Source organism: Rhodococcus sp. NPDC060090 (genome assembly GCF_042729855.1).
Classification (GTDB): domain Bacteria; phylum Actinomycetota; class Actinomycetes; order Mycobacteriales; family Mycobacteriaceae; genus Rhodococcus.
The window spans coordinates 1-57,671 of sequence record NZ_JBHWXB010000017.1; the positions used below are offsets into that span (position 1 = coordinate 1).

Consider the following 57,671-nt stretch of genomic DNA (forward strand, 5'->3'; position numbering starts at 1 on the left):
CTTCGTCCCTCCTGGCTCGACTCGAACCAGGATCGGTGGAGAGGGGGTCAAATTTGAGATGCCATGCCGGGGTCAGTATTCACGTGCCGTCGACACGCAGTCCTTCGTACTCATCCTCATCTCGTGGTGCGTCGCACGAGCAGGGCTGCGCAGCAGCCGAGGCATGGACGCTCGGATACAGCGTCAGCGAGCGACCAGACCCCGCGGGGCGCGGGGGACGAGCCGCTCCGGTGCGACGTCGTTCGAATCGGGCATGTGCAGCCTCCCGAGGTCGATATGACGAAAGCGCTTTCTATAGTTGTTGTCGCCCAATCCATTTCATGGATAATGGTGATTATCCATCAAGATCAATTCGAGTGGGGCAGGGCGTCTTGGGGTGGGGGTGGGCCTACCTGACTCGCCACACCGGCCCGTGTCGGTCGGCGCACCCTGATCGTCGATGTGTAGTGAGTCGACGACGCGCGACAACCAAATGCGCCGGGCGATCCATTCGGCTGCACGCCGATGTTGATCCCGGCAGCGTCTGCGGGCTTCGATGCGGGGCAGGTCTGCGACAGAACCCAGGAAGGGGGCTACGACGGGAGGTCCCACCGAACGGTCGACACCGCGGCGCGCCACGGCGCAGTCATGCTCACGCGCCATGCAGGGACCCGCCCCGAACAGCGGTCGGGTAGGCCCAGATTTCCTTCACTTGACATAATGTAGATTATCGGCAAATTTGGCATACCGATTCACCTGGGGTTTTGCACGTGTTCGGCGGCCACGCCGCACATCGACTTTCATCACGCGCATCGCACACCATGTCGGTGCACCATGTCGGTGCACCATGTCGGTGCACCATGTCGGTGCACCACATCGTCGACGTCATCGCCTGACGACGTCGACATCCGTCAGGCGCTCATCATGCGATTCGCCGACATCTCACCGGAAAAGATTCTGGCGGGCAAGGTCGGTCGCCGGCGCCGCCGGACATCCGACTTGCCGTCCCGCCGACTGCCTGTGTCCGCCTCGGTTTTGATCAATCTTGCTCGATATCCCGTCCCCTCGCGCGCCGACCCAATCCCGTTAAAACGTCACTGTGACGTTTTAGCAACCGTACTCGTTCCGTTCGTCCTGGCCGTCGCGACCAACCCGCCGCTGATGGTGACCTGACGGTCGGCGGCGCACACCTCCGGTAAGTGCATTCGTGTTCATGTGCACGCCATCACAGCGGTCCCGGCGACCTGTGGACGTGCGCGGGTGGGACGCCACGGGATGGCGCCCCACCCTCAAATTTCCTCAGCGACCTCCGCAGTCGCCGTTTCTGCACTGGGCGCGCTCGGCGCCCGCTCCCCTGGCAACCCGCCGCGCAACCTAGAAACGTCACAGTGACGTAATGAGACTCAGACCCGTGCCTCCAGAACCAAGTTGAACGGCGTTTCCGTCGCGCGACGGAAGCTACCGAATCCGGCCTCGGCCGCGACCGCGGCGAGTCGTGCCTCGCCGGCCTGCGCACCGAGACCGAGCGCGACCGGCTGATCGAGCGACGACGGCGTGCACAGCACCGTCGAGGCCGCGTAGTACATCCGCCCCACCGGATTGAGATTCTCGGCGAGATCGTCGTGCGCATACGGTTCGACGAGCATCACCGCGCCGTCGTCGGCCATCGTGTCGCGTGCGTGTTTCAGTGCACCGACCGGGTCGCCCATGTCGTGCAGGCAATCGAAGTAGCACACCAAGGCGTAGTCGCGACCCGGATAGTCCGCCGCCGACGCAACGACGAAGTCCACGTTCTCGACCTCCTGTTCGGCCGCCAGTTCTCGTGCGCGAGTAATGGATCCGTCGTGGTAGTCGAAGCCGTGCACGGTCGAGTTCGGGAAGGCCTGCGCAATGAGCGTCGTGGATACGCCGTGCCCGCAGCCGATGTCGGCCACCTCTGCGCCTGCCGTGAGCTTGTCGACGACGCCATTCAGTGCAGGGAGCCACGCGTCGACGAGATTGGTGCGGTAGCCCGGACGGAAGAACTGTTCGGTTCCGGTGAACAACTCGGTGTCATGTTCGTGCCATCCGAATCCTTCGCCCCGACGTATTCGTTCGGTGATCTTCTCCCTGTCCTTGAACACGGCACTGACCAGATGGTAGCCGCCGGCGAGATAGACCGGGCTGTCCGGGCGAGCGAACGCCATCGCCTGCTCGGGCGCAAGTGTGAAGGTGCCGGCGCTCGCGTCGTGCATGAGGTACCCGCTTGCAGCCTGCGCCGACAACCATTCCCGCGCATAGCGTTCACGCACGCCGGTGCGTTCTGCCAGAGCATCGGACGTCGTCGGACCGTTGCCGTCGAGCGCTTCCCAGAACCCCAGGTCGAGACCGATCATGACCAGTGCACTGTTCAGTGCGGCGCCCATGTCGGTGACCAGTTGCCCAAGGGTCTGTTCGAGTTTGCCTTGATCGATTTCCTCCATGTCGGGTGTGGTCATCGCACACCTCCTCGATATAGTGATGTGCATCATATTCTAGGCGTTCGGAAGCCCAGTGCGATCGGCCACACGGATGCACTCACACACTCTCGGACGCGACATCGCTACCCTCGAGTTCGTGCACCGCGACGACACCCCCGCCGACGACCTACTCGTGGCCGAGCTGCGCGACCGCCTCGACCGCGCATCCATGAACGACCCTCTCCTCGGCACCGTCGAACTGACGATCGGCGAGTTGACCCGCTTACTCGATATGTACGACGACCTGGACGCACTGCTCTTGAGCAAGGAGTTTCTCATCGGGGTGCAAGCCAAGTCGATTCGTAAGCGTAATGCCACCCACGACGCCATCGACCTGGCCCTCATCGGCCAGTCCGGTCCGCTCGCCGACACCATCGGCAGCATCCTGCGCAAAGGTTGAGGTCACTGCCCGCAACTGAGCTGCGAGGTAGCGCTCGGTGCTCCGTTGGTAATGGTGCGGCTCCGCCGGCATCCCCGCCGGGACTATCGCTTCCCGACGGCTGCGAACCGCGACAGGGTTCCGGCAACGGGTGACCATCGACCCTGACCGATCGGTCTCGGATCAGGTTACGCTGAGGCAACTTTCGTCCGAGGAGGCAATCTTGAGCCATGAAGTGAAGATGATCGTGCTGTCGACCGACGATCTCGACGAGTCGATCAAGTTCTACAGCGACACCCTGGGCATGGGTCTCAAATTCCGCGACGGCACACATTTCGCGGCCCTCGACGGTGGTGGCGTCACCCTGGCGCTCGCGACCTCGGTGGACCACCCGATCCACGGCCAGGTTGTCGTCGGCATCAAGACCGACGACGTGGACGGCGCCGCGAAGGCCATCGAAGAGGCCGGCGGCGGCATCGTGAAGGGTCCATATGACGATGCGCACGAGCGGCGCGCGGTGGTGTACGACAACAAGGGCAACGGCTTGGTGTTCTACAGCCCCCTTCCTCGCTGACCGACCCCCTCGACGCCCGGCCGACCCCCTGTGAGGGTCCGGCCGGGCGTTCGTCGTTACACCCCGCTACAATCGGTAGCAAACTGCAACACGAGGAGGTCGTGATGGCTCCGTCCACCGACAAGGTCACCCGATTCGACGCAGAACTCGTCGACAGCGCCATCGCCGAGGGCGGCCGGCAGAACCGCACCGGACGTCAGCAACTCGAATACTGGGCACGGATCGGACGGGCTATGACCGCCCACGAGAGCGCCTCGCTGCGCCGAGTGCACGACGCGTTGTCCGGGTCGCGCCCGCTCGCCGATCTCACCGATGCCGAGGGGCGCCTGTTCAACGCGGAGACCGACACCCGGCTCGCCGACCATCTGGCAGATATCGACTATGTCGGTGTGCTTGCCGGGCGCGGTGTCACGACGGTCGTGCTCGATGACAAGGGGCGTCTGGTCGAGCGGCATCCGGATGGAACGACGCGGGTGCTCGACGACGCATGAGACGTCTGGATCTGGTGGTCGGCCCGAACGGTGCCGGTAAGTCGACGTTCGTGGAGTTGTCGCTTGCTCCGCTGCTGCCGCTCAGTGTGTTCGTCAATGCGGATGTGATCGCGCGGCAACGGTGGCCGGATCGGGCCGAGGAAATGTCGTACGAGGCGGCGCAGGTCGCGGCGACGGTGCGGGACCGGTTCATCGCCGAGGGGCGCTCGTTCATCGCGGAGACGGTGTTCTCGCACGAGTCGAAGCTCGAACTGATCGATCGGGCGCAGCGCGCCGGGTTCGTGGTGGTGCTGCATGTGATGGTGGTGCCCGAGGCCATGTCGGTCGCGCGTGTGGCGCACCGGGTGTCCGCGGGTGGGCATTCCGTGCCGGACGACAAGATCCGAGCGCGGTATCAACGATTGTGGCCGTTGGTGGTCGAGGCGATCCGCCGCGCGGATCAGGCGACGGTGTACGACACGGCTTCGGGGACTCCGGCGCCGGTGGCGCGGTTCGCGGCGGGTGCGCCGATCGGATCGGTGCGCTGGCCGCGGTGGGCACCGGCGGCGCTCACCGAGCTGAAATGATGCGGGCCGGTGTCGCTGCAAGCGACACCGGCCCGGGAGTTCGGTGGTGCTACTCCCCTGCGCTGCCGACGCTGAACGGCAGCACCAGCCGCGACGGATGCGCGGCGTCGCGATAGATCTTGTGGGTCACCGGACGGCCGACCGGCACGTGGAACGCGTCCGGCGGCAGCAGCGCGTTGTGGTCGTCGAACAACGGTTCGTTGCAGGACAATTCGGCCACGATCTTGTGGCCGGGCAGGATCGTGGCGGCGAACGGGTAGACGCGCAGCACGTATTCTTCGATGACGCCGGGTTCGACCGGCACCTTGCGGGTCAGCGGGTGGACGGGGCTGTCCGGGGTCGAACGTTCGAGATCGAGTTCACGCATCGACGCTTTGAGGTACGCGGTGGTCAGGAGCTGACGCGCGCCGCCGGGACGTTCGTCCCACAGTCGCATGATCCAGTTGGTGTCGTCCTGGTCGATTGCGGCGTACAGGTGGAACGCGCCGGTTCCCATGAGCTCGGTCGGCTCCTCGAACACCGAAGTCGACCAGCGGAGGATTTCGACCTTGTCGGTCACCGTCAGCGGCGCCTGGAAGAATCCGTCGGGGGCGGCGTGTTCGACGCCCATGGCTTCGGGCTCGAAGGACAGCTTGCCCCGCGGCCGGAGGAACAGCTCTCGATGTTCGACCGGCTTCGGCGGGAAGGCGTCGCCTTCGACGTATTCGCGGGTGCCTTCGACGAAGACGGAGACGGCGGGTTCGGTGTCGATGCCGTTGTCGATGCCCTTGAGCCACTTGTCGTACCAGCGGAACATCTTGTCGTGTTCCTCGATGAAGGGGCGCGACTGCATGGGCGGGTAAGGGCCGATGGTGAGCTTCTTGTTCGCCGCGGGGATGCGGTCGAAGCATTCGATGGTGCCGTCCATCGTCCATCCGCGGCCCTGGTCGATCTGCAGCCAGACGGGGATGTCGATGTTCTCGGCGAGGTTGACCGGGTTGCGTTCCTCGTACCAGTCGCCGTCGACGTCGTTCATGACGATGTCGAACCAGGCTTCGTGGTTCGTCGGGTAGTGCAGGGTGTGGACGAGGTTCGGCCAGGACTGAATGTCGGGGTCCTGTAGTCGTTCCGCGACGAGCTTCTCGATGTCCGCGGCCGAGTAGGTTTCGAGCATGCGGGATTTGACGCGGTCGGTGAATGCCCAGCCCGAGTCGCCGCCGCGGCCCTCGCGGGCGGCGCGGGGCATGAGCCACATGATGCCGCCGTGGTAGGTGGTCTCGTAGAAGTCGTAGTGCCCGCCGGAGACGAAGATGGCCTTGAGTGACGGCGGGCGTTCGGCGGCGGCGAGGACCTGCATCGATCCGAAGTAGGAGATGCCGATCATGCCGACGTTGCCGTCGCACCAGGGTTGTGCCGCGACCCATTCGATGAAGTCGTAGGCGTCCTGCCCGAGGGGCACTCCCCCGGCGTTGTAGTTGCCGATGTGTTCGCCTTCGGATCCTCCGGAGCCTCGGAGGTCGCCGATGACGTGGACGTAGTCGTTCGCGACGACACGCGCGATGTCGCCGGCTTCGATGCAGCCGTCCCACATGGGCGACGGGCGGCGCTGCGGTGGCATCGTCAGGGCGAGGGCTTGCAGTTCTTTGCCGTAGGGGCTCAGCGCGACGAGCGCGGGCCGGGGTGTCACCGCGTCGGGTTCGTCGACGCCGCGGTAGGCGTCGGCGACCAGTGCGGTGCCGTCGCGCATGGGGATCCGCAGGTTTTTGGTGACGGCGATCTGCTGTTCGCCGGCCTGGATGGTGTGCCAGGTGGTGTCGGTCATCGCTGTTCCTCTCGGTGGGGCCGGCGGTGTCGGTGTTCGAGGGAGTAGCCGTGCATCGAGGTGAAGAACGGCGACGGTTCGAGGGTCGGATCGTGGGTGTAGCCGAGGGCGTCGGCCACCGGTGTGAACGGCGAGTACGGCGAATCGGTGTCGTGGAGTTCTGCGCACAGGCAGGTGTGGGCGGCCGTGCCCACCCGGTGTTCGATGTCGAGGCTTTCGCGGAGCGCCTCGGCGGCCTGCTCGGCGTCGAGTTCGACGCCGTACGGGGTGCCGTCGGTCCGTCGGTAGGGGTGGCCCAGATACAGGTGCCGGGGCCGGATCTCGTCGCGCAGGTATTCGAGGCTGCGCCGGTACGCGGCCGGGTCCGTGAAGCCTGGGAAGCCGTTCGCGGCTCCGTGGACCTGTACGGCGTCGCCGACGAACACGTCGTCTTGTCCGTCGAGGACGTAGGCGACGGAGCCGGGTGTGTGGCCGGGGATGGCGTGGACGGAGACGGTCACCTCCTGTCCGTCGACGGCGCCGAGACGGATCTGCTCGCCGCCGGTGACCTGCATGGTGGGTTCCATCTCACCGGAGATCACCGCGTGGCCCGCGGCGGCGACCTTGGCGGCGCCTTCGGGGTCGTGGAGGTACCGGCCGCGGCCGGTGAGGTACTCGTCGACGTGGGCCTGCCGTGAGCGCAGCAACGGTGCGTCGGCGGCGCCGATGACGACCTGCGCCTGGCGGCCGGTCATCTCCCAGAGAGCGTACGCACCGCCCATGTGGTCGATGTGGCCGTGCGTCAGCAGGATCCACTTCACGTCTTCGATGCGGCGGCCGAGGGCCTCGAGCGCCGGTGTGATCCCGTCTGCCGGGGAGGAGGCGATGCCGGTGTCGACGATCGCCATTTCGGGGGCGTCGATGAGGAAGGTGTAGAGGTGGAATCGGCCCCAGGGCGACTGCATCGGGTGGATCGGTACCACGGGGCGGCTCACTTCCGGTCGCCCCTGAGGAACGCGGCGGTCTCCGCGAAGACCTGGTGGTAGTCGGGGATCCACGAGAAGTGCTGGACGAAGCCGTGGTTGGCGCCGGCGTAGCGGGACACGGTGGCCTCGGCGCCGGCGTCGGTGAGTCGCGCGCCGTAGCGTTCGCCTTCGTCGCGCATGGGGTCGTACTGCGCGGTGACGATCAGTGCCGGAGGCAGCCCGGTGAGGTCGGTGCGTTTGAGGGGTGAGACGCGCGGGTCGGCGGGGTCGGCGCCGCTGTCGGTGTAGAAGGAGTTGAAGCCCTTCAATCCGGCGGTTTCGACGCCGTAGCCTTCGGCGTTCTCACGCAGCGACGGATAGCGGTCGACGTCGAAGTCCAGATCCAGCGACGGGTAGTACAGCACCTGGTGGGTGATGCGCTCGAAGCCGTCGTCGTGGGCGAGTGCGGCGACAGCGGCGACGAAGGTGCCGCCGGAGCTGTCGCCGGCGATCGCGAGCGTTTTCTCGTCCCAGGCGAGTTCGTCGCCGTGGTCGGCGACCCACCGGACCACCGCGTAGCAGTCGTCGAGTCCGGCAGGGAAGGCGTTCTCCGGGGCGAGCCGGTAGTCGACCGCGATGACCTTCAGTCCGGTCTCGTGGGCCAGGGATCGCGCCACGTGGTCGTGGGTCTCGAGGCTGCCGAGGAAGAAGGCGCCGCCGTGGAAGTAGACGAGCACACCGTAGGTGTCGGCGTCGACGGGGGTGTAGATCCGGATCGGGACATCCCCGGTGGGGGTGTGTGCGATGGTGTCGTCGACGGTGTGCAGGGGAAGTCGCTCCTCGAGGGGCGGGACCTGCGCGTCGTCACCGGCGCGCATGGCGGCCGGGTCGAGGGGGCCTTCCGGGTGGGGCAGGTTCGCGAGGATCTCGGCGATGGTCGGATGCAGTGCCATGGTTCAGGCCTCGACCGTCGAGGCGATCTCGCCGAGTTTCTGACCGGGGAAGACGCTGTTGACTTCGTCTTCGGACCAGCCGAGCCGGGAGATGCGTTGCAGTTCGTCGGTGATGGGTTTGCGTTTGGTCTGGTAGGCGGCGAGCGCGGCGGGGACCGAGTCGGCGGTCGCGAGGGCATCGGCGAGTGCACCGGAGTCCAGGATGGCCGAATTGGCGCCCTGCCCCTGGTGGTGGCACATGGCGTGGGCGGCGTCGCCGACGAGGACGACGGCGTCGGAATGCCAGCGCTCGATGGGGTCGATGTCGTAGACGGCTCGGATGTTGACCTGGTCCCAGTCGAGGTCGCGGGCGATCGCGACGAGCCGTTCGTCGAAGCCGTCGAGGGTGGCGAGCAGGTTGTCGCGGGTCATCTGCGGGGCAGGGGTGGGGTCGGCGTTGAGTGCGGTGACGTCGTAGGAGACCTGGCCGCGGTGTTGCAGCGGCAGCACGTACACCTTGGTGCCGTGGCCGAGGTACATGCGTAGTTTGCTGTCGAGTGGCACGCCGTGGGTCTTGTCGTTGTCGACGATGACGCGGTAGGCGTGTTCGCCGGCGAAGACGGGTTCTGCGGTGCTGAACAGTTCGGTGCGCACGCGGGAGCGGATGCCGTCGGCGCCGATGACGAGGTCGGCGGTGACGGTGTTGCCGTTGGTGAAGGTGAGGGTGGCGTCGGTGCCGTTGTCGACGATCGTGCCGAGGCGGTGGCCGAGCTGGATCACCCCGGGGGGCAGGACACCGGTGAGGACGTCGATGAAGTCGGCGCGGTGGACGAACCGGGTGGTGGTGCCGTGTTCCTCGGTTTCGGGCCACGTCTCTTCGGCGATGAGATTGCCGGTGGCGGTGAGGATCTCGAAGGATTCGCTGGGTGAGGTGACCTGTTCGACGTCGTCGAGGATGCCGAGCTTCCGGAACTGGGCGAGCGAGGATGGGCGCAGTCCGATGCCGGCGCCGACCTCACCGACGGTGGCGGCCTGTTCGTAGACGGTGACGTGTGCGCCGAGGTTGATCAGGGCCCTGGCCGTGGCGGCGCCGGCGTAGCCGGCACCGACGATGGCGATGTTGAGATTCTGGACGTCCATGGAGGTGCTCTTTCTCAGTTCGTGGTCGCGAGGGTCGTGACGGCGAGGAAGTCGGCGGGGAGTTCGACGAAGATCCGGTGGATGGTGGCGTCGTCGATGCCGGCTTCGTGCAGGGCGGGGATGAGCGTCTCGAAGAGGTAGTTGACGGTGTGGCCCTTGACTCCGGGCCAGCCCAGTGGGCTGCAGTTGGCGTCGGCGGAGGCGAGGACCCGGTCGACCAGGCCGTCGCGTAGGTAGCCGAGGAAGTGGTCGAGGCGCTCTTGGCGTGGTCGGCCCCAGAACGGTGGGTCGGGCAGTTCGAGGTCGTAGCCGAAGGTGTCGAAGCCGATGCGTCCGCCCTGCTCGGCGATCCAGCGGTCACGGACCTTGCCTTGGCTGACGCCGTCGTCGGCGTGGCCGAACAGGACCCGGTCGAGCGGGAGTCCTTCTTCCCGGAAGATGTCGATGGCCGGTTCGACGTCGACGGCGAGATGGGTGAAGATCGGTACCCCGGTGGCCAGCGCGGCGCGGGCGGCGGCCCGGTAGATGCGCAGGTCGAGGTCTTTCATCTTGAAGCCGCGGCTCACACCGACTTTGATGATGCCGGCCTTGCCGCCGGTGCTGCCGATGCCGACGGTGATTTCGTGGATGAACTGGTCGGTGAGGTAGTCGACGTCGGCGCGTTCGAAGAAGGGCAGGGCTGTGTCGCCGCCGACGAAGCCGGTGGAGGCGACGATGTGCACGCCGGTCTTCTCGGAGAGCGATTGGTAGTAGTTCACGTCGCGGCCGTTGCAGATGCCGGTGGCGTCGACGAAGGTGGCGCCGCCGTAGGGCAGGGTGTTCTCGTGGAAGGTCCGTAGTTTCGGCACGGTCTCGTCGTAGCGTTGCTCGGGTGTTTTCCACCATTGGGTGTCGAGTTCGGAGCCGGGCATGCCGTAGCCGATGTGCTCGTGGACGGCGACGAAGCCGAGTTCCGCGGTGGGGATGGCGCCCAGGACGGTGTTGACGTGGGACATGGGATTCACCTCGTGTTCGAGAGAGTCGGGCCGGGGACGTTCAGCGGACCGTGAGCAGGGCGGCGGGGTTGGCGACGAGGATCGCGGTGGCGGTGGCGTCGTCGATCCCCGCGGCACGCAGGGCCGGTACGAAGCTGTCGAGGATGTGGGTGAAGGCGACGTCGGTGGCCGGGTGCCCGAAGGCAGCTCCGGTGGCGCTGCTGGAGAGCAGGATCCGGTCGGTGTGGCCGGCGGCCACGAGGTCGGCGACGAGTGCGACGCGGGCGGTGTCGGTCAGGTAGCCGGTGGCGCCGAGGTTGTCCTCGTGGTGGCCTTCGGTGCCGACGTGATCGAGGGTGACGTAGGCGCCGCGGGCGGCGAGTTTCTGGGCGAGGCCGTCGGAGCCGAGTCGATCGACGCCGCAGACTACGACCCGGTCGGCTTCGAGGCCTTCAGCGAGGACGATCTCGAGTTCGCCGAGTGGGTCGGCGCCGGGCAGGAACGAGAGCGCGACGCCGGTCTGCAGTGCAGCGCGGGCGGCGCCGCGGAGAAGTTCGGTGTCGGTGGCGGTCGCGCCGGCGCGGGTCACGGCGGTGGCGATCAAGCCGGCGGCGCCGCGGCGCTCGATGCGCGGTACGACCATGCCTTCGCTGATTTCGGCGGCGAAGAGCGCGGCCCATTTCTGCGCCGGCCACGGGGTCGGCGGATTGGTCTGCGGGGTGAGGAAGTATCCGCCGAGCATCGACTCGGGGCCCTGGCCGGTGGACGCGATGATGTGGACGCCGGTCGCGCGGGAGAGCGCTTCGAGCAGGGGGAGGTCGCGGCCGTGGAATTGGCCGGTGGCGTCGACGAGGGTGCCGCCGCCCGCGGCTTTGAAGTCGGTCAGCTTCGTTTCGAGGGTGTCGAAGATGTCGACGCGGTCGAGGGTGAGGTCGTGGGCGTACTGGGCGCCGGGCAGGACCGACAGGAGCGACTCGTGGATCGATGTCACGCCGAGCTGGTCGGCGGGTACGGAGCCCAGGACCGTGTGGGCGGTGGCTGTGGTGGGGGTGTCGACGGAGGTGCTGGGGCCACTCATCGGCGTGTCCTTTCGATCGACGGCATATCGGCTCGGCGTGGTAGCTGTCACAGTAGCCATTCGGATTACATCACGTCAAGTGAGTTTGCATCAGGAGAAGTTACTGGCCTCAATGGACTCTTTCGGCGGGTGCGCGTACCGCGAGGCCGCTAGGATCAGGACCCATGTCGCTCCGTGCCGCCCAGAAGCAGATGACCTACGAGCTCTTCCTGACCACGGCGCTCGACCTGTTCGGCACCAAGGGATACGCGGCAACCACGATCGATGACATCGCCACCACCGCCGGCTCCACACGCACCACTTTCTACCTGCACTTCTCCTCCAAAGCCGAGGTGATGAGTGCACTGCTGACGAAGGCCGACGCGATCCTGACCTCTCCCGACGACCCCCCGTTGACCGAGGTCGTCGCGTCCGGTTCACGCGCGGAGATCCGCACCTATCTGGATCGCAAATTCACCCAGTGGGACGAGATCAAGCCCTATCTCACCGCGTCGTATCAGGCTGCCCATGAACCGGACGTCGTCGCGCGGACCGAACAGTGGTTCGAGAGCGCGGTCGCCGAGATGACCGAAGGCCTGAACCGCGCGAACCGCTTCACAACGGATCGTCGCCGGATCCGCTGCGTGCTGGCGTTCGGCCAGCTCGAGCATCTGTCCCGCCGCTACTTCGAGGTCGGCTGGAACACACCCCGCGAGATCTGCCTCGACGAACTGACCGACTCGTGGTGCTATCTACTCGCCGCTGACGTCCGACGGTGAGCTGCCCGGCCCGAATGCGGTCGCGTCGAGGAGGATCGCACGCAACCAGTCGATGAACTCGACATCTGAGAGGTGCGGATTCCACACCATGTCCACACCCAACGGCGACACCGGCAGGGGGAACTCCTCGACCCGCAGGTTCGCCCGGTCGCCCATCGCGGCAGCGACACGGAAGGTGTGCACCGCGACACCCCCGGCGGTCGCCACCAGATGCGGCACCAGCAGAAAATCGGAGATCAACCGTCCGATGCGGTACTGCACACCGTGGGCGTCCAACGCCGCGTACGGGGGCACCCGGTGCCGCGAGTCGTACGCGACATGCGGCACCGCGGTCAGCAGATCCAGCGCGGAGGCCTCGGGATCGGTGTCGGGATGGGCGATCACCACCCACCGGTTCTCGTGGAGCCGCTCACGCGGATACGGCGAGGTGAAGGCCTCGGACAACAGGACGACGTCCACGCCGTCGTCGGTGAAGTCGCCGGCCTGCGGCTCGACGAAGTTGCGGATCCGCAACGTCGCATTCGGGGCGCGCTCGGCGATCAGCCGCGCCAAGGCGGGGCCGAGCACGAACGCGGTGCTGCTGGTCATCGCCACCGTGATGGTCCGGCCGTCGCGCGCGGGATCGAACCCGGGGAAATTCACCACCCGCGCGGTGTGCCGCAGCACCTCCCGCAACGGGGCGATCAATTCCAGGGCGCGCGGGGTGAGCACCAGCCCGCTCCCCCGCCGGGTCACCAGCTCATCACCGAGCAGGCGCCGCATCCGGCTCAACGCGTGACTCATGGCGGGTTGGGTCATGCCCACCCGGGCCGCCGCGCGGGTGACCGACCCCTCCTCGAGCAACGCCAGCAGCGGCACCAGCAGGTTGAGGTTGATCGAGGCGAGTCGCGCCAGGTCGGGGTCGGCCCTATGGCCCGGGGGCGGGTTCACCTGATGTTCGGCGCGGATCCCCCCGTTCACGAGGGAAAGGAAGCGCCGTCCTCCTTCCACAAGGTGGGCTGCGTGGAGCAACCGAATCGGGTCGAGAAACCTTGTCGGTGGGTCCGGTTACGGTACCGGGCATGGGGACCGAGGTGGTGCGCTACAACTACCGGCTGCGGCCGGGCACCCTCGCCGAACGCGCCTTGATGCAGGAATGGCACCGCTGCCGATTCCTGTGGAACGAAGCCGTCCACCAACAGAAGACCGGCGGCAAACCGAATTTCGTGAAACTCGGAAGACTGTTGACCGAGGCTCGGAAACGGTCGTCGTGGCTGCAAGGCGGCTCCCAAGTCGCGCAGCAGCAGATGCTCCGCACCTACGCGCAGGCCCTCGATGCCTCGTTCACCGTCAAAGGCCGTGGTCGTCCCCGCTTCAAGGCGCGGAAAAAGGCGTTGCCGTCGCTCGAGTACACCCGCCGAGGTTTCCGGATCCGCGACGAGCAGCTGGTGTTGCCCAAAGGTGTGTCGATTCCGGTGCTCGACGACGACGGTCGTGTGGGGATCGACTGGGGTGTGACCCGGACCGTGACGGCTACCGATGAGCAGTTCGATCTGCCGCATGCCGAATATCGGAAACGCTGCGCGGCGGAGTTGGCGAAATCCCAGAAACGGATGGCCCGACGCCGTCGTGGGAAGGGGCAGGCGCCGTCGAAGGGCTACCAGCGGGCCCGCAGACACGCCGCGAAGGTGCACACGAAAGCGGCCCGGCAGAACCGGCACGACGGCCGGGCCTGGGCCAAGCGGGTTGTCGATGAGCATCAGTAGTTGGCGGTGGAGGACTTCAAGCCCAAGTTCCTGGCGAAAACGACGATGGCGCGCAAGGCTGCGGATGCGGCGATCGCGACCATGAAGCGGGAACTTGTCGAACGTGGCAGGCGGGCCGGCCGGAAGGTGGTGTTGGTGCGGCCCGCGTATACGACGATGACGTGTTCGGGGTGTTTCGCGAGAGCCAAGCAACCCCTCGGACTCGGGGAACGAGTTTTCCGGTGCGATACCTGTGGGCTTTCGGGGTGTCGGGATCGGAACGCTGCCAGAGTGATTCTGGCTGTGGCGGAGCGTGGCCACACCGGTGTCGACGACGTAGGCCACTGGGGTCCGCCTCCTTCGGGGGGTGGTTCGGGTGCGGTCTGAGTCGGGAATTTCCTGCCTTCAGGCGGGAGAGGCGTTAACCACACGGACTCTACGCGGCAGTGGTCGCGGTGACGGCCTGCTGTCCGGTCGCGGCGGCACGCCGCAGTTTCGGGATGGGAATGCGGTGGTTGACGGCGACCGCGACCCCGGGTCCGTCGGGATCGTCGAGGTGGCGCCAGTGCATCAACGCCGGCCCGTGTGCTTCGCTCCCGACCAGGAAGTCGGGGGTGCCGGCGACGGGCAGGTGCCCAACCGCCTTGAGTGTGAGCCCGAACTGCTCGGTCCAGAAGTACGGATCGGCGTCGAACGCGGGTGCGGCATCGCCGCGCAGCAACGCGACCGCGGCGATCTTGGCCTGCTCGATGGCGCTGCTCCACAACGGGATCCGGCGGACACTCCCACGGACCGGGAGTGCAGCGACGTCCCCGGCCGCGACGATGCCCGGCGCGATCCGGCCCCGCGAATCCACGACCAGGCGGCCACCGGTGAGCAGACCGGAGTCGGTGAGCCATTCGATGTTGGGCACATCGCCGATCGCGGCGACGACCAGGTCGGCATCGAGACGGGTCCCGTCGTCGAGGGTGACGCCGGTGGCGTCGATCCCGGTGGCGGTGCCGTAGACGATCTCGGTGCCCGCGGCGAGGGCCGCAGCGGTGAACACCTCCGACAGGTACGGCCCGAACTGGGGGCGCATCGGTGTGGTGTCGGCGACGACGGTGACCGGGCAGCCGGCCTGCACCGCTGCCGAGGCGACCTCCATGCCCAGTGGGCCGGCGCCGACGACCGCCACCGACGGACTCGACGCGAGCCGCTCTCGGAGCAGCAGCGCATCATCGACGGTGCGCAAGGTCAGCGCCCCGGCACCGAGTTGCCGTGGCCGTGCCCCGGAGGCGATGACGAGCCCGTCGTAACCCAGTTCGGTGCCGTCGTCGAGCCGGACCCGCCGGGTGGCGACCTCGAGGCCGACGGCGCGTACCCCGAGTAGTTCGGTGGCGCGGTGGGTGGGCGGCGCGAGCTCGTGCGAGCCGCCGTCGACGAGGAGCGCCTTCGACAGCGCGGGCCGAGAGTACGCGGAATGTGGTTCGTCGCCGACGATGGTCAGGTCTCCGTCGAATCCGGCGGTGCGCAGACTGTCGCAGGCGGTCTGTCCGGCGATGCCGTTGCCGACGACCACGATGCGGTTCATCTCGCGCGGCTCGCTGCTCATGACGAGAGCGTCAGGGCCGCGACCGGGCACACGCGTACGGCGGCCCCGGCTGCTGTCGCGCGGGGGTCGTCGGTGGGAAGCTCGTCGACGTCGAGGACGAGGTCGCCGTCGTCATCGAGGTGCATCAGCTCGGGTGCGGCTTCTTCGCACAGTCCGTGGCCTTCGCAGCGGGGGCGGTCGAGGGTGATCTTCATGACGGCAAGGCCTCCAGGATCTCGAGTTCGTCGATGGAACGGGTGGTGTTGCTGGGCACGCGGATCGGGTCAGCGGCCACCAGACGTCGCGTATGGGTGGCCAGGGCGGTGATGACGGCGTGGGCCTCGAGGCGGGCGAGACCCTGCCCGGCGCACCCGTGCGGGCCGTATCCGAAGGACAGATGATCGACCGGGTTGCGGGCGATGCGGAAGGTGTCCGGGTCGTCGTAGTGCCGCGGGTCGCGGTTGCCTGCGCCGAACAGAATCGCCGCCTGCGCACCGGCGGGGATCACGGTGCCGTCGATGTTCACCTCGCGGGTGACGCCGCGGCCCCACGCGTGCAGCGGCGCCCAATAGCGCAGCACCTCGTTGAATGCGGCCGGCACCAGGGTGGGATCGGCGCGGACGAGATCGAACTGGTCGGGGAACGCCGCAAACAAGGCGACGATGTTGCCGATCGAGGCGATGGTGGTGTCCACCCCGGCGCCGAGGTACTGGTGGATGATGTGGCCTGCGGTGTCCGCGGGGATGGCGCCGCGGGCTTCGGCGTCGAAGATGCCGCGCCCGACCGACCCGGGGGTCAGATCCTCGGCCTGCACCTTCGAGCACCATTCGTACAGTTCGCCCGCGATGGGAAAGTTCTCGGCGGTGCGCTGGTTGAGGGGGCCGATGACCTCCATGGCGGCCTGTCCCCAGCGGAGCATGTTCTCGCGGACGTCGCCGGTGAATCCGATCAGGTCGGCGACGATCTCGAGCGGGAAGGCGCGGGCGAGGCTGTCGATGGCTTCGAACGAACCCGCGGCGACGAGTTCGGCGACCAGGGCGTCGGCCTTCGCCTCGATGGTGCCCTTCAGGCCGCGCAAGGCGCGGGGGGACAGATTCTCGGTGAGGGTGGCGCGCAGCTCGGTGTGCACGGGCGGGTCCGAGGCGAGGGAGGTGCCCTGCAGTGCGTCGTTGACCATCGGGTTGAAGCCGATGGTGCGGGAGGAGAAGGTGTCGGTGTCGGCGAGGGCGCCGCGAATGACGTCGTAGCGGGTCAGGGCGTAGATGTTGTTGGTGGGCAGATACACGACCGGACCGAGGTCGCGCAGTGCTGCGAATGTCGGGTAGGGGTCGGTGAGGACGTCGTCGACGAAGAGGTCGATGTCCGACGTCGCGGGAGGGCTGCTGGGCATGCCCCCATTGAAGTGACTCCCATTACATAAAGCCAACGCATAATTTGCATAGAGCAACATGCGTTGGCTTCATGTCATGAAAGGGTGCGGGTCAGACCCATTGCACGAGCTGCCACACGATGCCGTTGGGGTCGGCGAACTGACAGAAGCGCTCCCCCCACGGTTCGGTTTCCGGTTCGGTGATCACCCTCGCGCCCGCTGCGGCGATGCGGGCGTATTCGGCATCGAGGTCGTCGACGACGAAGGCGATCAGGAGGCCCTGCCCGGCGGGTCCGGCGATGGCGGCGGGCGTGAAGGTGGGGAGCCCGGTGCGCAGGAAGACGATGTTCAGTCCCGCGCTGGGGTGCGCGAGGGAGACGAAGCCGTCGTCGGACATGGCCTCGGTGAATCCGAAGTGGGTCTTCGCGAAGTCCGCGGAGGCGGCGACGTCGGGAACGTTGAGCGACAGGGCGGTGCCGGTGATCTTGATGGTGAACCTCCAGGGGCGGTAAACCTTATGCGACGTATAACGTATTCAGTGTATAGAGTTTTCGCGACCGCCGCCTCACATGTGGCCAGAGGCTTCCAGAGATATCGATGTCCCGCTTCGCGGTGTCCGGACGTGGGATGACGTCGATCCCGCTCCAGGCCTCGAGCACAGTGACGAGTTCGCTCTCGGCGGCGTAGCAGGTCCCTTCGGATCCTGCGAGGTCGAATCGTCCGGCACCATTACTGCTGAACCACCACGCCCCCAGTCCGGCCGCATGATTACGGTAGAGCGTCGTGTGGGCGGCCAGGGTGACCTCAGGGAACCGTCCCCGGAGTTCATCCGGGGACGGCGGTGGTTTCAGATGTTGCCGAGCGCGGGGAGCACTCACGAAGCGAGCCGTCCCGAAGCCTGACCGGCCAGCTTCTCGACATCGGCAGTGTCGCCGTCGAGGAGGGCTTGCCGAGGTGTCCGGCCGTCGAGCTCCGGCTGTGCGCTCGACATCCATGAGGCAGTGGTCCAGGATTCGACGCCAGAATGGGCCCACGCGGCAAGAACGTTCTTGATCCCCAGGATCGGACGGTACGGGGCTGTGTCGGTGAATCCTCCCGACCAGTACCCGACACTGCCGTCGTTGGCCGTCAAGCGCAGTACTCGGTTGTCTTTGACCGCCTGGCTGAGAGCCTGCTTGGACCAGCCGGTCAGGTCGAGGGTCTGTTTATGGGTCAGGATCGGGCCGAGGTGTTTTTCCCACGTCCGGCGCGCTTTGAGGTTCGACAGCACATTTTTGACAGCCTCGGCTACATACTGTGCGTCGTCTATGCTGAGCTGCTCCGCCGCCATCCCGCTGGCGTCCAGCTGATCGTCGACGACCTTCTTCAGTGGCGTGCTCATGCCTTGATCGTCCTCGGTCAAGTAGGTCAAGTAGGTCAAGTCAAGTGGTCAACCTGACGTGGGGATCCCATGGGCGTTCGGGATGACCGAGGCTCGCTCGCGATCACCGGTCAGCGCCCACACGACCTGGACGTCGTGGCGGCGTAGGTAGGGACCGTTCGGTCCGCGACCTTTCGCGGAAGACACTCAGAAGACACTCAACGGTCCAACGAGTGGAACGAACGATCACATCGTCGTACCGGTCGCGGTCGATGCTCGCACCGCGGGCTGGGGCCGACGGGACGCAGCCCGCGGCGCTCGTGCGCCATGACGCTCACGTGACGCAGAACAAGCGGTTGCCTCCGCAGATCCGGGCGAGCATCGAAGCGCAGCTCCGTCAGACCGCCCGCGAGACGAACCCTCCTACGAAGGGTGCCGGTAGCAATGGGGAAGCACGGTCGAATATGCAGGTCCAGCAGCCAGGTGTGGAATGCTGTCGACGATGATTGCAGAAGCTCCGACCTGGTAATCCGCCGATTTTGTCGCCATTACTACCGGTACCCCCGACCGCAGGAGAGACCCATGGCGCGCGACCTGATCGACCTACTGTGGCGCGAGCATCCCGACGCACCCCGCGGAGGCACCCGCGGACCGAAGTCGAAAGTCACTACCGCACAAGCAGTTTCGATCGCCATCACCCTCGCCGACGCCGAAGGACTCGACGCCGTGACCGTGCGCCGACTCGCCGCGGACCTCGGCATCTCCGGGATGGCCCTCTACACCCACGTCGGCTCCCGCGACGACCTGCTGGTGCTCATGATCGACGCCGCGCGCGCCGGCCGACCCCGCGCTCCCTATCCGAGCGAAGACTGGCGTGCCCGGGTCCGGCAGGTCGCCGAAGCGGACCTCGCGCTGTACACCGCGCACTGGTGGCTGCTCGATGTCACCGACCAGCGTGCCTCCCTGGGGCCGGGCACCATCGCCGCCTATGACCACGACCTGCACGCTTTCGATCACACCGGGCTCACGGACCTCGACCGCGACGCCGCGCTGACCTTCGTCGCGGACTTCACCCGTGCGGCGGCGCAAGCACGCCGCCCCGACCCCCGGGCCGCCGACATGGCCGAGGTGTGGTCCGCCTGGCACCGGCGCCTCGCCGGATACGTCGGCGACGACTTCCCGCTCGCTCGACGAGTGGGCGCCGCTGCCGGAGCGGCGCTGAACACCTCCTACAGCCCGCAGGCCGCGTGGACGTTCGGACTGGACCGAGTCCTCGATGCGGTGGGCTCCCTCATCGGCCGGGGATAATCGGCCGGAGAGAGCGGCGAGGCCCTGCCCCGGCGCCGCACCCGCTCAGCGCGCCACTTCCGTACCGATCCCCCACCGACCGTGCCCGCGCCGCACACTGACATCGCTGTCCTCGAGACGCGCGATGAGCACCGCGGCGATGTCCTGCGCCGCGGGCGGAGCCACCATCTCGTGGTGTTCACAGTCGATCCGGAACTGGTGGATCTCGCCGTCGACGATGTCGTGCCACGCGGCGACGGCGGGCACCGACCCCGCGGAGCGGGTGGCGGTGAAGAACAGCACATCGCCGTGGAAGGTCACCGGCGAATGCCGCCGCGCCGCACGGGCCGCGGCCGCCGACCCGGTGTGCAACCGTTCGAGGTGCTGCGCCGTCAGCCCCGACAGTTCCCCGAAAGTGCGCTCGAGGAGCACGAGCGCCTCCGCGTAGCTGGGATCGGCACCGCCGTTGGTGGAGACACCGAGGTCGCGAAGCATGTCCTTGACCGCCGGGGCCGCGCCACCGGACACATTGAGGTGCGCATCGAGCAACGCGAGGGTGTCGACGACCTCCCCGGCGCGTTGCAGTTCGACGGCGACGGCGTGCGCCACGATCCCACCGAGCGACCAGCCCAGCAGATGGTAGGGCCCGTGGGGTTGCACCCGGCGGATCTCCTCGGCGTAGCGCACCGCCAGCGACCGGATGCTGTCGACGGTGCCGGAATTACTCAAAGTGGGCAGCTGCAGCCCGTACACGGCGCGTTCCCCGTCGAGGTGCTGGGTGAGCCCGGCATATCCCCAGGCCAGCCCCGCCGCGGGATGCACACAGAACAACGCCGGTGCGGTGCCCTCCCGAAGCGGCACCAACACCCGCAGGGCGTCGTCGACGGTGCCGCTGTCCGCGTCCCCACTCAGGTGTTGCGCCAGGTCGGCGACCGTGGGATGAGTGAACAGCGCCGGCAAACCGATCCGGCGGTTGAGGCGCTGCGACAGATCCGGGACGAGCCGGGTGGCGAGCAGCGACGTACCGCCGAGTTCGAAGAAGTTGCCGTCCGCGGGCACCGCGGTCAGACCCAGGTGGGTGGCGAACACGTCCGCGACGAGACGTTCGAGGTCGGTGTCGGGAGCGCGGCCCTCGGCGGTGCGGGCGGTGAAGTCCGGTGCGGGCAGCGCGCGGCGATCCAGTTTCCCGGCCGGGGTCAGCGGGATGGCGTCGAGGACGACGATCACCGTCGGCACCATGTGCCCGGGCAGATGTGCGGCGACGTGCCTGCGCAGCGCGACCGGGTCGGGTGCGGTGTCCTCGGCGGCGCGCACATACGAGACGAGCACCGTTTCCCCCGAGGGGGCGGTGTGTCCGAGGGTGTGCGCGAACACCACCTGATCGTGGCCGGTGAGCGCGGTGTCGATCTCGCCGAGTTCGACCCGGAACCCGCGGATCTTCACCTGGAAATCGGCGCGGCCCACATACTCGAGTTCGACCCGGCCCGCCGGATCCCCGACCCACCGCACCACATCACCGGTGCGGTACATGCGCTCGCCCCGGCCGCAGGGGTCGGCAACGAACCGGCCCGCCGTCAGATCCGGGCGGGCATGGTAGCCCCGCGCCAGGCCGGGCCCGGCCACATACAGTTCGCCGGGCACCCCGATCGCGACGGGGCGCAGCCGCGCATCGAGCACCAGCGACCGGAAGCCACGCGACGGGCGGCCGATGGTCACCGGCTGCCCCGCGCGCAGCGGGTCGGTCAGCGAGGTCATGATGGTCGCTTCGGTGGGGCCGTAGGCATCGATCATCCGGTGTCCGTCGGCCCAGCGGTCGACCAGCTCCGGGGGGCACGCCTCCCCCGCGACGAGCAGCACCTGCAGGTCGGGGACCTGCGCCGGATCCAGTGAGGCGAGGGCGGTGGGGGTGATGAACGCATGGTCGACGCGGTGGGCCCGCAACGCCGCGGCGAGGTCGTCGCCGCCGTACACGCCGGGCGGCACGATCACCAGGCTCGCCCCCGCGGACAGCGCCATCATCATCTCGAAGATCGATGCGTCGAAACTCGGGGACGCCAGGTGCGAGACGCGGCTGCCCGGTTCGACGAGCAGATGGTCGTGTTCCTCGGCGGCGAGGTCGGCGAGGCCCCGGTGGGTGACCGTCACGCCCTTGGGGCGGCCGGTGGAGCCGGAGGTGTAGATCAGGTAGGCGCCGTGGTCGGGGCGTAGCGGCACCGGGCGGTCCCGATCGGTGATCGCGGTGGTGTCGCGGGCTGTGAGGTCGGCGCGGACCTCACCGGAATCGAGCACGATCCAGTCCACGGTGTCCGGGACGGCGCCGCGGTGTGCGGTGTCGGTGATCCCGACGGTCGCGGCACTGTCGGTGAGCATGAACTCGATCCGTTCGGGCGGATAGGTGGGGTCGACGGGCACGAACGTCGCACCGCTGCGGGTGGTGGCCCACACCGCGGTCACCGAGTCGATCGACCGGGGCAGGGCGAGTGCGACCACGGTGTCGGGGCCGGCGCCGCGGTCGAGGAGCAGCCGCGCCAGCGCAGTGGCGGCGTGGTCGAGTTCGCGGTAGGCAATGGTGCGGTCCCCGTCGACGACCGCGACCGCCGCGGGATCGATCGCGACGGCCTCGTCGAGCAGATCGGGCCACAACCGGGCGCCGACGCTGTCCGGGCCCCTCGCGGGCACCAGGGTGTCGCGTTCGAGGTCGGTGAGCAGGTCGATCTCGCCGACCGGGACGTCGGGGTCGGTGGTGACGGCGTCGAGCAGCCGGGTCAGGCGCGCCGCGAACCCGGCGACGGTGGCGGCGTCGAACAGGTCGGTGGCGTACACGAACGCCGCCTCGAGACCGCCCCCCTCGGTGCCGGTGTCGAGGACACCAGCGGCGTCGGCAGCGCCGCGGGTGCCTCCAGCGTCGGCGACGAGCAGCTCGAGGTCGAAGTTGCATACCGTCGGGTCGAGGGGGACGCCCTGCACCGTCAGGTGCGGCAACTCGAGCGCGGCGCGTTCGGTGTTCTGGAATTCGAGGGACACCTGGAACAGCGGGGAATGCGCCGTGGAGCGGATCGGGTCGGCGGTCTCGACGACGGTCTCGAACGGGATGTCGGTGTGCGCGAAGGCGTCGAGATCGCGGTCGGTGACGTCGGTGAGCAGTGCCGCGAACGTCGCCGCCGCCGGCACCGGGGTGCGCAACACCACGGTGTTGACGAACATGCCGACCACCTCGTCGAGGTCGCGGTGGCCGCGGCCGGCGACGGGGCTGCCGACGGCGATGTCGGAGGTGCCCGACAGTCGTGCGAGGAGCACGGCGAGGGCGGCGTGCATCGCCATGAACACAGTGGTGCCGTGCGCCGCGGCCAGCCGGGTGAGCCGCTGATGCAGCGCTGCGTCGATCGGGAAGCGGACGACGTCGCCGCGGAACGACTGCTGCGCGGGGCGGGGCCGGTCGGTGGGCAGCGGCAACACCTCGGGCAGGTCCGTGAGGGTGTCGCGCCAGAACCGGATCTGGGCGTCGGCGAGAGAGCGGGGGTCGGCCGGGTCGCCGAGGCGGTCGTGTTGCCACAGGGCGTAGTCGGCGTACTGGACGGGCAGCGGGGCCCAGGTGGGGGCGTCACCGCGGGTGCGGGCCTGATAGGCGATCATCAGGTCGCGGGCCAGTGGCGCGAGCGATGAGCCGTCGGCGGCGATGTGGTGCACCACGAGCACCGCAATGTGCTCGTCGCGGCCGAGCGCGAACACCCGCGCCCGCAGCGGCACATCGACGGTGACATCGAAACCGGCGCCCGTGAAGTCGCCGACCGCGGCGAGGACCGTGTCGGCACCGGCGGGCACCACATCGAGGGTCAACGGCACGTCGTCGGCGGCGAGGATGCGCTGGTGCGGTCCGTCCGCGGTGGCCGGGTACACGGTGCGCAGCGCCTCGTGCCGGGACAGCACATCATGCAGGGCGGCGCCGAGCGCGGCGCGGGACAGATGCCCGCTGAGCCGGATCGCAAGCGGGATGTTGTAGGCGGCCGAGGTGGTGTCGAACTGGTTGACGAACCACAGGCGCTGCTGGGCCGGGGACAGGGGGATGCGGTCGGGGCGCGGCGCCGAGGTGGGGCCGGTGCGTGGCCCGGCGTGTTCGTCGGTGCCCTCGGCTGCGTGCAGGTGCGCGGCGAGGTCGCGCACGGTGGGGTGTTCGAACAGGGCGCGCACGGGGATGTCGCGGCCGAGGTGGTCGCCGAGCCGGGCGACGGCGCGCGTCGCGATCAGGGAGTTGCCGCCGATGTCGAAGAAACTGTCGGTCGCGGAGAGGGTGTCGAGTCCGAGGAGTTCGCGCAGGTGCTCGGCGAGGACGGTTTCCAGTCCTTCGGCGGGTGGGTGGTGGTCGGCGCCGGTGCGGGTCAGGTCCGGCACGGGTAGGGCGTCGCGGTCGAGTTTCCCGACGGGGGTCAGCGGGATCTCGTCGAGGACGGTGATGAATGTGGGCACCATGTGCGCGGGAAGGTGTTGTGCAACATGGTTTTTGATGGTGTGGTGGTCCAGGGTTCCGGGGGTGGCCGGGTGGCAGTGGGCGACCAGCACCGTCTCCCCCGACGGGGCGGTGTGCGCGACGGTGACGGCGAACCCGACATCGGGATGGGTGCTGAGGGCCGCGTCGATCTCGCCGAGTTCGACGCGGAACCCGCGGATCTTGACCTGGAAGTCGGCACGGCCGACGTAGTCGATCTCGAGCCGGCCGGCCGGGTCGCCGACCCACCGCACCACATCGCCGGTGCGGTACATCCGCTCCCCCGCCTGCCCGTACGGGTCGGCGACGAACCGGCCCGCCGTCAGATCGGGGCGGGCGTGATAGCCACGCGCCAGGCCGGTGCCTGCGAGATACAGCTCACCGGACACCCCGACCGGGACGGGGCGCAGCAGCTCGTCGAGGATCACGGCGTGCACCCCGCGCAGCGGCGGCCCGAGCGTCAGGACGCTGTCGCGGCGTAGCGGGTCGCTGATCGCGGCCATGATCGTCGTTTCGGTGGGCCCGTAGGCGTTGACGAGACGACGGCCCGGCGTCCAGGTGTCGAGCAGGTCCGCCGGCCAGGCCTCTCCGCCGACGGCGAGGTCGACGAACGCGGTCAGGTCGGCCGGATCCAGCGACGCGAGCGCTGCGGGGGTGATGAACCCGTGGGTGACGGCGCGGTCGGCGAGGAACCGGCCGAGTTCGGCGCCGCCGTACAACTCGGGGGGCACGACGACGAGGGTGGCGCCGGATCCGAAGGCCAGGAGGTACTCGAAAATCGATGCGTCGAAGCTCGGCGACGAGAAATGCATGACGTTCGAGCCCGGGCCGGCGCCGAACCGGTCGCGCTGATCCAGGGCGAAATTGTGCAGGCTGCGGTGGGTGGTCACCACCCCCTTGGGGCGGCCGGTGGAGCCGGAGGTGTAGATCAGGTAGGCGGCGTGGTCGAGACGCAACGGTGTCCACCGGTCGGCGTCGGTGATCGGAGCGGAGACACCGGTGGTTCCGGTCGCGGTGGGGTGGAGGTCGGCGCTGCGGAGATGGAGGCTGTGCAGGTCGAACCACCGCACCGTGTCGGGCAACCCGGCGCGGTGCGCTGCGGTGGTGACCCCGACGGTGGCACCGCAGTCGGCGAGCATGAACGCGACCCGCTCCGCCGGGTAATGCGGATCGACCGGCACGAACGCCGCCCCGGTCTTGGTGATCGCCCACATCGCGAGCACGGACTCCACGGAACGGGCGATGCCCAGGGCGACGACGGCGTCGGGGCCGACGCCGTCGTCGAGCAGGCGGCGGGCCAGCGCATCGGAGCGGGCATCGAGATCCCGGTAGGTCACCGCGACGTCACCGTCGGTCACCGCGATCGCGTCGGGATGCGCCGCCGCGGTGGCGGTGAACACCTCCGGCAGGGTCAGCGTCGAACCGCCCTCCGGTCCGCGTCCCGGGGTCAGCGCCCGCGCTTCGGCGGCGGTGAGCACCGGGCGCTGCGCGAGAAGCGCGCCGGGGTCGCCGGTCAAGATGGTCAGGGCCGCGATGATGCGGTCGGCGATGACCGCGACCTCACCGCTGTCGAACACCTCCGGCAGGTACTTCATCCGCAGATGCATCACGGTATCGGCGTGCGCGACGATGCTCAGCGGATAATGCGCCGCATCACGGCCGGTGATCCCGGTGATGCGCATGCCTGCGATGTCGGTGTCTTCGCTCATCCCCGCCGCATCGACCGGATACGACTCGAACACGGTCAACGTGTCGAACCGGACGGCGCCGCCGACGTGCCGGTCGAGAGTGTTCAGATCGAGATGATGGTGATCGAGCAGCGCCGCCTGTTCGGCCTGCACCCGGTCGACGAGCGCCCCCACGGTGTCGCCCGGATGCACCGTGATGCGCACCGGCACAGTGTTGATGAACAATCCGACCATCGTTTCGATCCCCGCCACCTGCGGGGGCCGCCCGGAGACGGTCGCACCGAACACCACGTCGCGGCGTCCGGTGAGCGCACCGAGGACCACACCCCACGCGACCTGCACCAGGGTGTTGACGGTGACTCCGCGCGCGGCGGCGACCGCGTCGAGGCGAGCCGACAACTCGGCGCTCACCTCGACGTCGAGGTCGTCGGAGACGCCGGTGGTGGCACCGGTGCGGTGCTGCGGAGCCAGCAGCGTCGGCTCATCGACCCCCGCGAGCACGCGGCGGTAGGCCTCGATCGAGGTGTCGGGGTCGCGGTCGGCGAGCCATGCCAGATAGGTACCGAAACTCTGCGGTCGGTCGAGGACCGTGGTGTCGTTGTCGGTGGCATACAGCACGAGCAGTTCCCGGATCAGGACCGGAGTGGACCAGCCGTCGAGCAGCAGATGATGATTCGTCAGGGCGACCCGGTGCCGGTCCGGGCCGATGTGCACGACGGTGACCCGCAGCAGCGGTGCGGCGGTGGTGTCGAATCCGGTGGCGCGGTCGGCGGCGAGCAACCGGGCGGCTGCGGCCTCCGGATCCGGGTCGTCGCCGGTGTCCGCGACCGTGAACGGTACGTCGGTGTGCGTCGGCACGACCTGCACATATCCGTCGCCGCCGTCGCCGGTGAACGCGACCCGAAGATTCGGATGCCGCAGCAGCAGCACCTGCACCGCGCGCCGCAGCCGCGCCGGATCGAGCCGGCCGGCGACGTCGAGGACGAGTTGCACCACATACGCGTCCGGGTCGTCCCCGGCGAGCAGCGCGTGGAACAGCAACCCGGTCTGCAGCGGCGCGGTCGGCCACACCGTCTCGAGCGGCCCGTACCGGTCCTCGAGATGTTCGAGGGTGGGCTGATCGAGCCGCACCAGCGGCAGATCCGACGGAGTCAGACCCCCGGCGTGCGGGTTGCGCGCATGCCTCGCGAGGGCGGTCGCGGCGGCGGTGAACCGGGCGGCGAGCGCGGTGACCTCGGCATCGTCGAGTAACCCGGCCGGGAACGACCAGAAGGTGCGCAGCACCGGCCCGTCGGGGCCGTCGACGGTCACGGCATTGAGATCGACGACGGCGGCGGCGGGCATGTCGGGGCTCTGCGTGCCGCCACGACCGAATGCCCCGATCGGCAACCACGGCACCTCGGCAGCGGTGTCGGTGCCGACGGTGGGGCGCCCCAGATAGTTGAAACTCAGTTGCGGGGTCGCCAGCGCCGCGAGTTCGGAGGCGGTGTCGTCGGCGAGATACCGCAGCAGACCGAAACCGACTCCGTGATCCGGGACCGCGGCGAGATGTTCCTTGACGGCCTTGATGGCGCGGCCTGCGGCGGGACCCCCGGTGAGCGCATCGTCGAGGTCGACGGCGGCCAGATCCAGTCGCAGCGGGTGGATGGTGGTGAACCAGCCGACGGTGCCGGACAGGTCGGCGCCGTCGGCGGCGGTCGTCTCCCGGCCGTGCCCTTCGACGTTGAGCAGCACCTCATGCCGGTGTTGACCGCGGTCGCGGCGCCACGCGAGGACGGCGAGCGCGAAGGCGGTGAGCAGACCGTGCTCGACGGAGCCGTGGAACCGGTCCGGCACCGTGGTGAGCAGCGCCTCGGTCACCGCGGTGGGCAGCACGGCTTCCACCGTCGCCACGGTGGCGTTGACGTCGACGGCCGGATCGAACGGCCGGTCCCCCACCGGCGGGTCGACGACATCGACGGTACGGCGCCAGAAGTCGAGTTCGGTGCGGCGGTCCGGGTCCTGCGCGGTCGTGGCCAGGGCATGCGCCCAGCGGCGCACCGACGTACCCGCCGCGGGCGGCAGCAGCGCCGCCGGGGCGTGCGGATCGAGACCGGCCGCCCACGCCGCCGCGAGATCGGGCACCAGGATCCGCCACGACACCCCATCCACCGCAAGATGGTGGATCACCAGCAGCAACCGGCCGGCGCCGGTCGCCGCGTCGAACCACACCGCCTGCAGCAGCACCCCGGCCGACGGGTCGAGCCGATCCGCGGCCGCGTCGAGTTCATGCGAGGCGAGCGTGAAGAACTCGTCGGTGTCGGCGGCACTGGTGACCGACACCCGATGGATCACCGTGTCGGCGTGCACCGCGCCGGGCGGGTCGACGTACAGCGCTGCGCCGCGCGGCGCAGCGACGCTCGGATACAGGCGGGCGCGGAGCATGTCGTGCCGATCGAGCAGCGCCTGGATCAGTGTGGTCAGCACGGGTCCGGTCAGGTCGTGCGGTAGCCGCAGCAGCACGGCCTGCGTGTAGCGGTCGTAACTGCCGCCCCGGTCGAGCATCCAGTGCACGATCGGGGGCAGCGGCATCTCACCGACGCCCCCGCCGGGCAGTTCCGCCAACACGGCAGGGGCGACGGTGGTGCCTGCCACCGCGGCGAGCGCCGCGGGCGTCTTGTGTTCGAACACGTCCCGCGGGGACAGTTCGAGCCCGGCGGCCTTGGCACGCGATACCAACTGGATCGACATGATCGAGTCGCCGCCGAGGGAGAAGAACGAGTCGTCGACCCCGACGGTGTCGAGACCGAGGACCTGCGCGAACAACTCGACCAGCCGGATCTCCCGGTCCCCGGCGGGGGCGCGGGTCACCGCGGAGCGGGCCGCGAAATCCGGGGCGGGCAGTGCACGGCGATCGAGTTTGCCGGTGGCCGCGACCGGCAGGGTGTCGAGCACGACGAGGGTCGCGGGCACCATATACGCGGCGAGGTCGGTGGCGACCTGCGCCAGCACGGTATCGACGTCGAGATCGACACCGGTTTGCGGCACCAGATAGCCGACGAGCCGGTCGGTGGCGGCGCGGTCGTCGTGGTGCACCACGACCACCGCGCGGGCGACCCCGGGGCTGCGCAGCAGCGCCGCTTCGATCTCGCCGAGTTCGATGCGGAAACCGCGCATCTGGACCTGGAAGTCGCTGCGGCCGACGTATTCGATGTCGCTGCTGCGGGTGCGGCGGGCGAGGTCGCCGGTGCGGTAGAGCCGCGTCCCGGGGGCGCCGTGCGGGTCGGCGACGAAGCGGGTGGCGGTCAGGTCGGGGCGGGCGTGATAGCCGCGGGTCAGCTGCCCACCGGAGACATACAGTTCCCCGATCGTGCCGGTGGGGACGGGATGCAGCCGCGCGTCGAGGATGTGCAGGTGCAGCGACGGCAGTGGTGCGCCGATGAGGCTGGCGTTCGCCTCCGCGGCCAGCGCCCGCCCCAGGGGCAACGCGGTGACGTGCACGGTGGTTTCGGTGATGCCGTACATGTTCACCAAGGTGGGGGTGGTGTCGTCGTGGCGGCGGTACCAGCGGTCGAGCTGCGCCAAATCGAGGGCCTCCCCACCGAAGATGATCCAGCGCAACGGCAGCGGCGGTCCCCCCGCGACCCGGTCGGCCTCGACGAGCTGCTGGAACGCGGTCGGCGTCTGGTTCAGGACGGTGACCTGTTCGCGCCGCAGCAACGCGAGGAACTCGTCGGGGGTGCGGGCGGTGTGGTAGTCGACAACGACGAGGCGGCCGCCGTGTGCGAGGGCACCCCACAGTTCCCACACGGAGAAGTCGAAGGCGTAGGAGTGGAACAGCGTCCACACGTCGTGCTGGTCGAAACCGAACTGCGGATGGGTATCGGTCATCAAAGTCACCACGGTGCGGTGCGGCACCACCACACCCTTGGGGCGGCCGGTGGAGCCGGAGGTGTAGATGACGTAGGCGGTCTGATCGGGGTGCACCGGCCGACGCTCCCCGCCGGTCAAGACGGTCGTGGGCAGCGCCGCGAGCCGGTCGATCACGGCCTGCGCGTCGAGCAGCACCGTTTCCGGTGCGGTCTCGGGCATGAACGCGGCGTGTTCGGCGGTGGTGAGCACACACACCGGGTGCGCGTCGGCGAACATGAACGCGAGCCGCTCCGGCGGGTACGCGACATCGATCGGCAGGTATCCGGCGCCGCTGTCGAGGATCGCGAGCAGCGCGACGACGAGTTCACAGGTGCGGGGCAGGGCGACGGCGACGAGCGTGTCGGGGCCCGCGCCGTGCTCGAGCAACAGCCGCGCGAGGCGGTGGACCCGCTCATCGAGTTCTCGGTATGTCAGCTGCCCGTCGTCGGCGGTCACCGCGACCGCGTCGGGATCGAGGGCGGCGCCGCGGCGGAACAGATCGAGCAGGGTGTCGCCGCTCGCCGCAGGCAGACCCGCGCGGCTCGCCGCAGACAGACCCGCGCGGCTCGCCGCGGTGGCGTGTTCGAGGTCGGTGAGCAGATCGAGATCGCCGACCGGCCGCGCCGGATCGTCGGTGACCGCGGCGAGCAACCGCACGAACCGGTCGGTGATCGCCGCGGCGGTCGCCGCGTCGAACAGGTCGGTGGCGTACGTGAACGCGCAGCTCAGACCGCCGCCGGGGTTTTCCTGCACGTTCAGTTGCAGATCGAACTTCGCGACGTTGAGGTCGGCGTCGAGCGCCTCGACGGTCAACTCCGGCAACTCGAGGTGAGCGCGGTCGGTGTTGCCGAATTCGAGGACCACCTGGAACAGCGGGGAATGATCGGTGGCGCGGGTCGGGTCGAGCGCGTCGACGAGTTTCTCGAAGGGCAGTTCGGTGTGCCCGAACGCCGCGAGGTCGACCTCGCGGGTGCGGTGCAGATGATCGCTGAACGACAGGGCGCCGGTGACGGGGGTGCGCAGCACCACGGTGTTGACGAACATACCGACCAGATCGTCGAGGGCGCGATGCCCGCGTCCGGCGACGGGGCTGCCGATCGCGATGTCGGAGGTCGACGACAGCCGCGCGAGTAGCACCGCGAGGGCGGCATGCACGGTCATGAACACGGTGGCGTTGTGCGCGGCGGCGAGATCGACCAGCGCCGCGTGCACGCCGGGGTCGACGTCGAAGCGGTGCACGGCGCCGCGGAACGACTGCTGCGGGGGTCGCGGCCGGTCGGTGGGCAGCGGCAGCACCTCCGGCAGATCGGCGAGGGTGTCGCGCCAGAAGTCGAGTTGGGTGGCGGCGAGCGACGCCGGGTCGGTGGGGTCGCCGAGCAGATCCTGTTGCCACAGGGCGTAATCGACGTATTGCACGGTCAGCGGCGGCAGGTCGGCGGCGACGGCGCGGGTGCGGGCGAGATAGGCGGTCATCAGGTCGCGGGCCAGCGGAGCCATCGACGCCCCGTCCGCGGCGATGTGATGCACCACCACCACCAGGACATGTTCGGTGTCGGACAGTGCGAGCAGCGCCGCACGGACCGGCACGGCGGTGGCGACGTCGAAGCCGGCGCCGATCAACTCGGCGACCCGGCCGGGCAGGTCGGCGGCCGAGAGAGTTTCGGGTCGTAGCGCGGTGACGGCCTGGTCGAGGGCCGAGATCAGTTGCCGTGGGCCGTGCTCGTCACCGGGGTACCAGGTGCGCAGCGTCTCGTGCCGCTCGAGCAGGTCCGACACGGCGCCGTTCAACGCGGTGAGGTCGAGCCGGCCGGTGAGGCGGATCGCGAGGGGGATGTTGTAGGCGGCGGAGGTGGTGTCGAACTGGTTGACGAACCACATGCGTTGCTGGGCGGGGGCCAGTGGGAGTCGTTCCGGGCGGACGGCGGGCACCAGCGGGGTGTGGCCGTGGCCCCCGTGATCGTCGAGGACCCGCACGGCGAGGGACCGCACGGTGGGGGCCTCGAACAGGGCGCGCACCCCGGCGTCGGTGCCCAGCGCGGCGTTCATGCGGGCGACGACGCGGGTGGCGATCAGGGAGTTGCCGCCGATGTCGAAGAAGTTGTCCTCCACCGACACCCGTTCGTGTCCGAGGACGTCGGCGATGATCTCGGCGACGATGCGTTCGAGGTCGGTGGCCGGCGGCCGGTGCTCGCCGCCGGTGGCGGTCAGGTCGGGTACCGGCAGGGCGCGGTGGTCGAGTTTCCCGACGGGGGTCAGGGGGATCTCGTCGAGCACCACCACGGTCGCGGGCACCATGTGGGCGGGCAGCCGTGCGGCGACGTGCGCGCGGACCGCGGCGGGGTCGACGTCGGTGCCGGTCTCGGGCAGCACGTAGGAGATCAGCACGGTGTCGCCCGAGGGTGCGGTGTGGCCGGCGGTGTGTGCGAACACGATGCGGTCGTGGCCGGTCAGGGCGGCGTCGATCTCGCCGAGTTCGATGCGGAACCCGCGGACCTTGACCTGGAAGTCGGAGCGGCCGAGGTATTCGACGGTGTGGTCGGCGCGCCAGCGCACGACGTCGCCGGTGCGGTACATCCGTTCCCCGCCCCGCCCGTAGGGGTCGGCGAGGAACCGGGCGGCGGTCAGGTCGGGGCGCCGGTGGTAGCCGCGGGCGACACCGGGCCCGGCGATGTACAGTTCGCCGGCCACGCCGATGGGGACGGGGCGCAGCCGGTCGTCGAGGATCACCTGGTGGAAGCCGACGGCGGGGCCGCCGACGGTGACGACCTCGTCGGGGTGCAGGGCCGGGCTGACGCTGGTTTCGATGGTGGCCTCGGACGGGCCGTAGCCGTTGAACATCTGCCGGCCGGGTGCCCAGCGGGCGACGAGTTCCGGCGGGCAGGCCTCCCCGGCGACGACGAGGACGCGGAGCGTGTCGAGGTCGTGGGGGTCGAGGGAGGCGAGGGCGGTGGGGGTGATGAATGCGTGGGTGACCTGTTCGTCGCGCAGGAGCCGGGCGAGTTCGTCGCCGCCGTACACGTCCGGCGGCACGATCACCAGCGTCGCGCCGGCGCAGAACGCTTTGGTGTATTCGAAGATCGACGCGTCGAAGCTCGGGGATGCCAGGTGTGAGACGCGGGCGTGGTGGGTGATGGTGAAGTGGTCGCGGACCTCGGCGTTGAGGTTGGTCATGCCGCGGTGCGTGACCACGACGCCTTTGGGGCGGCCCGTGGAGCCGGAGGTGTAGATCAGGTAGGCGGGATGGTCGAACAGTAGCGGTGTGGTGCGGTCGGTGTCGGTGATCGGCTCGGTGGGGGTCGCGGCGATGCGTGCACGCAGGCCGGGGTCGTCGAGGACGAGCCACGGCACGGTCCCGGGAAGCCGGTCGCGGTGCTCGCGGGTGGTCAACCCGAGAGCAGCGGCGCAGTCGGTGAGCATGTAGTCGATGCGCTCGGAGGGGTAGGTGGGGTCGACGGGCACGAACGCGGCGCCGGTCTTGGTGACTGCCCACACCGCCGCCACCGATTCGATCGACCGTGAAATACCTAGCGCCACCACATTTTCCGGTCCGATGCCGGTGTCGATGAGCAGGTGGGCGACGCGGGTGGACCAGTCGTCGAGTTCCCGGTAGGTCACCTGGCGGCCGCGGAACGACAACGCCACCGAATCGGGCACGATCGCGGCGATGGCGGTGAGCATCTCGGGCCACTGCTGCGGCGAGACCGGTGGCCTGCCGCGGGCCGGCGCGAGAGCGGCCAGTTCGACAGCGGTGACGATGCCGATGTCGCCGACGGGGATCTCCGCACCCGCGGTGACGGCCTCGACGATGCGGGCGAAGCGGTCCGCGAACGAGACCACCGTGGCGGCGTCGAACAGGTCGGTGGCGTAGGTGAAGTACGCCGCGATCCCGGCCGGGCCGTCGTTGCCGACGGTTTCGGCGACCGACAACTGCAGATCGAACAGTGACAGCGGTGCCGCGAGATCGAGGACCCCGACGGTCAGGTCCGGCAACGCCACCTCGGGGCGTTCGGTGTCCTGGAATTCGAGCATCACCTGGAACAGCGGTGTATACGCCGTCGACCGGGGCGGATCGAGGACCTCCACGAGACGTTCGAACGGAAGGTCCGCGTGATCGAATGCCGCGAGGTCGTCGTCGCGGACCTTCTGCAGCAACGCCGCGAACGGTTCGGTGTCGTCGACTCGGGTGCGCAACACCACGGTGTTGACGAACATGCCGATCAGGTCGTCGAGGTTGCGGTGCCCGCGGCCCGCGACCGGGGTGCCGATCGCGATGTCGGAGGTCGACGACAGCCGGGCGAGCAGCACCGCCAGCGCGGCGTGCACCACCATGAACACCGACGTGTCATGCCGGCGCGCCAATGCCACCAGCCGGCGGTGGGTGGCGGCGTCGAGAGTGAACGGCACCCGCGCACCACGGCGGCTCTGCTGCATCGGGCGGACCCGGTCGAGGGGCAGTTCGAGCAGTTCCGGAACTCCGTCGAGCCGTTCACGCCAGAACGACAACTGCCGCGAGGCGAGGGACCCGGGGTCCGTCTCGTCGCCGAGCGCCGCGCGTTGCCACATCGTGTAGTCGGCGTACTGGATCGGCAGCGGCGCCCACCCGGGGCTGTGCCCGGCCGCGCGGGCGGTGTAGGCGGTGATGACATCGCGGGCCAGTGGGCCGAGGGAGAATCCGTCGCCGGTGATGTGGTGGAGGACCATCACGAGCACATGCTCGGTGTCGGAGAGCGCGAGCAACCGGATGCGGGCGGGAATTTCGGTGGCGACGTCGAATCCGGTGGTGGCGATCTTCTCGACGTGTGTGTCCAGGGTGTCGGCGTCGATCGCGGTGACGGTGAAGTCGGGCAGCGAGGCTGCGGCGGCCGGGACGATCACCTGGATGGGTCCGGTGTCGGCGAACGGGTAGCGGGTGCGCAGCGATTCGTGGCGGGCGACGACGTCGGTGACCGCGGCCCGCAGCGTGGCCAGATCCAGATGTCCGGTCAGGCGGAGCGCTACGGCGATGTTGTAGGCCGGGGAGGTGGTGTCGAACTGGTTGATGAACCACATCCGTTGCTGTGCCGGCGACAGTGGCAGCGGATCGGGGCGGTGCCCGGCGGTGAGTGCGGGGCGGGCCGCGTCGGGTGCATCGACGGAGGTGCGGTGCACGTGGTCGAGGACTGCGGCGACGGTCGGATGGTCGAACAGGTCGCGGATGCCGAGGTCGGTGCCGAGGGTGGTAGACAGGCGTGCGGCGAGGCGCATCGCGAGCAGGGAGCCGCCGCCGAGGTCGAGGAAGCTGTCGTGCAACCCCACCCGGGGCACTTCGAGGAGTTCGGCGAAGGTGTCGGCGACGAGTTGTTCGACGGGGGTGCGCGGCGGGCTGTAGCCGCGGTCGGGTGCGGACTTCTCGGGTGCGGGGAGGGCGCCGCGGTCGAGTTTGCCGTTGACCCCGACCGGGAACCGGTCGAGCACGATCACGGTGGTGGGCACCATGTAGTCGGGGAGCTGCTGCGCGACTGCGGCGGTGACCGCGCGGGGGTCGACGGCGCGGTCCGGGTGCGGCACCACATAGCCGGTGAGCACGTCGTCGGCGAGGTGATGCACGAGCACCGCGGCCTGTGCGATGTCCGGATGGCTGCGCAGAGCATGTTCGATCTCGCCGAGTTCGATGCGCAGGCCCCGGACCTTGACCTGGAAGTCGCTGCGGCCCAGGTACAGTAGTGCACCGTCGCGGCGGCGGGTGGCGAGGTCGCCGGTGCGGTACATCCGCTCCCCCGCAGGCCCGTACGGGTCGGCGACGAACCGGTCGGCGGTCAGTGCGCCGCGCCCGAGATAGCCGCGGGCGAGTTGCACCCCGGCGAGATACAGTTCGCCGACCGCCCCGGCGGGGACCGGATGCAGGCGGCCGTCGAGTACGTAGGTGCGGGTGTTCCACACCGGGCTGCCGAGGGGCACGGTGCCGGTGTCGTCGTCGCTGGTGGTCCAGGCGGTGACGTCGACGGCGGCTTCGGTGGGCCCGTACAGGTTGTGCAACTCGATCTGAGGGAAGGCGCGGCGGGTCGCGGCGGCGGTCTCCGGGGGCAGGGCCTCCCCGGAGGCGAACAGGTGCCGCAGTGAAGTACCGGCACCCGGCCGGGTCGCGGCGGCGGTGAACACCGCGAGCATGGACGGCACGAAATGTGCGACGGTGACCTGCTGGGTGTCGATGAGCTCGAGCAGATGGTCGGGGTCGCGGTGTCCGCCGGGCGCGGCGAGCACGAGCCGTGCCCCGGTGTGCAACGGCCAGAAGAACTCCCACACCGACACGTCGAATGTCGCGGGGGTCTTCTGCAGCACGGTGTCGGCGGCGGTCAGCGGATAGGTGTGCTGCATCCAGCGCAACCGGTTGACGATGGCGCGGTGGGTCACCGCAACGCCCTTGGGGCGGCCGGTGGAGCCGGAGGTGTAGATGACGTAGGCGAGGTCGTCGCCGCGCGCCCGGCGACGGTCGGTGTCGGTGAGCGGGGTGTCGGATTCGGCGCCGGTGTGGAGAGTGTCGAGGTGCAGCACCTCCACCTCGGCGCCGGCGAGGCACGCGGCGTCGGCGGTGACGGTGAGGACGAGCGCGGGGCGGGCACTGCCCAGCACATAGCCGGTGCGTTCCGCGGGATGCTCGGGGTCCAAGGGCAGGTAGGCGGCGCCGGTCTTGACGATGGCGTACATGCCGACGAGCAGGTCGAGCGAACGGGACACGGCCAGGCCGACGACCCGGCCCGGCCCCGCGCCGCGACGCAGCAGTACGCGGGCGAGCCGGTTGGTGGCGGCGTCGAACTCGGCGTAGCCGAGGGTGTGCGCGCCGGCCACGACGGCGGGGGCGTGCGGGGTGGCGGCGACCTGTACGGCGAACGGATCGAGCAGGGTGTCGCCGGCGGGCAGTGCCGTGGTGGTGTCGTTCCACTCGCCGAGCACTCGGGTGCGTTCGCCGGTGGTGAGCAGGTCGAGGTCGCCGACGGCACGGCCGGGTGCGGTCACCGCGGCAGTGAGCAGCCGCACGAGACGGTCGGCGAATCCGGCGGCGGTGTCGGCGTCGAACAGGTCGGTGGCGTACGACAGGGCGCCGCGTAGCGACTCGGTGCCGCCGTCGGGTCCGGGCATCTCGGTGACGGTCAGATGCAGGTCGAATTTCGTTGTGGTGGTGTCGATTTCGGTGATATCGACGGCCAGGTCGGGTAGTTCCAGGTGAGCGGTGTCATTGTTCTGGAAGGCGAGCATCACCTGGAACAGCGGCGAATGCGCCGCCGACCGGGTCCCGGCAAGCAGATCGACGAGTGCATCGAACGGCAGGTCGGCGTGCGCGAACGCTTCGAGGTCGCCGTCGCGTACCGCCTGCAGGTAGGTGCCGAACGGCGTCGCCGCGGGCACCGCGGTACGGAGCGCGACAGTGTTGACGAACATGCCCACCAGGTCGTCGAGGGCACGTTCCCCGCGCCCCGAGACAGGGGTGCCGATGGTGACGTCGTCGCTGCCGGACAAGCGCGCGACCAGCAGACTCAGTGCGGCGTGCAGCACCATGAACTCGGTGGCACCGTGCGCATGCGCGACCGCGGTGATCTTCCGGTACAGGACGGGCGCGATGTCGAAGTCGACGGTGGCGCCGCGGAACGACTGGGCCGGGGGCCGCGGCCGGTCGGTGGGCAACGCACCGATCTCCGGTGCGCCGGCGAGCCGGGTCCGCCAGAAGCCGAGTTGCTCGGCGGCGCGGGAGGTGGCGTCGTCGACCGTGCCGAGCATCTCGTCGAACCACAGGGTGTAGTCGGCGTATTGCACGGGCAGCGCATTCCACTGCGGGCTCTGCCCGTCACGGCGCGCGAGATAGGCGGTCATCAGGTCCCGGGCCAGCGGCGCCAGCGATGCACCGTCCGCCGCGATGTGATGCACGACCACGGCGACGACGTGCTGTTCGTCGTGCACCCGCAGCAGCCGGAGCCGGACCGGTGGGTCGACGGTGACGTCGAACCCGGCGGTGACGACCTCGGCGACGGCCCGCTCGAGGTCGGCCGCATCGACGGGGGCCGCGTCGAGGTCGAGGTCGAGGTCGGTCGCAGGCAGGATCTGCTGGATCGGTCCGTCGGCGGTCGCGGGGAACAGGGTGCGCAGCGACTCGTGCCGGTCGAGCAGATCGCGCACCGCGGCGGTGAGCGCGGCGACATCGAGGGTGCCGGTCAAGGTGATGGCGACGGGAATGTTGTAGGCGGCGGAGGTGGTGTCGAGTTGGTTGACGAACCACAGGCGCCGCTGCGCCGCGGACACCGGCACCCGCTCGGGTCGGGGCCGTGCCGTCAGCGGCACCCGGAGCCGGTGCGCGGCGGCACGGCCCGCGTCGAGGTGCGCGGCGAGGGTCCGCACGGTGGGCGCCTCGAACAAGGTTCGCACCCCCACCTCGGTGCCGAACGCCTCGCCCAGGCGGGCCACCACGCGGGTGGCGATCAAGGAGTTGCCACCGAGGTCGAAGAAGCTGTCGTCGAGTCCGACCCGCTCGACACCGAGCTGGTCGGACAGGATCTGCGTCACCGCGGTTTCGGTGGGCGAGACCGGGGCGCCGTCGCTGACGGTGGTGGTGAACACCGGTTCGGGCAGGGCACGGCGGTCGAGTTTGCCGACCGGGGTCAGCGGGATGTGGTCGAGCGCCACCAGCGCGGCGGGCACCATGTGCGCGGGGAGCCGCTGCCGCAGGTGCTCGGTGAGTGCGTCGGTCTCGATGGCCCGGCCGGTCTCGGGCAGCACATACGCCACCAGCATGGGATCGCCGGAGGGGGCGGTGCGGCCGAGGGTGACGGCGAACGCGACGGTGTCGTGATCGGTCAGGGCAGCGTCGATCTCGCCGAGCTCGATGCGGAAACCGCGGATCTTGACCTGGAAATCGGAGCGACCGAGATATTCGATGGTGTCGTCGTGATGCCAGCGCACCACATCACCGGTGCGGTAGGTGCGGGATCCGGGCGCACCGTAGGTGTCGGCGACGAACCGGGTCGCGGTCAGGCCGGGACGGTCGAAGTAGCCGCGGGTGACGCCGGGGCCCCCGACGTACAGTTCGCCCGCCACGCCGCGCGGCACCGGATGCAGCCGGGTGTCGAGGACCACCTCGGTGACCCCGCACACCGGCGCCCCGAGGGTGACGGTCTCCCCCGCGACGAGCGGTTCGGTGATGGTGACGACGATGGTGGTCTCGGTGGGCCCGTAGGCGTTGAACATGCGACGCCCGGGTGCCCACCGGGCGGCGAGTTCCGGCGGGCAGGCCTCCCCGGCGACAGTGATCGCCCCGGCCTGCAGGCGGGCCGGGTCGAGAGACGCCAACGCTGCGGGGGTGGCGAACATGTGGGTGACGCGTTCGCGGTTGAGCAGCTCGGTCAGTTCGTCGCCGCCGTACACGGTGGCCGGGACGACCACGAGGGTCGCACCGACCGCGAATGCCGTCATGTACTCGAAGATCGACGCGTCGAAGCTCGGGGACGAGAAGTGCGAGACCCGTGCGGTGGGGGGCGGCGCGAGCCGGGTGTGCAGGGTCGCCGACAGGTTCGCCAGGCCCCGATGCGGCACGAGCACGCCTTTGGGGCGACCCGTGGAGCCGGAGGTGTAGATCAGATAGGCGGCGTGATCGAAGCGCAGGTCGCAGGGCCGGTCGGCGTCGGTGACGGGAACACCGGAGGTGCGCTCGATGCGGTCGCGCAGGTCCGGGTCGTCGAGTTCGAGCCACGGCACCAGGTCGGGTAGGTGCGTGCGGTGCGCGCCGGTGGTCAACCCGAGCACGGCACCGGAATCGGTGAGCATGTATTCGATGCGGTCGATCGGATAGGCCGGGTCGATCGGCACGAATGCCGCACCGGCCTTGGCGACGGCCCACAGCGCGGCGACCGACTCGAGGGACCGTGCGATACCCAATGCGACGATGCGTTCCGGTCCGGCCCCCGCATCGATGAGGATGCGGGCGAGGCGGTTGGACCACAGGTCGAGTTCGCCGTAGGTCACCGACCGGTCGCCGCACACGAGGGCGGGACTGTCGGGGACGATCGCGGCGACCGCGGAAAGCAGTTCGGGCCACAGCTGCGGGGACATCGCCGGGCGTCCCCGTGCCGGCAGCAATCCGGCCGGTTCGCCCGCGGCGACGACGGGCAGGTCACCGACCGCGCAGTCCGGGTCGTCCCCGGCGGCGGCCAGGACGCGGCCGACGCGGACCACGAAGTCCTCGGCGGTGTGTGCGTCGATCTCGGCGCGGCGGAAGACGGCGCGTACCGCGATCCCGTCGGCGCTCACCGTGACGTGCAGGGTCAAGGCGGCGGTCGACTGCAGCGCGGTAGCGGGCAGCGCAGTGGGCTCGAAGGGTTCGGTGGATGTGGTGACCGACAGGACCACCGGGGGGATCGGGGCGGGGCCGGACGCAGCGAGGTCGTCGGCGGTGATCTCGTCGTGCGCCGCGGCCTGCGCATCGAGGGCGGTGAGGCGGGCGAGCAACGCGGCGAACGATTCCGCAGCGTCGACGCGAGCGCACAGCGGCAGCACCACCGCGGGGCCGGGCCTGCCGATGACGGTGCTCTCCTCTGCGGTCAGCCGGGCCTCGACGATCGCGGTGGCGGCATGCAGCGCCGGATACCAGGTGTCGTCGGAGCCCTCGCACAGGGCGGCCAGGTCCGCGGACGTGACGGCGACGGCCACCTCGACTGTGCCGAACGGGTCCTTCTCGGTGTCCGCCGCGCGCTCGGCGCCGGGAGAGGTGCGCGGCAACCGGAGCTGTTCGGGGGCCCCGGCGAGGGTGCGGCGCCAGAATGCCGCGGTCGCCACGGCGTGCCTGCGGCGCCGGCCGATCTCGGCGGTGGCCGTGTCGATCCGGTCGAGTGGCGTGTCCGCGGGGGCACGCAGGAACGCGTCGAGCACTGCCACGAACGCGGTGTGGTGCTCGGCGAGTTCGTCGCGGTCGTAGCGATGCGGATTGCCGCGGAAATCGATGAAGGTCTTCGCGGGGGTCCCGCTCTGATAGATGTTGACCAGCAGGTCCTCGACGGGGCCGGAGGTCATGATGTGGAATTCCCCGCGGATGTCACCGAGAGTGATCTCCTGGTGGAAGAGCATGACGTTGACCATCGGCCCGGCGTACCGGGTCGGATCTCCGGCCGCGCCGCTCTCGCGCCGGATGTCCTCGAGGCTGAATCGCTGGTGCCGCAGCGCCCCGGTGAGCTCGAGTTGGACCCGTTGCACCAGAGCGTGGCGAGTGTCGTCGGCGGCGAGCCGGATGTGCAGCGGCGCGGTGTTGACGAGCATGCCGCCGCTGCGCCGCACGACCGCGGTGGTGCGCGCCGAAACGGGCAGGTTGATCACCACGTCGTCGTGGCCGGTCATGCGCGCCAGGTAGGTGGCGAACGCGGCGATGACCGTCGCCGTGGACGACGAACCGGCGGTGGTGTCGTCGCTCGCGGCCAGGGCATCCACGAGGTCATCGGGCAGTGCGGTGCCGGTGAGCAGACTCTGCGCAGCCGTCGGGGCGTCGCGGTGCGCGAGGGTCGAGCCGGCTTCGAGTCCGGCGACCCGTTCGAGCCAGTAGTCGCGGTCGGAGGTGTACCGGGTCGAGCCGTGGTAGTCGCGGTCCCAGTCGTAGAGGGTGCGCAGGTCCGCGGCCCGCGCGGGGTCGGGTTCGCGCTGCTCGTGCGCCGCGGTGTACAGCGCGGCGGCCCGGTTGAGCATGGTCATCGCGGCATAGCCGTCGAGCGCGACATGGTGGATGCGGGTGTACCAGAAGTACCGGTCATCGGCGACCTGCAGGACCGCCATGTTTACCAGCAGATCGGTGCTCAGGTCGACCGGTCGGGCGTAGTCGGCGTCCATCCAGTCGCGGGCGGCGCGCAGGGGGTCGGGTTCACCGCGGAAGTCGAACTGCGGGATGGTCTCGGAGATGATGGAACTGTCGACGACCTGATAGGGCTCGCCGTCGACCTCGAGGATCCGCAGGTATGCGGATTGGAACTCGCCGCCGGCGAGCAACGAGACCCGGCACAGCAGATCGACGTCGACGTCTCCGCGCAGATCGATGTACTGCGCGATGCAGATCGGCACGTGCGGTGCGAGTTGCTGCGCGAACCAGATCGACCGTTGCGCGGACGACAACGGGAAGGCGCCTTCGGGCAGCGCCGGCTCATGAGATCGCAACGACATTACCCCTCCGAGAAGCGATGTGGCCGATAACCGGCGCGCCCCGACATCGCGTCATGGTGGCCCTATCGGTGCCCCACTTTTTCCGGTCGTGCATTGTTCCGAGTGATCGGAAGCACTCCCCAAGCTAGACCACATCCGTCGCGTCCCGGTGCGGTTTCGCGTCGCAGAAGAAGCGACGGGAACACCTGCGATGCCGGCCGGTAATTCGAGCGGAGCCGGAATATGGCGAATGCCATTTTTGTCCGCGAGAACAATTACTTTTCCATCGCGATTCGATCACTGTTCGATATCCGAATCCGGAATGTCCGATTCACGACGACAAATGCCGAAACCGCGCGAAAACCCGCCCCCGGTGCCTATTGTCGAAACTCGAATCACACCTGTCCCACTACTCGTGGTACGCGCCCGACCGTTCCCCCTGACGCACCACTGCCACACCCCACGAAGGAGCATCAGATGTCGCGTCGCCGGTTCGCCCGCTCACTCGGTGTCCTGTTCGCCGCTGCACTAGCCGTCGCGGTCCCCGCCCACGCCGCCGCCGATCCCGCCCCTGCCGGGGTGCCCGTCGACCAGTTGCGCGCCGACCTCGCGGGCTCGCCGGACCTCGTCGGCGCCCTCGACCGACTCGTCGATGCCGCGCGCACCCCCACGATCCTCGAACCGCCGCCGCGGAACATCCCGCAGCCGTTCATGACGCCCGCACCGACGGTCGGTCCCGGCTGCGGCGGCGGATTCACTCCATTCGCGATGACCTCCGGGTGGGCGCATCCCGGCCCGCACGCCGACCCGGACATCGGGTTCGGGGAGATGAAGGTATTCGTGCAGCCGACCATCCCCGTCCAACCGGCCGCCGCCGACCTGAAGTTCGTGTGGATGAACATGGAGAACTTCCGGGCCGGTGTCGCCACCCTCGACGATCAGGTCGGTGGGGTCCCGCAGCTCTCCACCACCATCGCACCGGGTCCCGGACCCGTCATGGCGGCACTGTTCGGATCGGTGCAGTACGTCAACGGTGCGTTCTGCCAGGTCATCTACACCATGGGCGGATTCTTCGTCTGACCGACACGAACAACGACCGGGCGAGACGGCGGCCGGGCAACGCACCCTCAGCGGAGTCGTTCGGCCTCCCGCGCCAGCTCTACCAGCTCGGCACACAACCGGCGCAGCTCCACCGGATCGGCACCTTCGTCGACGGCGGTCGCCACGTCCTCGGCGGCGCACCGCACCTCGAACGCCCGATCGGTCACGGCCTCGGCCTCCGCCGACGACAACACCACCGCATCGGCCGCCGGCCCCGTGCTCGTCGCGGTGGCACGCTGCTCATAGGCACGTTGCCGGCACGACTGGCGGCAATAGCGGCGACGACGCCCCGTCCCGACCTCCGGCACCGGTCGTCCACACCACAGACAACTCGCTGGTCTGCGTTCCCGTCCGGCCATAGGGTGACACGTTACCGAGCGCAGAACCCGTGCCGGTAAACTGGTAGATCGGCCGCGTCCCCGGTTCGGGAACGGATTCGGCCCCGCCGACGTTGACATGGTGTGGACGTGGGAACCGCCCGGCACACGCCGCGTCGGTACCGGGCCCCACCGGGCGGAGCATTACGAGAGAGGACACCACCATGGCAGATCGTGTACTGCGAGGCAGCCGACTCGGGGCGGTGAGCTACGAAACCGACCGTGACCACGATCTTGCGCCGCGTCGGATGGCACGCTACCGCTGCGACAACGGCGAAGAGTTCGACGTGCCGTTCGCCGACGAAGCCGAGATCCCCGGCACCTGGATGTGCAAGAACGGCCTCGAAGGCACTCTCCTCGAGGGGGCTGCACCCGAGCCGAAGAAGACCAAGCCGCCGCGCACCCACTGGGACATGCTGCTCGAGCGTCGCTCGGTCGAGGACCTCGAGGAACTCCTCAAGGAACGTCTCGACCTGATCAAGAGCAAGCGGCGCGGCTGAACGACCCCCACCGGGTCTCACCACCCGGGCTGCGCAATCGGCGATGCCGTTGCGGGATTCCATTCCCGCAACGGCCTTTCCTTTTCCCAGGATTGCAGGGCCACCTCAGATCGCGGACACGCCACAAAAAGATCAAATGGCGGGCACCCCCGCGGATGGGCGTGCAATTATGGGCGAACCCGCCGGACGAGAACAGGTCGCCGGCACCACCTTCACATCACGCACCGATCATCCGACGATCATCCGGTTGGCAGCACCCGGGGGGTGAATACACGTGAACGACAACAACACCGTCACCGGTAGCGACACCACGCGGCACATCGACACCACGACACACATCGACACCACGACACACATCGACACCACGACACACATCGAAGACGCCGGCGCCGATGCTGCGGCCGCGCTCGAGGCGTTGCGCGTCGAACTCGATCGCATCGACCGGACGTTGCTCGACGCCGTCCGAGACCGGCTGACACTGTGCACACGCGTCGCCGAACTCAAACAGCAACACGACATCGCGGTGCTGCAACCCGGCCGCATGCAACTCGTCCACCGCCGCGCCCGCGACTACGCCGACCGCCACGGCCTGTCCGCCGAGTTCGTGCGTGCACTCTACGACCTGCTGATCGGCGAGGCCTGCCGGGTCGAGGACCTCATCGTCACCGACAGCGACGACACCGCGCCGAGCTACCGGGACGACACCGCGCCGAGCCACCGGGACGACACCGCGTCCAGCGAACGCCGGAGCTGACCCCGTCATGTCGGCGTCCGCGTCCTCACCCGCCCCCGGTGCGTCCCCCCCGGTCCGCACCCTGCTCGTGGACAACTACGACTCGTTCACCTACAACCTCTACAGCCTGCTGACCCGCGTCAACGGCACACCCCCGATCGTGGTCACCAACGACACCGCCTGGGACGAGATCCTCACCCTCGACTTCGACAACGTCGTCATCTCCCCCGGGCCCGGGCGTCCCGACCGCGAACGCGACTTCGGGATCAGCGCCCGCGCCCTCACCGAACTGCCCGTCCCGGTGCTCGGTGTGTGCCTCGGACATCAGGGGCTGTGCCACCTGTTCGGCAGCGCCGTGGTCCGCGCCCCCGAACCGGTGCACGGCCGCACCAGCGACATCCTGCACGACGGCACCGGGCTGTTCACCGGCATCCCGTCCCCCTTCACCGCCGTGCGCTACCACTCGCTGATCGTCGAGCAGGTACCCGACGAGTTCGAGGTGCTCGCCCGCACCGCCGACGGGTTGCTCATGGCCGTCGCGCATCGCCAGCGTCCCCTGTTCGGGGTGCAGTTCCACCCCGAATCCATCGGCACCGACTACGGATTCGAACTGCTCGACAACTTCCGTGCCACCACCCCGACGCATGCCCGCACCAGCCGCAACGGGGTCGCCGCGCCGCCCCCGGCCGCCTTCCGCTACGTGCTCGAAAGCCGCACCCTCGACTGCCACCCCGACCCGCACGCGGTGTACGAAGCCTTGTTCGCGGCCGGCCCGCACAGTTTCCTGCTCGACGGCAGCGACGCGCTCGAACCGGACTCCCGGTTCACGGTGATGGGCGACGCCGCCGGACCCCGCGCCGAATTCGTCACCTACAGCGTCGCGGAAACCCTTGTGCACGAAGATCACCGGGACGGCAGCAGCACCTCCTACCACTGCACGTTCTTCGACCACCTCGACCGGCGTCTCACCGAGCGGCGGGTCGCCCCCCGCGACGACCTACCGTTCACCTTCGGGCTCGGTTACGTCGGCTATCTCGGCTACGAACTCAAAGCCGACGCCGGCGGCCAACTGGTGCACACCTCCCCCGTCGCCGACGCCGCCATGGTGTTCGCCGATCGCGCCGTCGTCCTCGACCACGAGGCCGGCCGCTGCTACCTGCTCGCCCTCAGCGACCGGGTCGGTGAATCCTCGACCGCGGCGTGGTTCGACGAGACCGCCGCGGTCCTCGCAACCCTGTCCGACTCGGTGCCTGCCGCACCGCCGCCGCTGCTCGTGCGCGCCGACCGCGACGAGCAGATCCGGGTACGGCACGACCCGCAGCGCTACCTCGAACTCATCGGCCAGTGCCTCGCCGAGATCCGCAGCGGCGAAACCTACGAGGTGTGCCTGACCAACACCGCGACCGTCGACCGGCACATCGACCCCCTGCGCACCTACCGGGTACTGCGCAGCATCAGCCCCACCCCGTACAGCGCCCTGCTGCAATTTCCCGGACTGTCGGTGCTCAGCGCATCCCCGGAACGGTTCCTGCGGATCGGCACCGACCGCGTCGTCGAATCCAAACCGATCAAAGGCACCCGGCCGCGTGGCACCACCGCCGCGCAGGACCACGCCCTGCGCGAGCACCTGCGGCACTGCGAGAAGGACCGCTCGGAAAACCTGATGATCGTCGACCTGGTACGCAACGACCTCTCCCGGGTGTGCACCCCCGGATCGGTGCACGTCCCCACCCTCTTCGACGTCGAAACCTACTCTGCTGTACACCAATTGGTGTCCACCGTCCGCGGAACCCTGCGTCCCGACATGACCGCGGTGGACTGCGTGCGGGCCGCGTTCCCCGGCGGCTCGATGACCGGCGCACCGAAACTGCGCACGATGGAGATCATCGACAAACTCGAGGACGGGCCACGCGGCGTCTACTCCGGGGCACTCGGATATCTGTCCCTGACCGGCACGGTCGACCTGTCCATCGTCATCCGCACCATGGTCGCCACCGACCATCAGGTCAGCTTCGGCATCGGCGGCGCGATCGTCGCACTGTCCGATCCGGACGACGAACTCGAAGAAACCCTGGTCAAAGCCGTCGCGATGCGCCGCTGCCTCGCAGACCCCGGCGCGGGCGGCACCGGCGCGACCGAACCCCGCGACATCGCCTCGCTCACCGACGGAACCCGCCGGTGACGGCGGCACCCACCGGGCCGGTCGTCGTCGCCGGAGGCAGGGGCGCCGTCGGCGCGATGCTCGTCGCAGCGCTCCGACGCGACGGCCACCGGATCCATATCCTCGACCCGAACCCCACCGATCCCCCTACCCGACAATACGATCCGCAGTGCACCACCCTCCGCGCAGACGTGACGGCACCGACCCCCACCGCCGAATCCGCACTGCGCGCCGCCGCGACCGTGGTCCTCGCCGTCCCCGAACCGGTGGCCCTCGCCGCGCTCCCCACCCTGGCGACTCTCCTACCGCCCGGCACCTTGCTCGTCGACACCCTGTCCGTCAAAACCGCGATGGCCGGCGCCGTACACACCGAACTACCCGGCCACCCGGCCCTCGGCATCAATCCCATGTTCGCCCCGTCCCTTGCCATCGCGGGCCGCCCCGTCGCCACCGTCGTCTACCACGACGGACCGCAGGTCGAGCGCTTCGTCGCGACGCTACGCAGTTGGGACGCGCGTGTCGTCCCGGTCGGCGCGGACGAACACGACCGGATCACCGCCACCACCCAGGCCCTCACCCACGCGACGGTCCTCGCGTTCGGGTTGGCGCTCGAATCCCTCGACCCGCCCGCCGCCGCAGACGCCACCGCCCCGCCACCGCACATGCTGCTGCGCGCCCTCCTCGCGCGCGTCGCCTCCGGCGTGCCCGAGGTGTACCACGACATCCAGGCGGCCAACCCGTACGCGGCGCACGCCCGCCGCGCACTACGCGACGCCCTCGACGAACTCGACGCGGCTGCCACCGACCACCGGTTCGACGCGTTCGCGGCGGTGATGACCCGGGCACGAACCCCACTCGCACCCGAACTGGACCGGTATCGTGCCCTGTGCGGGCACCTACTGACGATGCTGCCGTCCGCAGCATCCGGACCCGACCTCGAGAACGGGGGGCCCCGATGATCGATCCCGACCTCGGAATCCCACTCGCACCCACCACCGCCCCCGCACCGGTGCGGGCCCGGCTGCGTCCACCGGAACTACCCGACCACGACCCGACCGACCCCGTCGAAAGCGCTGTGATCCGCGGATTGTCCCGCTCCTGGGGTCGCCGCGCCGCGGTCAAGAAGACCGAACCGGACCTCGACGCGATGTTCGAGCCGACGCTCCGCGACTTCCCCGACACGATGATCCCGTTCCACACCCACCCGCGTTACCTCGCGCTCGATGAGCAGCACCGCGCCCGGATCGGGGCATGGGCCTGGATCGCCTACAACAAAAATGTCATCGACATCGAACAGCACGTCGTCAATCCCGGATTCGGGTTGATCACCGCCGACGTATTCGGTCTCGGCCCCCACGACTCCGTCACCGTCGGGGTACTCCAGGCCATGGTCGACGAGCAATATCACACGCTCATGCACCAGAACGTCAACGCGCTGACCCGCCGACGCCGCGGCTGGGCGATGCCCGATGCGGCACTGCCACCGTGCCGCACCGTCCGCGCCCACGACGCGGCGGTCGCTCACGCCCTCGACCCGCGGCACGCGGCGCTGATCCGATTGGCGTTCACCACCGTCGCCGAAACCTCGATCAGCGCCTACCTCGGTCTGTTCACCGGCGACGAGACGATCCAGCCGGTCAACCGCAGCACTGTGGCCGTGCATCGCCGCGACGAACTGTGCCACAGCTCCCTCGCCGGGGAACTACTGACCATGGTGTTCGACGAACTCGACGCCACCGAACGCGAACTGCTGCTCGACGCGCTCGCCACCGGGATCGAGGCATTCACCGGCAACGACATGGACACCTGGGCCGCGATCCTCGCGCACGAGCAGATCCCGGGCGGACAGGTCATGCTCACCGACACCGCCGCGGCGGCCGCCGCGCAACCGGTGGTACAGGACTGCACCGCGATCCGCCGCCTCTGCGCACACCTCGGGGTCGAAACCGACCTCGTGGCACGCGGCCCGTTCGCCCCCCCGCGGTGAACAGCGACGGCCGATCCCCGACGAGCGTCAGCGCCCGGTCGACCTCACCGGCAGAGCCCGCTCCAGCAGAGCCCGTGCCTTCGACACCCGCGACGCCAGTCCCCACAGCGTGACCTTGAGCAGCGCTTCCTGCACGATATTGCCGCTCATCTTCGATTCACCGATCTCCCGTTCGGTGAAGGTGATCGGCACCTCCGCGACGTCGAACCCGGCCTGCAGGGTCCGCCACGCCAGATCCACCTGGAAGCAGTAGCCGTGCGACGCGATCGCATCGAGATCGAGGGCTTCGAGCACATGCCGCCGATACGCGCGGTAGCCGCCGGTGATGTCCTGGACAGCCACCCCGAGCGCGAGCCGTGAGTAGATGTTGCCGCCGCGGGAGAGCACCTCCCGATGCCACGGCCAGTTCACAACCGTGCCGCCGGGCACATACCGCGACCCCAGCACCAGATCGGCACCCGCATCGACCCGCTCGAGCAGAAGATGCAACTGCTCGGGGGCGTGACTGCCGTCGGCGTCCATTTCCACGAGCACGGTGTAGCCGCGCTCCAGACCCCACCGGAACCCGGCAATGTATGCGGCGCCCAGACCGTTCTTCTCGGTGCGGTGCATCACCTCGATGCGCCCACCTGCTCCATCGGCCCTTCGGTCGGCCGCCGCGAGCTCGTCGGCGAACGCGCCGGTGCCGTCGGGGCTGCCGTCATCGACGATCAGCACGTGGGTGTGCGGAAGCGCAGCGTGCAGCCGCTCGACGATCCGTCCGATGTTCTCACGTTCGTTGTACGTCGGAATGATCACCAGGGTGCGGGCGCTCGGTGCGCTCGTGTCCCCGGCCGGCGTCACCGCTGCCATCAAAGGTCCTCCCTGTCGAACCGGCCGGCGGCCGGGGTTGATGCTGCGCCGGACTCGGGCTGTGACCCCGACGCATCGCGTCGCCGGCGGTCGCGCACGAGGGCGACACCGGCGGCGGCCACGGCCCCGACACAGAGCACGAGCTCCGGCCCGGGTCCGAACCGACTAGCCAGCGTAGCGTCTTGCCGCAACTGCACGCGCGCAACCAACGCCGCCGGCTCGAACAAAGCGGTGCGTTGCTGCACCCGACCGTCGGGGTCGATCACCGCGCTGACCCCACTCGTCGCGGCGACAATCACGCTGCGACCATGCTCGACGGCACGCACCCGCGACATCGCCAACTGCTGATACGTCATCTCCGTGTCCCCGAAAGTGGCATTGTTCGTCGGCACCGCCAGCAGCTGCGCACCGGCCTCGACCGAATCGCGGAACGCCCGGTCGAACGCCACCTCGTAGCAGGTGGCCACACCGATCGTGATGCCCGCGGCCGTCACCGTGCCATCGCCGTTGCCCGGCACGAAGAACCCGGCGCGGTCGGCGTATTCGGAGAACAACCGGAAGAACGACCGGTACGGCAGATATTCACCGAACGGCTGGATGATCCGCTTGTCGTGCCGCTCACCGGGCCCGCCCTGCGCGTCCCACACGATCACCGAATTGGTGGTGGTGCCGTCACCGTTGACCAACACCGCCCCCACGAGAATCGGAGCACCGATCGCGGAGGACGCCGCGGTGATCTCCGCGGCAGCATCGGCATTGCGCAGCGGATCGATGTCGGACGCGTTCTCCGGCCAGATCACCACATCCGGGGCGTCGACCTCCCCGGCACGGACCTGCCCGGCAAGCTCGAGGGTCCGCGCGACATGGTTGTCGAGAACCGCCTTGCGTTGCGCATTGAAATCCAGGCCCAGACGCGGCACGCTGCCCTGGATCGCCGCGACCGTCACCTCACGCCCGACCGAATCGGCAGTCTCCGGGGTGACGACCAACGGCCACGCCGCCAACGCTGCGAGCGGCGCCAGCGCCGTCCACGCCACCGCAGGCAGCAGACCTCCGCGAGCCGAGTCACCCCGCCCCGGCGCACCGGCACCGCGGGCGCGGCCACGCAACACCGCGACCACGATCGCTGCCGCACCACTGCCGATCAACGCCACCGCGAACGACACCAGCGGGGCGCCCCCGACCGCGGCCAGCCACACCAGGAACCCGTCCGGTTGCCCGAACGCCAACCGGCCCCACGGAAACCCACCGAACGGCACCGACGAACGTAGATACTCGGTCAGCGACCACGCCGCCGCGATCCACAGCGGCGCCCCCGGCATCGACCGCAGATGCACCACCAACGCCCCGAACACGCCGACGAACAACGCTTCGACCGCGGCCAGCGCCAACCAGGGCAGCGGACCGACATACACCCCGATCCACGGCAACAACGGCACCAGGAACCCGAGACCCGCGAGATAGCCGTACCCGAAACCCGCCCGCCGCCGCATCGGCCGTGCCGTCACCACCGTGACGAGAACAGCGATCCCCACCGGCGCCAGAAACCACAGTGGCCGCGGCGGGAAACTCGCGAACACCAGCAGCCCGGCACCCACGGCGGCAAGCGACCGCACCGACACCGGGGTCAGCCGCCGCCTCCACGACGACCCGGCCCCCGACGCGGCCGGCGCAGCATCCTGCGGGACGGGGCTCACCGCTCGTACACCACACGGCCGCGATGCACGCTGCGCACCAGCACCGGATCCTCGGTGCCCGGCGTCAGATCCGGCAGCGGCGCGACCCGCGACCGCGGATCCGTCGACCAGCGCTGCACCCCGTCCTTGGGAGCACTGATCACCAATTCCCCCGCCTCCCACACCGCATACGACGCCGGCGCCCCCGGATCCAACGTGCCCGCCAGACCGTCCCGGACCCCACCGGCCCGCCACGCCCCCCGCGTCGCCGCGGCGAACGCGGCGCGCGGTGAGATGCCGCTGCCCTCGGTGCGGTGATGCACCGCCGCCCGCAGCATCGCCCAGGGGCGCGGCGCGGTCACCGGCGCATCGGACCCGAACACCAACGACGTGCCGGTCGCCGCGATCGCCGCGAAATCGTTGAGGGCGGCGGCCCGCTCGGTGCCGAGCCGCTGCGCGTACATCCCGGACGTGCCACCCCACGCCGCATCGAACCCCGGCTGCATGCTCGCCAGGATCCCGTACCGCGAGAGCATCTGCGCCTGCGCGGCGGTGACCGCCTCGACATGCTCGAGACGATGCCCGCACGACGCGACCGCGGGTCCACCCAACTCTGCGGCGACCTGCTCGATCGCCGTGAGCGCCGCGGCGGTCGCACCGTCACCGATCACATGGAATCCGGCCTGGATCCCGGCGACGGTGCAGGACCGCAGGTGCGCGGCGATCGCGTCCACATCGAGATAGCTGCGGCCGCAACAGTCCGGCGCATCGAGATACGGCTCCGACAACCACGCGGTGTGCGACCCGAACGCACCGTCGACGAACAGGTCGCCGCCGAGCGCGTGGGCGCCGGTGTCCGCGAGCACCGCGCGCGCCTGCTCCGCCGTCGTCACCGCCTGCCCCCAGTAGCCGCGCACCTGCACCGGATGGTCGAGGGCGAGCAGTTCGGTGAAGTCGTCGAGACCGAAGATGTCGGGGCCACCACATTCGTGCACCGCGACGATCCCGTGCGCGGCCGCGTCGTCGAGGGCCGCGGTGCGGGCGACCGCGCGCTGCTGCGAGGTCAGCGCCGCGTGCGCGGCGACGCGCACCGCATGATGCGCGGCGGCCGTGAGCGGCTGCTGGGGGTGACCACCGTCGAGGTCCGTGACCTGCGCAGCCGCCCGCAACGCGGTGGAGGCCGCCGCCGAATGCGCATCGACCCGCGCCAGGTACACCGCCCGGCCGGGAGCCGCAGCATCGAGATCTGCCGTGGTCGGCGCCGCATCGGGCCAGGTGGTCTCGTCCCAGCCCTGCCCCCAGATGACGGCGTCGTCGTGGGTGGCCGCGAACTCGGCGACCCGGCGCAGCATCTCGGCGCAGCTACCGGTATCGGACAGATCCACCGCAAGCGGGTTCCGCTCGGTGACCGTCAGCCCGTGGGCGGTGACGTGCATGTGGGTGTCGACGAAGCCGGGGGCGACGAACAGTCCACCGAGGTCGATGATCTCGGCGTCCGGATGCAATGCCTTCCCCGGGCGGTCCTGACCGACCCACACGACGCGCCCGTCCGTGACCGCCATCGCGGTCGCGTCCGGGGCGGAAGAACTGTAGATGCGGCCGCCGACGAGCAGCTGGGTGCGCGGTGCTGAACTCACGAGAGTCCAGTCTGCCCCCTCGTCACGGGTGTCGGCGGGGCGGGGTATCGACGATCTCGCCCTCGAGCACCCCGTCGCTGCGGATCACCGGGTCGCTCGGGGCGGGTGCGGTCAGTCGCGGATCGGCACCGAGCACCGTGTGCTCGACGACCTGCCCGTCCACCACCACCGTGCGGGCCCCCCGCACGGTGGTGCCGTGCCGCGCGACCTGCCGCGCCGCGAACATACGCACCAGCGGACGCAGCACCGCGCGGGTCGGCAGCAGCAACACGATGCCGAGCACACCGGTGATCAACCCGGGCATCAGCACCAGGGCGGCGCCGACCCCGATGAGCGCACCATCGGTGAGCATCCGCTCCGGCGTCACGTCGAGGTTCGGTGCCGTGCCGCCGCGCAACGAGGTCAGATCGCGCAGTGCGCGGCGCCCGCGTGAGGCGAGTACCGCGTAGCCGAGCACACTCACACCCAGGAACAGCAGCACTGTGACGAGCGCGCCGAGCGTGGAGCCGAGCCAGGCGAGCACGGCGATCTCCGCGACCACGTAGGCGAGGAACAACAACAGATACATGGCGGTCCTTCCCGATGGCGGCCGCACCCGTCTGCCCTGGGGTGGCCGGCCGTTACCCGATCAACGAACGGAACCGCGATTTTGCTCCCGACCCGGCGCGGCTCGTGCGCGCCGCCCCCGGCACCGCGCCCCGACGTGATCGAATAGCGCGTTGACTGCTCCCGTCCCTGAAGGAACGGGGTTCCTGTTTCATCGGCCACCGCCAGAAAGGAGAACTCCTTTGAGGTCTTACGTCGCCTCCGCAGGCGTTTTATCTCTCTGCCAGCCCGGCAGCGAGGATGTTCCTGGCGGCGTTGGCATCCCGGTCATGGACAGTGCCGCAGCGGCACGTCCACTCGCGGATATTCAACGGCAGACGGTCGTGCAATGCTCCACATTCGGAGCACACACGAGTCGACGGATACCAGCGGTCGACGACCAGCAGGTCACGGCCGTACCAGTCGGCCTTGTACTCGAGCATGGTGCGCAACTGCCGCCAACTCGCATCCGAGATCGCTCGGGCGAGAGAGTGGTTGGCCACCATGTTGCGCACCGACAGGTCCTCGATGGCGATCGCTTGGTTTTCGCGGATCAGCCTCGTAGACAACTTGTGCAGGTGATCGGTCCGCCGATCGGCGATCCGCGCATACACCCGGGCCACTTTCCGTCGGGCCTTCTCCCGATTGTTCGACCCCTTCTCCTTGCGGGACAGTTCCCGTTGGGCCTTCGCCAACTTCAGTCGGTCCCGGCGTTCGTGGCGCGGGTTGGTGATCTTCTCCCCGGTCGACAAGGTCGCCAGGGTGGTCAGGCCGACGTCGATTCCGACCGTGGCGGCAACCTGCGGCAGTGTCGTGATGGTGTCCTCGGTGAGGATCGAGACGAACCAGCGGTCCGCCGAATCACGGGAGACGGTGACCATGGACGGCTCTCCGGGCAATCCACGCGACCAGTGGACATCCAGAGGCTTGGACATCTTGGCCAAGGTCAGTTGTCCGTCACGCCAGCTGAACCCGGACCGGGTGTACTCCGCACTCGCACGCGACTTCTTGCGCGATTTGAATCGCGGGTACTTCGCCCGCTTGGCGAAGAAGTTCGAGAACGCGGTCTGTTGATGGCGCAGCGCCTGCTGCAGTGGTACCGAGGACACCTCCCGCAGGAAGGCCAGATCGTCGGTCTTCTTCCATTGGGTCAGAGCGGCGGACGCCTGCACGTACGTCGTCGACTTCTGCTCGGTGGTGTACCGGCGCTGTCGTTCGTCGAGGGCTTTGTTCCAGACCAGTCGAACGCACCCGAACGTGCGGTTCAGTTCCGCAGCCTGTTCGGGCGTCGGATAGAAGCGGTACTTGAACGCCCGCTTCACCGCCTTCTTCGCCATGGCTTACACAGTACACATTCAATATGTAAGAGAGGAGGAAGGCGTTTCCTCCCGGCCGTGAACGACCGGGTTTCCACGCCTAATCCGCGATGACCGCCGCGGACTGGGCCGTACTGCTGGTGGCGGCCACGGCCGCCGGGTGGGTCGACGCCGTGGTCGGCGGCGGCGGCCTGATCCTGTTGCCGGCGCTGTTCCTCGTCGCACCGCAGCTCACTCCGCAGGCGGCGCTGGCGACGAACAAGCTCACTGCGATCTTCGGCACCGGCGCGGCGGTGCTCACCTTCGCGCGGCGCATCCCGTTGCAGTGGAAGATCCTGGCCCCCGCGGCTCTGGTCGCGGCGGTGTGCGCGGCCGCGGGCGCGGCGGCGGTGTCGCTGATCGACCCGGACGCGTTCATTCCCCTCGTGATGGTGGTGCTGGTGGCGGTGGCGGTGTTCGTCACGGCGCGCCCCGTCCTCGGGACCGCGCCGGCACACAAACCGAGCGTGTTGCGCGTGGTGCTGGTGATCGTGGGGGCGGCCGCGGTCATCGGGTTCTACGACGGCATCCTGGGCCCCGGCACCGGCACCTTCTTCATCATCGTGTTCGCGGCGATGCTCGGCAGCGAATTCGTCACGTCCGCCGCGATGGCGAAGGTCCTCAACTTCGGGTCGAACCTGGGGGCGCTGGTGTTGTTCGCACTCGGCGGGCACGTGTGGTGGACGCTCGGATTGGCCATGGCGGCGTGCAATGTCGCCGGGTCGGTGCTCGGGTCACGCACCGCGCTGCGGCGCGGCGCCGGGTTCGTGCGGGTCCTGCTCCTGATCGTGGTCACAGCGATGGTGATCAATCTCGGAATCCAGCAGTTCGGATGAACAGGCCGATACGCTGCTGCAGGTGAATGTCGTCGATCCCGATTTCCTGGCGCTACCGTTGCCGCGCATCGCCGATGCGGCACTGTCGGTGGCCCGCGCCGCCGGCGCACAGCACGCCGATGTGCGGGTGCATCGGGTGCGCACCCAATCGTTGATGCTGCGTGACAGCGCGGTCCAATCTGCGGTGGACGCGTCGGATCTCGGTGTGGCGGTGCGCGTGCTGATCGACGGAACCTGGGGTTTCGGCTCGCACCCCGACCCGGACCCCGACGGCGCCGCACACGCGGCCACGCGGGCGGTGACGGTGGCACGGGCACTGCGCCCGCTCAACCGCGACCCCGTCGAATGGGCACCCGAACCGGTGTACCGGGACGCGAGGTGGTGCTCGGACTACGAGATCGACCCGTTCGCGGTGCCCACCGGCGAGAAGATCGCGGTATTGACCGACTATTCACGCAGGTTGCAGGGCTCGGACGGGGTGCATCACGTCGCGGCGGGATGCGAACTGGTCAAGGAGCAGAGCTTCTACGCGGACCTGGCGGGCTCGTCGATCGCCCAGCAGCGGGTGCGCGTGCATCCACATCTGGAGGCGACCACCGTGGACCGGGAGGCCGGGACGTTCGAGTCGATGCGCACCCTGGCCGCACCCACCGGGCGGGGCTGGGAGTACGTCGCGTCCGACACCGTGTGGGATTGGTCCGGTGAGCTCGCCGCGCTGCCCGAGTTGCTGGCCGAGAAGGCGCACGCACCGACGGTGACGGCGGGCCCGACGGATCTGGTGATCGACCCGACCAACCTGTGGTTGACCATCCACGAATCCGTCGGGCATGCCACCGAATACGACCGGGCGATCGGCTACGAGGCCGCCTATGCGGGCACCTCGTTCGCGACCCCGGATCAGCTCGGGTCGCTGCGCTACGGCAGCGCCGCGATGCACGTCACCGCCGATCGCACCCACCCGCACGGGCTGGCCACCGTCGGGTTCGACGACGACGGGGTGGCCGCCCAATCGTGGAATCTGGTGCGTGACGGCGTGCTGGTGGGGTATCAGCTCGACCGAGCGTTCGCCGCGAAGGCCGGTGCGGCGCGCTCGAACGGCTGCGCCTACGCCGATTCGGCGCATCATGTGCCGTTGCAACGGATGGCGAACGTGTCGCTGCAACCGGATCCGCAGGTCGATCGCTCCACCGCCGATCTGATCGGCGGGGTCGAGGACGGCCTGTATGTGGTCGGTGACCGCAGCTGGTCGATCGACATGCAGCGCTACAACTTCCAGTTCACCGGGCAACGCTTCTACCGGATCCGCGGCGGCCGCCTCGCCGGGCAGGTGCGCGATGTGGCGTATCAGGCGACCACCACCGACTTCTGGGGTGCACTCGAAGCGGTCGGGGGCCGCTCGACATGGCAGCTCGGCGGCGCGATGAACTGCGGCAAAGCGCAACCCGGACAGATCGCGGCGGTGAGCCACGGCTGCCCGTCGGTGCTGCTGCGGCAGATCGACGTGCTCAACACCCGGCAGGAGAGCGGCCGATGATCGACGCACCCCGGCTCGTCGACTCCGCGTTGGCCGCGTCCCGCGCCGACGAGACGATCGTGCTGGTCACCGACAGCGAAGACGCGAATGTGCGGTGGGCGGGCAGTTCGCTGACCACCAACGGGGTGATGCGGTCGCGCAGCTGGACGGTGATCGCCATTCGCCGCGACCCGCAGCCCCGCTGCGGCATCGTCACCGCCCCGAGTGTGCCTGCCGACGAGGTCGCCGCGGTGGTGGCCGCGGCGGTCGCGGCCGCCGACACCGCCGCCGAGGCCACCGACGCGATGCCGCTGCTGCCCGGCGACGGAGTGCCCGCCGACTGGGCGGACGCGGCGGCCGGCACCGGCATCGAGGTGTTCGGTGACGTGATCGAGGCGCTGGCCGGCGAATTCGGCGACACCGGACGAGATCCGCTGTACGGGTTCGCGCACCACCAGGTGCGCACCACCTGGCTCGGCACCTCCACCGGGCTGCGGCGCCGGTGGACCCAGAAGGACGGGTCGCTCGAGATCACCGCCAAACGCGGCGGGCTGTCCGGCGCCGGCGCGTGGGCGGGGGCCGGCACCACCGACTTCACCGATGTCGACACCGCGGCGCTGGTCACCGAACTGGACCGGCGGCTCGGGTGGGCAGGCACCTCGGTGGCGTTGCCACCGGGCCGGTACGAGACGCTGCTGCCACCGTCGGCGGTGGCGGATCTGATGATC

The 57,671-nt window shown here is 69.3% G+C and carries 35 protein-coding genes and 1 pseudogene (1 of these 36 running past the window's edge); 16 read left to right on the plus strand and 20 right to left on the minus strand.

Translation table 11 applies throughout. The annotated features are described in order from the left end of the window. Window positions 1-1,382: 1,382 nt before the first annotated feature. A complete protein-coding gene (locus ACFWCF_RS21360; RefSeq protein ID WP_378565682.1) occupies window positions 1,383-2,456 on the minus strand; it encodes a class I SAM-dependent methyltransferase in 1,074 nt (357 codons plus the stop codon). A gap of 73 nt (window positions 2,457-2,529) precedes the next feature. On the opposite strand from ACFWCF_RS21360, the gene ACFWCF_RS21365 reads away from it, so the two are divergent. The 4 genes from ACFWCF_RS21365 to ACFWCF_RS21380 all read left to right on the plus strand — a co-directional run bounded on the left by ACFWCF_RS21365 (window position 2,530) and on the right by ACFWCF_RS21380 (window position 4,487). Then, entirely contained in the window at window positions 2,530-2,877 is a 348-nt protein-coding gene (locus ACFWCF_RS21365; RefSeq protein ID WP_378565685.1) for a hypothetical protein, read from the plus strand. Window positions 2,878-3,097: 220 nt separating this feature from the next. Then, window positions 3,098-3,430 (plus strand): VOC family protein, encoded by a 333-nt coding sequence (locus ACFWCF_RS21370; protein WP_378491296.1) that lies wholly within the window; start codon window positions 3,098-3,100, stop codon window positions 3,428-3,430. A 104-nt stretch (window positions 3,431-3,534) separates the two neighbouring features. Continuing rightward, window positions 3,535-3,921 carry a hypothetical protein gene (locus ACFWCF_RS21375; protein ID WP_378565688.1) on the plus strand — a complete coding sequence of 129 codons (387 nt, stop codon included), beginning with the start codon at window positions 3,535-3,537 and terminating at the stop codon, window positions 3,919-3,921. Next, complete coding sequence (locus tag ACFWCF_RS21380) at window positions 3,918-4,487, plus strand: AAA family ATPase (protein ID WP_378565691.1); 570 nt, start codon at window positions 3,918-3,920, stop codon at window positions 4,485-4,487. Before ACFWCF_RS21375 ends, ACFWCF_RS21380 begins: the two co-directional genes overlap by 4 nt. Before the next feature lie 49 nt (window positions 4,488-4,536). On the opposite strand, the gene ACFWCF_RS21385 is transcribed toward ACFWCF_RS21380, so the two are convergent. Genes ACFWCF_RS21385 through ACFWCF_RS21410 form a run of 6 tightly spaced genes read right to left on the minus strand, consistent with a single transcriptional unit; the run spans window position 4,537 to window position 11,356 of the window. Further along, window positions 4,537-6,288: a CocE/NonD family hydrolase gene (locus ACFWCF_RS21385; RefSeq protein ID WP_378565694.1), complete on the minus strand. Its 1,752-nt coding sequence runs from the start codon at window positions 6,286-6,288 to the stop codon at window positions 4,537-4,539. Further along, entirely contained in the window at window positions 6,285-7,232 is a 948-nt protein-coding gene (locus ACFWCF_RS21390) for an MBL fold metallo-hydrolase (RefSeq protein WP_378491255.1), read from the minus strand. The genes ACFWCF_RS21385 and ACFWCF_RS21390 overlap by 4 nt, the downstream gene beginning before the upstream one ends. A gap of 26 nt (window positions 7,233-7,258) precedes the next feature. Continuing rightward, entirely contained in the window at window positions 7,259-8,185 is a 927-nt protein-coding gene (locus tag ACFWCF_RS21395) for an alpha/beta hydrolase (RefSeq protein WP_378565697.1), read from the minus strand. A gap of 3 nt (window positions 8,186-8,188) precedes the next feature. After that, window positions 8,189-9,304, minus strand: coding sequence for an FAD-dependent oxidoreductase (locus ACFWCF_RS21400; protein WP_378565700.1), 1,116 nt, complete (start codon window positions 9,302-9,304; stop codon window positions 8,189-8,191). A 14-nt stretch (window positions 9,305-9,318) separates the two neighbouring features. Then, the gene (locus ACFWCF_RS21405; RefSeq protein ID WP_378565703.1) at window positions 9,319-10,299 is read right to left on the minus strand and encodes a phosphotriesterase; all 981 of its coding nucleotides are present in this window, start codon (window positions 10,297-10,299) and stop codon (window positions 9,319-9,321) included. Between the two features lie 40 nt (window positions 10,300-10,339). Then, window positions 10,340-11,356 (minus strand): phosphotriesterase, encoded by a 1,017-nt coding sequence (locus tag ACFWCF_RS21410; RefSeq protein ID WP_378565706.1) that lies wholly within the window; start codon window positions 11,354-11,356, stop codon window positions 10,340-10,342. A gap of 164 nt (window positions 11,357-11,520) precedes the next feature. On the opposite strand from ACFWCF_RS21410, the gene ACFWCF_RS21415 reads away from it, so the two are divergent. After that, entirely contained in the window at window positions 11,521-12,114 is a 594-nt protein-coding gene (locus ACFWCF_RS21415; protein WP_378491260.1) for a TetR/AcrR family transcriptional regulator, read from the plus strand. Here ACFWCF_RS21415 and ACFWCF_RS21420 read toward each other — a convergent pair. Continuing rightward, window positions 12,088-13,074 (minus strand): LysR family transcriptional regulator, encoded by a 987-nt coding sequence (locus ACFWCF_RS21420; RefSeq protein WP_378565708.1) that lies wholly within the window; start codon window positions 13,072-13,074, stop codon window positions 12,088-12,090. The two genes, ACFWCF_RS21415 and ACFWCF_RS21420, sit on opposite strands and share 27 nt — an antisense overlap. Before the next feature lie 101 nt (window positions 13,075-13,175). On the opposite strand from ACFWCF_RS21420, the pseudogene ACFWCF_RS21425 reads away from it, so the two are divergent. Continuing rightward, window positions 13,176-14,225, plus strand: a pseudogene (locus ACFWCF_RS21425) (RNA-guided endonuclease InsQ/TnpB family protein). 49 nt (window positions 14,226-14,274) lie between these two features. Here ACFWCF_RS21425 and ACFWCF_RS21430 read toward each other — a convergent pair. The 5 genes from ACFWCF_RS21430 to ACFWCF_RS21450 form a co-directional block, all read right to left on the minus strand. Next, complete coding sequence (locus tag ACFWCF_RS21430) at window positions 14,275-15,432, minus strand: NAD(P)/FAD-dependent oxidoreductase (RefSeq protein WP_378565711.1); 1,158 nt, start codon at window positions 15,430-15,432, stop codon at window positions 14,275-14,277. Further along, the gene (locus ACFWCF_RS21435; RefSeq protein WP_378491263.1) at window positions 15,429-15,626 is read right to left on the minus strand and encodes a ferredoxin; all 198 of its coding nucleotides are present in this window, start codon (window positions 15,624-15,626) and stop codon (window positions 15,429-15,431) included. Before ACFWCF_RS21435 ends, ACFWCF_RS21430 begins: the two co-directional genes overlap by 4 nt. Further along, a complete protein-coding gene (locus ACFWCF_RS21440) occupies window positions 15,623-16,801 on the minus strand; it encodes a cytochrome P450 (protein ID WP_378565714.1) in 1,179 nt (392 codons plus the stop codon). The genes ACFWCF_RS21435 and ACFWCF_RS21440 overlap by 4 nt, the downstream gene beginning before the upstream one ends. A gap of 91 nt (window positions 16,802-16,892) precedes the next feature. Further along, window positions 16,893-17,270, minus strand: coding sequence for a VOC family protein (locus ACFWCF_RS21445; protein WP_378565898.1), 378 nt, complete (start codon window positions 17,268-17,270; stop codon window positions 16,893-16,895). A gap of 384 nt (window positions 17,271-17,654) precedes the next feature. Beyond that, window positions 17,655-18,161: a hypothetical protein gene (locus tag ACFWCF_RS21450; protein WP_378565717.1), complete on the minus strand. Its 507-nt coding sequence runs from the start codon at window positions 18,159-18,161 to the stop codon at window positions 17,655-17,657. A 561-nt stretch (window positions 18,162-18,722) separates the two neighbouring features. Here ACFWCF_RS21450 and ACFWCF_RS21455 point away from each other — a divergent pair. Next, window positions 18,723-19,448: a TetR/AcrR family transcriptional regulator gene (locus tag ACFWCF_RS21455; RefSeq protein WP_378565720.1), complete on the plus strand. Its 726-nt coding sequence runs from the start codon at window positions 18,723-18,725 to the stop codon at window positions 19,446-19,448. Between the two features lie 45 nt (window positions 19,449-19,493). Here ACFWCF_RS21455 and ACFWCF_RS21460 read toward each other — a convergent pair whose 3' ends face one another. After that, the gene (locus tag ACFWCF_RS21460; RefSeq protein WP_378565722.1) at window positions 19,494-41,651 is read right to left on the minus strand and encodes a non-ribosomal peptide synthase/polyketide synthase; all 22,158 of its coding nucleotides are present in this window, start codon (window positions 41,649-41,651) and stop codon (window positions 19,494-19,496) included. Between the two features lie 456 nt (window positions 41,652-42,107). Between ACFWCF_RS21460 and ACFWCF_RS21465 the strand changes: the two genes are divergently transcribed. Beyond that, a complete protein-coding gene (locus ACFWCF_RS21465; RefSeq protein ID WP_378565725.1) occupies window positions 42,108-42,710 on the plus strand; it encodes a hypothetical protein in 603 nt (200 codons plus the stop codon). A 47-nt stretch (window positions 42,711-42,757) separates the two neighbouring features. On the opposite strand, the gene ACFWCF_RS21470 is transcribed toward ACFWCF_RS21465, so the two are convergent. Beyond that, on the minus strand, window positions 42,758-43,090 hold the full coding sequence (locus tag ACFWCF_RS21470; protein ID WP_378565728.1) for a hypothetical protein: 333 nt from the start codon (window positions 43,088-43,090) through the stop codon (window positions 42,758-42,760). Between the two features lie 182 nt (window positions 43,091-43,272). Between ACFWCF_RS21470 and ACFWCF_RS21475 the strand changes: the two genes are divergently transcribed. The 5 genes from ACFWCF_RS21475 to ACFWCF_RS21495 all read left to right on the plus strand — a co-directional run bounded on the left by ACFWCF_RS21475 (window position 43,273) and on the right by ACFWCF_RS21495 (window position 48,489). After that, complete coding sequence (locus ACFWCF_RS21475; RefSeq protein WP_378491271.1) at window positions 43,273-43,608, plus strand: RNA polymerase-binding protein RbpA; 336 nt, start codon at window positions 43,273-43,275, stop codon at window positions 43,606-43,608. Window positions 43,609-43,882: 274 nt separating this feature from the next. After that, the gene (locus ACFWCF_RS21480; protein WP_378565731.1) at window positions 43,883-44,362 is read left to right on the plus strand and encodes a chorismate mutase family protein; all 480 of its coding nucleotides are present in this window, start codon (window positions 43,883-43,885) and stop codon (window positions 44,360-44,362) included. A gap of 7 nt (window positions 44,363-44,369) precedes the next feature. Then, entirely contained in the window at window positions 44,370-46,523 is a 2,154-nt protein-coding gene (gene pabB / locus ACFWCF_RS21485; RefSeq protein WP_378565734.1) for an aminodeoxychorismate synthase component I, read from the plus strand. Next, entirely contained in the window at window positions 46,520-47,461 is a 942-nt protein-coding gene (locus tag ACFWCF_RS21490) for a prephenate dehydrogenase dimerization domain-containing protein (protein WP_378565736.1), read from the plus strand. The genes pabB and ACFWCF_RS21490 overlap by 4 nt, the downstream gene beginning before the upstream one ends. Continuing rightward, window positions 47,458-48,489, plus strand: a complete 1,032-nt coding sequence (locus ACFWCF_RS21495) for a diiron oxygenase (RefSeq protein WP_378565739.1) — start codon at window positions 47,458-47,460, stop codon at window positions 48,487-48,489. The genes ACFWCF_RS21490 and ACFWCF_RS21495 overlap by 4 nt, the downstream gene beginning before the upstream one ends. A gap of 27 nt (window positions 48,490-48,516) precedes the next feature. On the opposite strand, the gene ACFWCF_RS21500 is transcribed toward ACFWCF_RS21495, so the two are convergent. The 5 genes from ACFWCF_RS21500 to ACFWCF_RS21520 form a co-directional block, all read right to left on the minus strand. Continuing rightward, the gene (locus ACFWCF_RS21500) at window positions 48,517-49,341 is read right to left on the minus strand and encodes a polyprenol monophosphomannose synthase (RefSeq protein WP_378565742.1); all 825 of its coding nucleotides are present in this window, start codon (window positions 49,339-49,341) and stop codon (window positions 48,517-48,519) included. Then, entirely contained in the window at window positions 49,341-51,038 is a 1,698-nt protein-coding gene (gene lnt, locus ACFWCF_RS21505) for an apolipoprotein N-acyltransferase (protein WP_378565745.1), read from the minus strand. The genes ACFWCF_RS21500 and lnt overlap by 1 nt, the downstream gene beginning before the upstream one ends. After that, window positions 51,035-52,654: an amidohydrolase gene (locus ACFWCF_RS21510; RefSeq protein ID WP_378565748.1), complete on the minus strand. Its 1,620-nt coding sequence runs from the start codon at window positions 52,652-52,654 to the stop codon at window positions 51,035-51,037. Before ACFWCF_RS21510 ends, lnt begins: the two co-directional genes overlap by 4 nt. A 22-nt stretch (window positions 52,655-52,676) precedes the next feature. Then, window positions 52,677-53,222 (minus strand): FxsA family protein, encoded by a 546-nt coding sequence (locus tag ACFWCF_RS21515; protein ID WP_378565751.1) that lies wholly within the window; start codon window positions 53,220-53,222, stop codon window positions 52,677-52,679. A gap of 250 nt (window positions 53,223-53,472) precedes the next feature. Next, on the minus strand, window positions 53,473-54,576 hold the full coding sequence (locus ACFWCF_RS21520; RefSeq protein ID WP_378565754.1) for an RNA-guided endonuclease InsQ/TnpB family protein: 1,104 nt from the start codon (window positions 54,574-54,576) through the stop codon (window positions 53,473-53,475). Between the two features lie 89 nt (window positions 54,577-54,665). Here ACFWCF_RS21520 and ACFWCF_RS21525 point away from each other — a divergent pair, with 89 nt between their 5' ends. The 3 genes in view from ACFWCF_RS21525 to ACFWCF_RS21535 are tightly spaced (at most 22 nt apart) and all read left to right on the plus strand, a layout consistent with a single transcriptional unit that may run on beyond the window. Next, a complete protein-coding gene (locus tag ACFWCF_RS21525; RefSeq protein ID WP_378565757.1) occupies window positions 54,666-55,430 on the plus strand; it encodes a TSUP family transporter in 765 nt (254 codons plus the stop codon). 22 nt (window positions 55,431-55,452) lie between these two features. Next, a complete protein-coding gene (locus ACFWCF_RS21530) occupies window positions 55,453-56,964 on the plus strand; it encodes a TldD/PmbA family protein (protein WP_378565760.1) in 1,512 nt (503 codons plus the stop codon). Then, a protein-coding gene (locus ACFWCF_RS21535; RefSeq protein WP_378565763.1) for a metallopeptidase TldD-related protein crosses the window boundary here: on the plus strand, window positions 56,961-57,671 show its 5' portion. The gene runs 663 nt beyond the window's last position; only the first 711 of its 1,374 coding nucleotides appear in the window; it begins with the start codon at window positions 56,961-56,963; its stop codon lies off the right edge, out of view. The genes ACFWCF_RS21530 and ACFWCF_RS21535 overlap by 4 nt, the downstream gene beginning before the upstream one ends.

Bases quoted from the DNA above. Each gene is read 5' to 3' on its own strand.
- ACFWCF_RS21520 (WP_378565754.1), bottom strand. From the start codon at position 54,576: ATGGCGAAGAAGGCGGTGAAGCGGGCGTTCAAGTACCGCTTCTATCCG.
- ACFWCF_RS21470 (WP_378565728.1), bottom strand. From the start codon at position 43,090: ATGGCCGGACGGGAACGCAGACCAGCGAGTTGTCTGTGGTGTGGACGA.
- ACFWCF_RS21365 (WP_378565685.1), top strand. From the start codon at position 2,530: ATGCACTCACACACTCTCGGACGCGACATCGCTACCCTCGAGTTCGTG.
- ACFWCF_RS21495 (WP_378565739.1), top strand. From the start codon at position 47,458: ATGATCGATCCCGACCTCGGAATCCCACTCGCACCCACCACCGCCCCC.
- ACFWCF_RS21370 (WP_378491296.1), top strand. From the start codon at position 3,098: ATGATCGTGCTGTCGACCGACGATCTCGACGAGTCGATCAAGTTCTAC.
- pabB (WP_378565734.1), top strand. From the start codon at position 44,370: ATGTCGGCGTCCGCGTCCTCACCCGCCCCCGGTGCGTCCCCCCCGGTC.
- ACFWCF_RS21380 (WP_378565691.1), top strand. From the start codon at position 3,918: ATGAGACGTCTGGATCTGGTGGTCGGCCCGAACGGTGCCGGTAAGTCG.
- ACFWCF_RS21430 (WP_378565711.1), bottom strand. From the start codon at position 15,432: ATGAGCAGCGAGCCGCGCGAGATGAACCGCATCGTGGTCGTCGGCAAC.
- ACFWCF_RS21465 (WP_378565725.1), top strand. From the start codon at position 42,108: ATGTCGCGTCGCCGGTTCGCCCGCTCACTCGGTGTCCTGTTCGCCGCT.
- ACFWCF_RS21525 (WP_378565757.1), top strand. From the start codon at position 54,666: ATGACCGCCGCGGACTGGGCCGTACTGCTGGTGGCGGCCACGGCCGCC.
- ACFWCF_RS21515 (WP_378565751.1), bottom strand. From the start codon at position 53,222: ATGTATCTGTTGTTGTTCCTCGCCTACGTGGTCGCGGAGATCGCCGTG.
- ACFWCF_RS21405 (WP_378565703.1), bottom strand. From the start codon at position 10,299: ATGTCCCACGTCAACACCGTCCTGGGCGCCATCCCCACCGCGGAACTC.
- ACFWCF_RS21460 (WP_378565722.1), bottom strand. From the start codon at position 41,651: ATGTCGTTGCGATCTCATGAGCCGGCGCTGCCCGAAGGCGCCTTCCCG.
- ACFWCF_RS21440 (WP_378565714.1), bottom strand. From the start codon at position 16,801: ATGCCCAGCAGCCCTCCCGCGACGTCGGACATCGACCTCTTCGTCGAC.
- ACFWCF_RS21395 (WP_378565697.1), bottom strand. From the start codon at position 8,185: ATGGCACTGCATCCGACCATCGCCGAGATCCTCGCGAACCTGCCCCAC.
- ACFWCF_RS21375 (WP_378565688.1), top strand. From the start codon at position 3,535: ATGGCTCCGTCCACCGACAAGGTCACCCGATTCGACGCAGAACTCGTC.
- ACFWCF_RS21410 (WP_378565706.1), bottom strand. From the start codon at position 11,356: ATGAGTGGCCCCAGCACCTCCGTCGACACCCCCACCACAGCCACCGCC.
- ACFWCF_RS21435 (WP_378491263.1), bottom strand. From the start codon at position 15,626: ATGAAGATCACCCTCGACCGCCCCCGCTGCGAAGGCCACGGACTGTGC.
- ACFWCF_RS21450 (WP_378565717.1), bottom strand. From the start codon at position 18,161: ATGAGCACGCCACTGAAGAAGGTCGTCGACGATCAGCTGGACGCCAGC.
- ACFWCF_RS21500 (WP_378565742.1), bottom strand. From the start codon at position 49,341: ATGGCAGCGGTGACGCCGGCCGGGGACACGAGCGCACCGAGCGCCCGC.
- ACFWCF_RS21475 (WP_378491271.1), top strand. From the start codon at position 43,273: ATGGCAGATCGTGTACTGCGAGGCAGCCGACTCGGGGCGGTGAGCTAC.
- ACFWCF_RS21400 (WP_378565700.1), bottom strand. From the start codon at position 9,304: ATGGACGTCCAGAATCTCAACATCGCCATCGTCGGTGCCGGCTACGCC.
- ACFWCF_RS21455 (WP_378565720.1), top strand. From the start codon at position 18,723: ATGGCGCGCGACCTGATCGACCTACTGTGGCGCGAGCATCCCGACGCA.
- ACFWCF_RS21415 (WP_378491260.1), top strand. From the start codon at position 11,521: ATGTCGCTCCGTGCCGCCCAGAAGCAGATGACCTACGAGCTCTTCCTG.
- ACFWCF_RS21385 (WP_378565694.1), bottom strand. From the start codon at position 6,288: ATGACCGACACCACCTGGCACACCATCCAGGCCGGCGAACAGCAGATC.
- ACFWCF_RS21360 (WP_378565682.1), bottom strand. From the start codon at position 2,456: ATGACCACACCCGACATGGAGGAAATCGATCAAGGCAAACTCGAACAG.
- ACFWCF_RS21390 (WP_378491255.1), bottom strand. From the start codon at position 7,232: ATGCAGTCGCCCTGGGGCCGATTCCACCTCTACACCTTCCTCATCGAC.